At 33.7% G+C, this 57,671-nt stretch carries 50 protein-coding genes and 1 pseudogene (2 of these 51 running past the window's edge); 18 read left to right on the top strand and 33 right to left on the bottom strand.

Annotated features, from left to right (window positions below; translation table 11 throughout):
• The 4 genes from nadD to ACFSC2_RS01290 form a co-directional block, all read right to left on the bottom strand.
• Positions 1-450: the 5' portion of a nicotinate (nicotinamide) nucleotide adenylyltransferase gene (nadD, locus tag ACFSC2_RS01305; RefSeq protein ID WP_379817445.1), read on the bottom strand. It extends 132 nt beyond the left edge of the window; the window shows 450 of its 582 coding nt (coding positions 1-450); its start codon is at positions 448-450; its stop codon lies off the left edge, out of view.
• 109 nt (positions 451-559) lie between these two features.
• The gene (gene gmk / locus ACFSC2_RS01300) at positions 560-1,132 is read right to left on the bottom strand and encodes a guanylate kinase (RefSeq protein WP_379817444.1); all 573 of its coding nucleotides are present in this window, start codon (positions 1,130-1,132) and stop codon (positions 560-562) included.
• A 57-nt stretch (positions 1,133-1,189) separates the two neighbouring features.
• Complete coding sequence (locus ACFSC2_RS01295; RefSeq protein ID WP_379817443.1) at positions 1,190-2,050, bottom strand: YicC/YloC family endoribonuclease; 861 nt, start codon at positions 2,048-2,050, stop codon at positions 1,190-1,192.
• Between the two features lie 207 nt (positions 2,051-2,257).
• Positions 2,258-2,608: an arsenate reductase family protein gene (locus ACFSC2_RS01290; RefSeq protein ID WP_379817442.1), complete on the bottom strand. Its 351-nt coding sequence runs from the start codon at positions 2,606-2,608 to the stop codon at positions 2,258-2,260.
• A gap of 78 nt (positions 2,609-2,686) precedes the next feature.
• Here ACFSC2_RS01290 and ACFSC2_RS01285 point away from each other — a divergent pair, with 78 nt between their 5' ends.
• Positions 2,687-3,142 carry a DinB family protein gene (locus ACFSC2_RS01285; protein WP_379817441.1) on the top strand — a complete coding sequence of 152 codons (456 nt, stop codon included), beginning with the start codon at positions 2,687-2,689 and terminating at the stop codon, positions 3,140-3,142.
• A 29-nt stretch (positions 3,143-3,171) separates the two neighbouring features.
• Here ACFSC2_RS01285 and ACFSC2_RS01280 read toward each other — a convergent pair whose 3' ends face one another.
• From ACFSC2_RS01280 to uvrC, 14 genes are all read right to left on the bottom strand, one after another.
• Positions 3,172-3,663: a septal ring lytic transglycosylase RlpA family protein gene (locus ACFSC2_RS01280; RefSeq protein WP_379817440.1), complete on the bottom strand. Its 492-nt coding sequence runs from the start codon at positions 3,661-3,663 to the stop codon at positions 3,172-3,174.
• A gap of 90 nt (positions 3,664-3,753) precedes the next feature.
• Positions 3,754-4,176, bottom strand: coding sequence for a hypothetical protein (locus ACFSC2_RS01275; protein WP_379817439.1), 423 nt, complete (start codon positions 4,174-4,176; stop codon positions 3,754-3,756).
• A gap of 107 nt (positions 4,177-4,283) precedes the next feature.
• Entirely contained in the window at positions 4,284-7,061 is a 2,778-nt protein-coding gene (locus tag ACFSC2_RS01270; protein ID WP_379817438.1) for a TonB-dependent receptor, read from the bottom strand.
• 321 nt (positions 7,062-7,382) lie between these two features.
• Positions 7,383-9,026, bottom strand: coding sequence for a glucose-6-phosphate isomerase (pgi, locus tag ACFSC2_RS01265; protein ID WP_379817437.1), 1,644 nt, complete (start codon positions 9,024-9,026; stop codon positions 7,383-7,385).
• 107 nt (positions 9,027-9,133) lie between these two features.
• Complete coding sequence (locus ACFSC2_RS01260) at positions 9,134-9,472, bottom strand: hypothetical protein (protein WP_379817436.1); 339 nt, start codon at positions 9,470-9,472, stop codon at positions 9,134-9,136.
• A 43-nt stretch (positions 9,473-9,515) separates the two neighbouring features.
• Positions 9,516-10,136 (bottom strand): hypothetical protein, encoded by a 621-nt coding sequence (locus tag ACFSC2_RS01255; protein ID WP_379817435.1) that lies wholly within the window; start codon positions 10,134-10,136, stop codon positions 9,516-9,518.
• Between the two features lie 32 nt (positions 10,137-10,168).
• On the bottom strand, positions 10,169-11,392 hold the full coding sequence (locus ACFSC2_RS01250) for a peptidoglycan DD-metalloendopeptidase family protein (RefSeq protein WP_379817434.1): 1,224 nt from the start codon (positions 11,390-11,392) through the stop codon (positions 10,169-10,171).
• Positions 11,393-11,417: 25 nt separating this feature from the next.
• Positions 11,418-12,359, bottom strand: coding sequence for a tryptophan 2,3-dioxygenase family protein (locus tag ACFSC2_RS01245; protein ID WP_379817433.1), 942 nt, complete (start codon positions 12,357-12,359; stop codon positions 11,418-11,420).
• Positions 12,359-13,129, bottom strand: a complete 771-nt coding sequence (locus ACFSC2_RS01240; protein WP_379817432.1) for a DUF3108 domain-containing protein — start codon at positions 13,127-13,129, stop codon at positions 12,359-12,361. Before ACFSC2_RS01240 ends, ACFSC2_RS01245 begins: the two co-directional genes overlap by 1 nt.
• A 298-nt stretch (positions 13,130-13,427) precedes the next feature.
• The gene (hppD, locus tag ACFSC2_RS01235; RefSeq protein ID WP_379817431.1) at positions 13,428-14,588 is read right to left on the bottom strand and encodes a 4-hydroxyphenylpyruvate dioxygenase; all 1,161 of its coding nucleotides are present in this window, start codon (positions 14,586-14,588) and stop codon (positions 13,428-13,430) included.
• Positions 14,589-14,767: 179 nt separating this feature from the next.
• Positions 14,768-15,925: a homogentisate 1,2-dioxygenase gene (locus ACFSC2_RS01230; RefSeq protein ID WP_379817430.1), complete on the bottom strand. Its 1,158-nt coding sequence runs from the start codon at positions 15,923-15,925 to the stop codon at positions 14,768-14,770.
• 286 nt (positions 15,926-16,211) lie between these two features.
• Entirely contained in the window at positions 16,212-18,506 is a 2,295-nt protein-coding gene (locus ACFSC2_RS01225) for a patatin-like phospholipase family protein (RefSeq protein WP_379817429.1), read from the bottom strand.
• Positions 18,507-18,581: 75 nt separating this feature from the next.
• Positions 18,582-19,082: an XAC2610-related protein gene (locus ACFSC2_RS01220; protein ID WP_379817428.1), complete on the bottom strand. Its 501-nt coding sequence runs from the start codon at positions 19,080-19,082 to the stop codon at positions 18,582-18,584.
• A gap of 5 nt (positions 19,083-19,087) precedes the next feature.
• The gene (uvrC, locus tag ACFSC2_RS01215; RefSeq protein WP_379817427.1) at positions 19,088-20,887 is read right to left on the bottom strand and encodes an excinuclease ABC subunit UvrC; all 1,800 of its coding nucleotides are present in this window, start codon (positions 20,885-20,887) and stop codon (positions 19,088-19,090) included.
• A 136-nt stretch (positions 20,888-21,023) separates the two neighbouring features.
• Between uvrC and ACFSC2_RS01210 the strand changes: the two genes are divergently transcribed.
• Positions 21,024-22,004, top strand: coding sequence for a succinylglutamate desuccinylase/aspartoacylase family protein (locus ACFSC2_RS01210; RefSeq protein ID WP_379817426.1), 981 nt, complete (start codon positions 21,024-21,026; stop codon positions 22,002-22,004).
• Entirely contained in the window at positions 21,991-22,560 is a 570-nt protein-coding gene (locus ACFSC2_RS01205) for a 5-formyltetrahydrofolate cyclo-ligase (protein ID WP_379817425.1), read from the top strand. Before ACFSC2_RS01210 ends, ACFSC2_RS01205 begins: the two co-directional genes overlap by 14 nt.
• Before the next feature lie 92 nt (positions 22,561-22,652).
• Here ACFSC2_RS01205 and ACFSC2_RS01200 read toward each other — a convergent pair whose 3' ends face one another.
• The gene (locus ACFSC2_RS01200; RefSeq protein ID WP_379817423.1) at positions 22,653-23,360 is read right to left on the bottom strand and encodes a hypothetical protein; all 708 of its coding nucleotides are present in this window, start codon (positions 23,358-23,360) and stop codon (positions 22,653-22,655) included.
• A 14-nt stretch (positions 23,361-23,374) separates the two neighbouring features.
• Positions 23,375-23,821 (bottom strand): hypothetical protein, encoded by a 447-nt coding sequence (locus ACFSC2_RS01195; RefSeq protein ID WP_379817422.1) that lies wholly within the window; start codon positions 23,819-23,821, stop codon positions 23,375-23,377.
• 362 nt (positions 23,822-24,183) lie between these two features.
• On the opposite strand from ACFSC2_RS01195, the gene ACFSC2_RS01190 reads away from it, so the two are divergent.
• Positions 24,184-25,737 carry a vWA domain-containing protein gene (locus ACFSC2_RS01190; RefSeq protein ID WP_379817421.1) on the top strand — a complete coding sequence of 518 codons (1,554 nt, stop codon included), beginning with the start codon at positions 24,184-24,186 and terminating at the stop codon, positions 25,735-25,737.
• Between the two features lie 73 nt (positions 25,738-25,810).
• Here the strand turns inward: ACFSC2_RS01190 and ACFSC2_RS01185 are convergent, their stop codons facing one another.
• From ACFSC2_RS01185 to ACFSC2_RS01145, 9 genes are all read right to left on the bottom strand, one after another.
• Positions 25,811-26,428 carry a hypothetical protein gene (locus ACFSC2_RS01185; protein WP_379817420.1) on the bottom strand — a complete coding sequence of 206 codons (618 nt, stop codon included), beginning with the start codon at positions 26,426-26,428 and terminating at the stop codon, positions 25,811-25,813.
• Entirely contained in the window at positions 26,428-27,174 is a 747-nt protein-coding gene (locus tag ACFSC2_RS01180) for a tetratricopeptide repeat protein (protein ID WP_379817419.1), read from the bottom strand. Before ACFSC2_RS01180 ends, ACFSC2_RS01185 begins: the two co-directional genes overlap by 1 nt.
• Positions 27,175-27,231: 57 nt before the next feature.
• Entirely contained in the window at positions 27,232-28,980 is a 1,749-nt protein-coding gene (locus ACFSC2_RS01175; RefSeq protein WP_379817418.1) for a BatD family protein, read from the bottom strand.
• Between the two features lie 95 nt (positions 28,981-29,075).
• On the bottom strand, positions 29,076-29,846 hold the full coding sequence (locus ACFSC2_RS01170) for a tetratricopeptide repeat protein (protein WP_379817417.1): 771 nt from the start codon (positions 29,844-29,846) through the stop codon (positions 29,076-29,078).
• 42 nt (positions 29,847-29,888) lie between these two features.
• The gene (locus tag ACFSC2_RS01165; RefSeq protein ID WP_379817416.1) at positions 29,889-30,923 is read right to left on the bottom strand and encodes a vWA domain-containing protein; all 1,035 of its coding nucleotides are present in this window, start codon (positions 30,921-30,923) and stop codon (positions 29,889-29,891) included.
• Positions 30,924-31,056: 133 nt separating this feature from the next.
• Positions 31,057-32,058 carry a vWA domain-containing protein gene (locus ACFSC2_RS01160; protein WP_379817415.1) on the bottom strand — a complete coding sequence of 334 codons (1,002 nt, stop codon included), beginning with the start codon at positions 32,056-32,058 and terminating at the stop codon, positions 31,057-31,059.
• Positions 32,058-33,692: a phenylalanine--tRNA ligase subunit alpha gene (locus tag ACFSC2_RS01155; protein ID WP_379817414.1), complete on the bottom strand. Its 1,635-nt coding sequence runs from the start codon at positions 33,690-33,692 to the stop codon at positions 32,058-32,060. The genes ACFSC2_RS01160 and ACFSC2_RS01155 overlap by 1 nt, the downstream gene beginning before the upstream one ends.
• A gap of 161 nt (positions 33,693-33,853) precedes the next feature.
• Positions 33,854-34,717, bottom strand: coding sequence for a DUF58 domain-containing protein (locus ACFSC2_RS01150; RefSeq protein WP_379817413.1), 864 nt, complete (start codon positions 34,715-34,717; stop codon positions 33,854-33,856).
• A gap of 139 nt (positions 34,718-34,856) precedes the next feature.
• Positions 34,857-35,861, bottom strand: coding sequence for an AAA family ATPase (locus tag ACFSC2_RS01145; protein ID WP_142451507.1), 1,005 nt, complete (start codon positions 35,859-35,861; stop codon positions 34,857-34,859).
• Positions 35,862-36,073: 212 nt separating this feature from the next.
• On the opposite strand from ACFSC2_RS01145, the gene ACFSC2_RS01140 reads away from it, so the two are divergent.
• The 3 genes from ACFSC2_RS01140 to ACFSC2_RS01130 all read left to right on the top strand — a co-directional run bounded on the left by ACFSC2_RS01140 (position 36,074) and on the right by ACFSC2_RS01130 (position 39,314).
• A complete protein-coding gene (locus tag ACFSC2_RS01140) occupies positions 36,074-36,949 on the top strand; it encodes an aldo/keto reductase (protein WP_379817412.1) in 876 nt (291 codons plus the stop codon).
• A 315-nt stretch (positions 36,950-37,264) separates the two neighbouring features.
• On the top strand, positions 37,265-38,053 hold the full coding sequence (locus tag ACFSC2_RS01135) for an SDR family NAD(P)-dependent oxidoreductase (protein ID WP_465254512.1): 789 nt from the start codon (positions 37,265-37,267) through the stop codon (positions 38,051-38,053).
• Between the two features lie 118 nt (positions 38,054-38,171).
• Positions 38,172-39,314, top strand: coding sequence for an ATP-binding protein (locus tag ACFSC2_RS01130; protein WP_379817410.1), 1,143 nt, complete (start codon positions 38,172-38,174; stop codon positions 39,312-39,314).
• 105 nt (positions 39,315-39,419) lie between these two features.
• Here ACFSC2_RS01130 and ACFSC2_RS01125 read toward each other — a convergent pair whose 3' ends face one another.
• Positions 39,420-40,163, bottom strand: coding sequence for a DUF3298 and DUF4163 domain-containing protein (locus tag ACFSC2_RS01125; RefSeq protein ID WP_379817409.1), 744 nt, complete (start codon positions 40,161-40,163; stop codon positions 39,420-39,422).
• Between the two features lie 159 nt (positions 40,164-40,322).
• On the opposite strand from ACFSC2_RS01125, the pseudogene ACFSC2_RS01120 reads away from it, so the two are divergent.
• A pseudogene (locus ACFSC2_RS01120) lies at positions 40,323-41,474 on the top strand (cystathionine gamma-synthase); the annotation flags it as partial.
• 183 nt (positions 41,475-41,657) lie between these two features.
• On the opposite strand, the gene ACFSC2_RS01115 reads toward ACFSC2_RS01120, so the two are convergent.
• The gene (locus ACFSC2_RS01115; RefSeq protein WP_379817408.1) at positions 41,658-42,452 is read right to left on the bottom strand and encodes a THC0290_0291 family protein; all 795 of its coding nucleotides are present in this window, start codon (positions 42,450-42,452) and stop codon (positions 41,658-41,660) included.
• 323 nt (positions 42,453-42,775) lie between these two features.
• Between ACFSC2_RS01115 and gdhA the strand changes: the two genes are divergently transcribed.
• The 6 genes from gdhA to ACFSC2_RS01085 all read left to right on the top strand — a co-directional run bounded on the left by gdhA (position 42,776) and on the right by ACFSC2_RS01085 (position 51,812).
• Positions 42,776-44,119 (top strand): NADP-specific glutamate dehydrogenase, encoded by a 1,344-nt coding sequence (gdhA, locus tag ACFSC2_RS01110; protein WP_379817407.1) that lies wholly within the window; start codon positions 42,776-42,778, stop codon positions 44,117-44,119.
• Between the two features lie 133 nt (positions 44,120-44,252).
• Positions 44,253-46,532, top strand: coding sequence for a type IX secretion system anionic LPS delivery protein PorZ (porZ, locus tag ACFSC2_RS01105; RefSeq protein WP_379817406.1), 2,280 nt, complete (start codon positions 44,253-44,255; stop codon positions 46,530-46,532).
• Between the two features lie 7 nt (positions 46,533-46,539).
• On the top strand, positions 46,540-47,085 hold the full coding sequence (locus ACFSC2_RS01100) for a hypothetical protein (protein WP_379817405.1): 546 nt from the start codon (positions 46,540-46,542) through the stop codon (positions 47,083-47,085).
• Between the two features lie 89 nt (positions 47,086-47,174).
• Complete coding sequence (recO, locus tag ACFSC2_RS01095) at positions 47,175-47,888, top strand: DNA repair protein RecO (RefSeq protein WP_379817404.1); 714 nt, start codon at positions 47,175-47,177, stop codon at positions 47,886-47,888.
• A gap of 130 nt (positions 47,889-48,018) precedes the next feature.
• Positions 48,019-51,420, top strand: a complete 3,402-nt coding sequence (gene ileS / locus ACFSC2_RS01090) for an isoleucine--tRNA ligase (RefSeq protein ID WP_379817403.1) — start codon at positions 48,019-48,021, stop codon at positions 51,418-51,420.
• Positions 51,421-51,431: 11 nt separating this feature from the next.
• Positions 51,432-51,812: a TraR/DksA family transcriptional regulator gene (locus ACFSC2_RS01085; RefSeq protein WP_110307084.1), complete on the top strand. Its 381-nt coding sequence runs from the start codon at positions 51,432-51,434 to the stop codon at positions 51,810-51,812.
• Between the two features lie 241 nt (positions 51,813-52,053).
• Here the strand turns inward: ACFSC2_RS01085 and ACFSC2_RS01080 are convergent, their stop codons facing one another.
• Together ACFSC2_RS01080 and ACFSC2_RS01075 are read right to left on the bottom strand one after the other, a co-directional pair.
• Positions 52,054-52,434 (bottom strand): hypothetical protein, encoded by a 381-nt coding sequence (locus tag ACFSC2_RS01080; RefSeq protein WP_379817402.1) that lies wholly within the window; start codon positions 52,432-52,434, stop codon positions 52,054-52,056.
• 32 nt (positions 52,435-52,466) lie between these two features.
• Positions 52,467-52,823: a roadblock/LC7 domain-containing protein gene (locus tag ACFSC2_RS01075; protein WP_379817401.1), complete on the bottom strand. Its 357-nt coding sequence runs from the start codon at positions 52,821-52,823 to the stop codon at positions 52,467-52,469.
• 180 nt (positions 52,824-53,003) lie between these two features.
• Here ACFSC2_RS01075 and ACFSC2_RS01070 point away from each other — a divergent pair, with 180 nt between their 5' ends.
• The 4 genes from ACFSC2_RS01070 to kbl form a co-directional block, all read left to right on the top strand.
• Positions 53,004-53,219 carry a hypothetical protein gene (locus ACFSC2_RS01070; RefSeq protein WP_379817400.1) on the top strand — a complete coding sequence of 72 codons (216 nt, stop codon included), beginning with the start codon at positions 53,004-53,006 and terminating at the stop codon, positions 53,217-53,219.
• A 119-nt stretch (positions 53,220-53,338) separates the two neighbouring features.
• Positions 53,339-53,935: a lipoprotein signal peptidase gene (locus tag ACFSC2_RS01065; RefSeq protein WP_379817399.1), complete on the top strand. Its 597-nt coding sequence runs from the start codon at positions 53,339-53,341 to the stop codon at positions 53,933-53,935.
• A 143-nt stretch (positions 53,936-54,078) separates the two neighbouring features.
• A complete protein-coding gene (locus ACFSC2_RS01060; protein WP_379817398.1) occupies positions 54,079-57,237 on the top strand; it encodes a UvrD-helicase domain-containing protein in 3,159 nt (1,052 codons plus the stop codon).
• A gap of 71 nt (positions 57,238-57,308) precedes the next feature.
• Positions 57,309-57,671, top strand: partial view of a glycine C-acetyltransferase gene (gene kbl / locus ACFSC2_RS01055; protein WP_379817397.1) — the beginning only. The gene runs 831 nt beyond the window's last position; only the first 363 of its 1,194 coding nucleotides appear in the window; the start codon lies at positions 57,309-57,311; its stop codon lies beyond the right edge, outside the window.

Below are 57,671 nucleotides of genomic sequence, written 5' to 3'. Positions count from 1 at the left end.
CACATGAATTTTTGGATGTGATTTCAATTCCACATTTTCGGGTTCATCAGAAATTCTCGGATAAACATAAATATCATGATTTTCAAGAATCACCTCGTAGTTTTTCCATTTATGAAGCGTTTTCAGATTGTCTTCGCCCATAATTAACGAAAACTCATGGTTTGGATATTTCTCCTGTAAATGAGCGAGAGTGATTACCGTATAGCTTGGTTGAGGTAATTTAAACTCAATATCCGATGGTTTTATCTTCGGATAATCTTCTGTTGCCAGAAAAACCATTTCCAGTCGCTGATGATCGTCTAAAAGCGTTGATTTTTTCTTCAATGGATTATGTGGCGTAACCACCATCCAGATCTGATCTAAACCGGCATATTCTGCCATGTGATTGGCAATAATCAAATGACCGACATGAATTGGGTTATATGTGCCGAAATAAAGACCTATTTTCATTTTTTATTGTTTCGCAGAGAGGCGCTAAGATAACACAAAGATTCGCAAAGTTTTATTTCAACTTGGCGAATCTTTGCGTTTTTTCTTTGAGAATCTCTGTGTAATAAAATTACTTGCTTATGAAATCTTTTACCAATTGATGTGCTTCTTCTAGAGCAACTGGTAAATCATAATTTTTGATAATCACATCAAATTGCGGTGCTGTAGCCAATTCAACCGAAGCTTTTGCGATACGCATATTGATTTTGTCTTCACTTTCTGTAGAACGTTGTTTTAATCTGCGTTTTAATTCGTCAACACTTGGTGGTTTTACGAAAACTGCTAAAGTTTCTTCTGGAAATTTATGTTTAATACGAAGACCGCCAACTACGTCAATATCAAAAATGACATTTTTTCCTAAAGCCCAGATTCTTTCAATTTCCGATTTTAAAGTACCGTAAAAGTTGTCGCGGTACACTTCTTCCCATTCCAGGAAATCTTCTGCTTTAATATGTTTTTTGAATTCTTCCAACGAAATGAAATAATAATCCTTTCCGTGAATTTCTTCACCACGTGGCGCACGTGATGCTGCCGAAATCGAAAATTCAAGATTTAAATCTTCCTGACCTAATAAATGTTTTACGATAGTTGTTTTTCCCGATCCCGAAGGTGCCGAAAAAACAATTAGTTTTCCTTTGTTCATTATTGTATGCTTTAGGCTTTTAGCAGTATGCTTAGAGCTTTAATTTTATGTGGGGTATTACAAGACGTTTAGTACCTGTTCCTTAATCTTCTCCAATTCATCCTTCATCATCACCACCAATTTCTGCATTTGAGCGTGATTCGATTTCGAACCCATAGTATTAATTTCGCGTCCCATTTCTTGAGTAATAAATCCAAGTTTACGTCCGTTAGCTTCAGAGCCGTTTAAAGTTTCAAGAAAATAATCCAAATGATTTCCTAAACGAACTTTTTCTTCTGTGATATCTAATTTCTCTAAATAATAGATTAATTCCTGCTCAAATCGATTTTCGTCAACGTTTACCTGTAATTCAGAAATCGCAGTTTGTAAACGATCTTTAATAGCTTGAATGCGTTCTGGATCAAGTGCCAATGTATCATTCATATATTGGCGGATATTTCCAATTCGTAAGTTGAATTCCTTTTCAAGAGATTGTCCTTCGTCTTTTCTGAAATTAAGAATGTTCTGCAGCGCATCGTTAATAATGACCTGAATTTGTTCCCAGTCATTTTCGTCAATTTCTTCGCGTTCAGTTTTTAAAGTGTCTGGCATACGAACGGCCATTTTCATTAATTCCGTTTCATCTGCGTCAGCATAAACTTCTCTCAATTGCGCGATATAAGCCTTTACAACAGGTACATTTACTTTTGTTGAAGTCTGTTCAGCCGTGTTTTCAATATAAATGGCAAAATCAATTTTTCCTCTTTCAAGTTTTGTCGAGATTTGCGTTCGTAAGCCTAATTCCATTTCACGGTAAACCGATGGCATTCTTACGTTTAAATCTAAACCTTTACTGTTTAAGGATTTTACTTCGACTGTAATCTTTTTTGTAGGCAGTTGCAAAGAAGCTTTGCCAAACCCTGTCATAGATTGTATCATATAATTGAGTATAAAGGCGCAAAGATACTAAAAAACTTTACAGTCAGAGTTTCTAGTTGCTTAGAGCCTAATATTTAGAAAGATTTTTTGGGCGTTCCCTTCGGTCGGGCTATTCGTTCCAATCTTTTTTTGAGCAGAAAAAGCTCAAAAAAAGGATTTCAACTACTATCCCTAACGTATCAGAATCCAAGAGAATGTTTAGTGGAATTATTTTTCTAAAGCTTTAATAACTTCAGCAACATTTTTTTGGCTGTTGCCGATGTAAATTTTTCCATCAATAATAAAAACCGGACGGCTTAGAAAAGTGTAGTGCTCTAAAATGTACTTTTTAAAATCAGCTTCAGTCAAAGATTGGTCTTTCAATCCCATTGATTTGTACAATTGCGCCTTTCTGCTGAACAACGCTTCATAACTTCCTGCTAATTTGTGCATTTCTTCCAGTTGTTCTTCCGTAATCGGATCTTGTCTGATGTCTTGAAAAACCAAATTGTTTTCAGGAAGACTTTTTATGATTTTTCTGCAGGTATCACAAGATGCCAAATAGTATATTTTGTCCATGATTTTTGAATTGAATTAGATTACAAAGAAAATCCATTTGAAATTGAAAAATGACTAATTTTAGAAAAAAAATAAACTATGAACCCAATTTTTGAAGTACAAAAAACAATTAGAGAAATTCTGTTAAAGATTTTAGACAGCCATTCATTAGAACAATTAAACAAAATTCCGGAAGGATTTAATAATAATATTATTTGGAATATCGCGCATTGTGTTGCGGCGCAGCAAACTTTAGTTTACAAATTGTCAGGTCTTCCTACGATGGTTACCGAAGAATTTATTTCAAAATACCGCAAAGGAACAAAACCAGAGGGAGATGTTTCGCAAGAAGAAGTAAACGAAGTAAGAAACTTGCTTTCAGAAACATTCGAGAAAACCAAAAATGATTTCGAAAGCGGTCTTTTTGTTGATTATAATGAATATACAACCAGTATGGGATTTACACTGCGAAATGTACATGATGCTTTAAACTTCAATAACTATCACGAAGGAATTCATACTGGAATTATAATGACTTTGAGAAAGTTAGTTTAAATAAAAAATCCCGCTTTAAGCGGGATTTTTTATTCTATTATAGTTTCAAGAGTAACTTTCATAGCACCGGCACCTTTATTTTTGGTGATTTCCATAAAAGCTCTTTTTGAAAGATCGATTTCTCGCGTTTTTACAAATGGCCCGCGATCGGTTATTTTTACAATTACAAATTTTCCGTTGGCTTCATTGGTCACTTTTACTCTTGTTCCAAAAGGAAGTTTTTTGTGTGCCGCAGTATATTTGCTGTTGTTGAATCTGCTTCCGTTAGCTGTCTTTCTTCCATTAAACTTGTCGGAATAATAAGAGGCGTGAGCATTCTTTTTGTACGCTTTTAACTTTAAACCTTTATCTGTAAATACCGAGTCTGTAGGTAATGCGATAATGTTAGGTTTTACATTTTTTACTGTGTCCTGAATAATTTTGGGCTCAGTTGTAGGTTTGGTTTGGCTAATAACGTAGGTAAAGCCGCTAAGTAGGGTTAAGGCAATAGTGGCGAATAAGATGTTTTTTTTGTTTCTCATGGGTTATTTTTTTTCAGACTTGGGGGAGTTTGTACAAATAATATGCCGAGATAAAAAAAGCCCTGTACGAGGGCTTTTAATTGGTATTTTTTAGAACCAAAGGTTCCAAGGAATTCTACTTAAAATAAGCAATAAACCTAATCCGTAAAATATAGCAAAGGTTTTGAATTTAGCTTCGCTATTGATTAATTTTTTATGTTTAGACCATCCGATTGTAATAAGAACGATGGCGATAAGATTAATTAGTGGATGTTCTAATGAAGTTAATCTCAATTCTGCATTTGACATTTGTCCAAAAGCTGCTTTTCCTAATGGAGAAACAAAATATAAAATCAGACCAATCAATAATTGTGTATGCGTTCCGATTAAAGCAAATAAAGCAATTTTACGATCTTTAGCAGTAAAGTCTTTTTTTGACGTAAAACCGATGATGGCATTTACAACCGCGACAAGCAAAAGCAGTAAAGCTACATAAGCCCATCCGGAGTGAAATTTTTGTAGAAAATTATACATAAACCTTGTTTTTTGTTTAAAAACAAATATAACAAAAAGGACCAAAAAAAAACGGCATTAAACTTAAAAGTCAATGCCGTTTTTATTATTTATTTAGAATCTAAATATTAGAAATCGTAACGTAGTGCGAAGTTCCAAGTTCTACCGAAACCAAAGTATACTTGGTTTGTAGTAGCAATACCTTTGTATGTTGGAACAGTTGGAACATCAGCTGCAAAAATATTTGTTTTTGCTTCAGCAATGTAAGTGTAATCAAAAACGTTGTTTACGTTTAATCTGAAACCTACTGAGTTGTCTTTGTTTTTACCAACTAACCATTTGTAAGATAATCCAGCATCAGCTGTACCGTAAGATGGTAATTGTAATGAACCTCTGTTAGTTGCAGATGTAAAGTTTCCTGGAGAAATTGCAGCGTATAATTTGTCATTATAGTTGTAGTTTGCATCAACAGTAAAATGTGGTAAAATCTCGTAAACGGCACCTAAAGCAGCTGTAGTTTGAGCAGCATCTCCAACTCTTACACCGTCAAGGTATAATGTGATAGGAGTTCCTCCACCGATAGCATTGTTTCCTGAGTCGTAACGGTTACTTGTACTTGTTCCTTCATATTTCCAATCTCCGATAGAAAACATTCCAGTAAGAGTAAGTTTGTCAAGTAATCTAGCAGTAGCGTCAAATTCGATACCTGAGTGGATTTCTGTAATTCCAGCGAAATCAAAGTAGCCTCCAGGGTTGTCAGCAGCTCCGTCATTTTGTCTTTGGTATCTGTCTTTCCATGAAGTACGGTAGAAGTTTAAGTTTGCAGTAAACATTTGTGTACGTAAACCATATCCAGCTTCAATACCGAAGATTTTCTCATTTGTTAAATTACCATTTACTAATGAAGCGTTGTTTGGGTAAACAGCGTTAAAGAAAGGTTGTTTTGAGTAATATCCTGAGTTAACAAAAACGTTGTGATGCTCGTTGATGTTGTAGTTAACACCACCTTTAACATTACCACCTAAGATGTTTTCGTAATCTGTACTTGCCAATGGAGTTCCTGCTTGATATTTGAAATAATCAACTCTTTTGAATCCTTGTTGAGAAAGTGCACCTTGAACGAATGCAGTAAATTTATCTGTAGAGTACTCTAATTGAGTAAATCCACCATACCATCTTACATCACCATCATTGTTGAAGTTGATTTTTTCTTCTTTGTCAGTATTTTTAAATACATTCCAAGGAGCGTATGTAGAATATGTATTGTATAAAGTTCTATTTGGGTTGTTAACATCAAAATTATCAATGTAAGCATCTGCTCCTAAAAGGTTGTTTACATTTTGATAGTGAAGACCTTTGTATCCTCTTACATCAACTCCAAGATCCCAAGTTAAGTGATCAGAGAATTTTTTGTTGAAGTTAACAATTGCTCCATACCAGTTGTGAGAGTTAACAGATGAAATTTGAGAAATACCTGAAGTATTGTTGAAAACATATGGAGAAGTTGCTGTTCCTGATCCAGTTCTTCCTGTATTAGAACTGTTCTGGAATTGACCAGTTGCACCATTTGTTGCACGAGTATTGTTTACGTTGTTAAATCTGATAACTTCGTTACCTGTATTCCAACGAACGATTTTATCATAATCAACTAAACCATCTGCTGTTCTAAATACAGCACTAGTATAATTATTGTTTCCAGCACCACCAGCACCTCTAGATCCTCCTCCACGTCCGAAAGATACGTAACCTACAGTAGATAGTTTTGAAGTTTCGTTAATGTTCCAATCATAGTTTAATGAAACAACTGGCTTGTGGTAGTAGTTTCTAACCATGTTAAACTCCTGTCCATTTTTATAACCCCAATCAGAGTTGTATTTGATGTTTGGATCAGATACTGAACCATATTGTTGATACTGTGCAATAGTGATGAACGTTGATCTTTGATCGTGCCATTGTGGAGCACCAGTAACTGTAAATTGAAAATCGTGTTTGTTGTTTTTTGTAGTATAACCAAGAGCTACATAGTAGTTATCTCCGTTAAAAGCTGTTCCGTCAACATAACCGTCACCTTGTGTATGGCTGTATAAAACAGAAGCAGAGAAACCGCTGTCTAATTTTCCAGTGTTATAAGCAACATTCGATTTGAAGAAGTTATCGTTACCAAAAGAAGTACCAACTGTACCACCTTGTTTCAAATCAGAAGCTTTTGTTACGTAGTTCATAGTACCCCCAACAGAAGCAATAGCTAATTTTGAAGATCCTAAACCTCTTTGTACTTGTATGAAAGAAGTAACATCAGATAAACCTGCCCAGTTACTCCAGTAAACAGCTCCGTTTTCCATGTCATTAACCGGCATACCGTTTACCATTACAGCAACGTTATTTTGGCTAAATCCACGAACTGTAATTCTTGAATCTCCAAATCCACCACCAGATTTAGTTACATAAACAGATGGAGTGCTTTTTAGCATTTCAGGAAGTTCTTGGTTTCCTAATTTTGCCTGAATTTCAGCAGCTTTAATTGTAGATACAGCAACAGGTGTTTTTCTGTCTTTCGCGATATCTACAGTTGTACTCTTAACCACAATTTCTGATAATTCATTAGAATTTGAAGTTAAAACAATGTTTCCTAGGTTTGTAGAGCCTGAAACAGAAAATTTAACTGTTTTTGTTTCAAAACCTAAGAATGAAATTACCAATTCGCCAGTAGCGCTTGGTGAGTCGATAGTAAATTTACCATCAAAGTCTGAAGAAGTAGCAACTGATGAGCCTTTTACAACTACATTTGCTCCTGGTAATGAACCTACACCGTCGGTAATAGTACCACTAACTTTTCCTTGAGAAAATACGGTTGAAACTATCATAAAAAATAGTCCAGTAAGTAACCAATTTTTCATTTTCGTCATTTGTCTTTATTGTTTATTGTTTTTGGCAAAATTATAACAATTAAATCAGATAATGTTATCGAAATGTTAAGAAAAATCAGTTTTGTCTTTTGTGCTGCGTATTAAAATGATTTTTTGATTTTTCTTTATAAAAAATAATAGTTATTTGAATTTAAATCGATATTTTTTGTTAAAAACGCAACAATTTACTTGGTATTGTAGTCTAAAAGTGGCAAAAACGACTATTTTTGAGGTGTAGAGTAAGTTTTTTATACGAAAAAACGCCTTAATTTTTGGTAAATCAAGGCGTTTGAGTTTATTAAGATGTTTTTTTATTAACCTTTATTTGTTTTTCAAAAAATGATTTAACAAAAATGAAGTTGAACTGTCGTGATTTTTTACTGTTTTAGAATTGATTTCGTCTAAAATCGAATTTGCCAGTTGTTTTCCTAATTCAACTCCCCATTGGTCAAAACTGAAAATATTCCAGATTACACCTTGAACAAAAATTTTGTGTTCATATAGTGCAATTAACGAACCAAGGCTTTTTGGAGTTAATTTTTGAATCAAAATTGTGTTTGTTGGTTTGTTTCCTGTGAAAACTTTAAATGGTTTTAAGTAATCTGCTTTATCTGCAGCGAGACCTTGTTTATCAAATTCTGCCTGAACTTGTTCTGCAGTTTTACCGTTTAATAAAGCTTCAGTCTGAGCAAAGAAGTTCGACATTAATTTGTCGTGATGATCTTCATTTCCGTATAAAGGCTTAACAAATCCAACAAAATCTGTCGGGATCAATTTTGTTCCCTGGTGAATTAACTGAAAAAAAGCGTGTTGCGAATTCGTTCCTGGTTCTCCCCAGATAATAGTTCCGGTTTGGTAGTTTACAGGTTTTCCGTCACGTCCAACACTTTTTCCGTTACTTTCCATAAATGCTTGCTGCAAGTAAGGAGCTAATTTGTGTAAATACTGTGTATATGGGATCAAAGCTTCACTTTCGGCACCATAAAAATTATTGTACCAAACGCTTAATAAAGCCAAAATTACAGGAATGTTTTGGTCGAATTCGGCTGATTTAAAATGCTCATCCATTTCGTAAGCACCATTCAATAAATCATTATAATTATCAAAACCAACTGCCAAAGCGATACTTAAACCAACCGCACTCCAAAGAGAAAATCTTCCTCCAACCCAATCCCACATTGGGAAAACATTGTTTGGATTGATTCCGAATTCAGTTACTTTCTGGATATTTGTAGAAACTGCTACGAAATGTTTTGCGATATCTTCTTGTGAAGCCGATTTTAAAAACCATTCTTTAATCGTTTCAGAATTCGATAGTGTTTCTTGCGTTGTAAAAGTTTTAGAAACAATAACAAATAAAGTAGTTTCAGGATTTAGTTTTTTAATTACTTCATTAACATGATCACCGTCAACGTTTGAAACGAAATGTGTATTTAAGTGATTTTTATAAAATTGTAAAGCCTCAACAGCCATAACTGGACCAAGGTCAGAACCACCGATTCCGATATTTACGATATCAGTAAAAGCTTTTCCTGTAAAACCTTTTCTTTCTCCAGAAATTACTTCCTGAGTAAAACCTTTGATTTTGTTTTTTACTTCATAAACTTCCGGAATTACATTTTCTCCGTCTACTTTAATCACAGCAGATTCTGGAGCTCTTAAAGCAGTATGTAAAACAGCGCGGTTTTCAGTTTGGTTAATTAATGCTCCTCCGAAATATTGAGCAATCGAATCTTTCAATCCAATTGAATTTGCTAATTCTAATAAAAGCGAAATAGTTTCTTGACTAATATTATTTTTAGAATAATCTACTAAAAAGTCATTCCATTGCAGGTTAAATTTTGCTGCACGGTCATTATCTTGTTGAAACAATTCTTGTAAAGTGGTTTGGTGAATTGCGTTGTAATGGTTTTGCAGATTTTTCCACGCTTCAGTCCCAGTTGGGTTGGTTGTGTTTAAAGCCATTTTTATATATAATTGAGTTTGTTTTCTGAAAACACAAAAATACTGAAATAACTTTTAAAAGGAGAGAGGTTCACGATTATATAACAATTAGTTACGAAAACGTTTTATCAATTCTTAGTTTTACTTTTTGTTGTGATCAATATAGCGCCATCATTCTCTTTTTCATTATATATTATTCGGCTGCTATTTTTGTTCAAGAAACCTAAGTTGAGAATGTCAGATTTTTTAATTGGTAAAACGACTGTGTCTTTTTCTTTGTTGTATTTAAAAGGAATTCCATTAATAACAATCAACGGAGATTTATCAATTAGATTTTGTTCAAAGACATTGTTTATAAATTTGGCTGCAAAATATTTATTTTCTTCTGTATCATCTAAAACAAAGGTTTTCGGATTGGTGCATCTCGCTCCTGCTGCTAAAAGTAATAAAAATAGAAGATGTTTCATTAGAAGGTAATTTTTGAAATATTGTTTTAAAAACTAATTTAGCTTACCAAATCTTCCACCAAGGTTTTTTATTGATATGAATAATTTTATTTTCTGTATCCACTTCTATTCTTTTTAACTCTTCGATTTTAATTTTAGAATCATCAAAAAATAATTCGCCAGCCTCACTCATTCCGATAGGAGATTTTGTTCTTTGTTTCCAGTCCTCTGTTTGTAATTCTGATATTACAGCTGTGTCAACTTTGTCTTTAAATTTTTTTCTGGCTTTTTCTGTGATTTCTTCTTCAAGATTTGAAGTTGAGTTTTTGAAAAGCGAAATGGCATTATCTGGAATATTCAAAAGAAAGATTTGTGTCTTGTTTCCAATTTTTTGAATGTCTAAAACCTTAAAATAAGCAATTGAATCTAAAAGAAAATGACCAATTTTTGCTGAGTCAGGATTGAATTTTGAAATGTCTTTTGCATGAGCGCTTGCAATTAGATATCTAAAGTTGCCCGAAATTCCTCCGCCAATCGAACTCATATCAGTAAAACCTCTTTCTTGAATGATCTGCCCAATTTTATAATTCGAAATTAAATTTTCAGGCAAATCAGTATCTCTGTAAAATAACTTTAAACCTGAAAAAGTTTCATGATACATGGTTTTAAGACGTTCATTCTTCATGACTTTCAATTCAAAAGATTTTAAAAATGGATTTACAAATTCCCGATACTATCCAATTCTCTTTTTAAAGGTTCAATGTGTGCCATGTAAAGAGTTCTGTCGTTTCCTGTTAAAGATTCTCCAGTTGGGAGATTTAAGCGAAGTGCATCAACCTGAACGCCGTTTTTCCAAAAACGGTAACAAACGTGCGGACCAGAAGCTAAACCTGTACTTCCGACTAAACCAATAGTTTGACCTTGCGTAACGCGTTGTCCACGACGAACCAAGATTTTAGACATATGTAAATATTGAGTAGAGTAGGTGCCGTTGTGTTTTACTTTAACAAAGTTTCCGTTTCCTGCGGTATAGCCAGTCGCTTCTACAATTCCAGAAGCAGTGGTAGAAATAGGAGTTCCCGTTGGCGCGGCATAATCTGTTCCTTTATGTGCTTTCCAGGTATGTTGTACCGGGTGAAATCTATTCATCGTAAATCGTGAAGTGATTCGGCTGAATTTAATTGGAGTTTTTAAGAAGAAGTTTTTCAGTGTTTTCCCTTCGTCATCGTAATATTCTACTTTTCCAGAAGTGGTGTCTTTTGCATACGGAAACGCGTAGACGATTTTGCCTTTATATTCAAAAAATGCGGCTTCAAGTTCTTCAACGCCGTCATAAGTTTTTCCGTTAATAAATCTTTCTGTGAAAATTAAGCCGTAACGATCGCCTTTTTTAAGTTTAAAGAAGTCAATAGACCAAGAAAATACTTTTGTAATTCTGCTTGCAAGCGCAGCTTCTACACTTTCGTTTCCTAAAGTTTCAGATAATGAACTTTTTAAAACGCCTCCAATTATTTTTCGCTTAAGCGTAACTGGTTTTATTTTTTTATAAGCTTTTGCAATACTATCTCTTAAATCGATAACATAATAAGTAAGTGCGTCTGGCTGATAGATAAAAGCTTGTAAATTGTTGGTTTTGTTTTTAGCGCGAAGCAATGTAAAAGGTTTATTGTATCGAATCGATCTTACATTAAAAGAGTCTTTTACTTGTTCTACAATATCGTGTACTTTTTTGTCTCCAATGTTTTGGCTTTGAAGAATAGATCCAAAAGAATCACCTTTAGAGATTGTATCATTAACAACATTAAAGTCTGCGTAATTAAAACCGAATTCTACTTTTTTGGTTTTTGGTTTAGTGATTTTGGTTTCGACTTTTTCTTCTGTTTTATTATTACATGAGAAAATCGAAAACAAGACAATTAAAATTACGACTGCTTTTTTCAAACTTTTTAAATTTTTTGTGGAGGAATTAGACGGTGGTTTCATTTCCCCAATTGGACAATTCTTCTTCGGTCCACAATTTAGGAAAAAAGATGCGTCTTTGGTATTTTGGATGCATATATTTTTGCCAGTCACTGCCACCAGTCGCTTCACCATTTCCTTTTCCGCTTTCTAAAATATATTTTCTCGCAGTATTTAAATGCTGCATTACCCAAGTAATATTTACTGTTTTGTCGTAATGACGCATGGCATCAATAAGAGCTGTATTTTGTTGGTCTTCAATTGGTAATTGTGTGAATTTCTTCCAAATATTTTTCGTTTTAAACGATGACATTTGTCTTAAAAATTGCTCTTTGTATTTTTTTTCAAACTCATTAAGCAAATAAGATTTTTCTCCTGTGTGATAATCTTTTCCTGCTGCCTGCCAATATAAATGTTCGAATGAAGTTTCGAGATCAGTATTTTCATCAAAACCATCTTTGTATCTTCTGTCGGTTAAGTTGATAACATCCGTCGATGCAAATTCGATTAATCTATATTGAGCACTCTGAAAACCACTCGCAGGGGTCAAAGTATTTCTGAATTTCATGTATTGGTCGACTTCCATACCGTTTTCCATAATGCTGAACGAGTTGGTAAGCATGTCAAAATATCTAGTAATTCTGGATAATCTTTCGCTGAAAAAATCAACCTGAATATTTTCGGTATCAGCAATCTGATCAATTTCCCACAGAATCATTTTGAAGATTAATTCATTAACTTGATGGTACATGATAAAAACCATTTCGTCAGGAAGCGTAGTGCGCTGAATTTGTAAATTTAAAAGTGCATCGGTCTGAATATAATCCCAATAAGTAATTGGTTTTGCCCAAAGCAGTCCTTCTAATTGAACATCAGTTTTTTGATTTATGGCTTGAAATTTTAGATCAATTTCTTTTAAAATTGCTTCAGAATTATCTGTAGGGTTCATTATTTTTTTACTTTAAGTGGACTTTGTAATCCTTTATATTCGTCGAGATCTGCTTTTAAAGATCCGACTGCTAAATCTGCCTTAATTCTAATGGGAACTTTGTTGACATCATCTGTAATCCAGAGTGTTAAACTTTCATCTTCTTTAAAGACTCTTCCTTTTTGAACAGAAGGTTTAAAGACCATTGTGTTAACCGATCCAAATTTAGTTGTAATATTTTGACGACCTATATATTTTAACTTAAATTTTGTGATTTCGTCATCAAAAAACATGTCAATAACTATAGATTCTCCAGACTTGAGTCTATCTATGTTTGGGTGGTTCCTCAAATAATAAAAAGAGGAAACAATATCTTGTACATTTTCAGTAACCACGATCGTTTTTTCTGATTTTCGTTTATAGTCTTTTACCAAAACTCGATTTTCGTTTTGATCAAAAAAGCCTTCTTGATTTTTGGTATAACCGCCTTCATCAATTTTTCGAACATAACGATACGGGTTACCGCTTTCTTTGTCAAAATAACTTTCGTATAAATCTTCAACTTTAAAAAAGAATTTAGACATTCCCGTTGTATATCCTTTACCGACAGCGTGATACACTTTTTTGTTGTTGATTGTAGCGTCTTTAATTTCAAGAGTTGCGTAACCCGCGTTGACGATGCCGTAGTGAATTCTAAATTTAAAGAATTCACCAGTATCAAATGCTTCCCCTTTGAAGGAATCGAAACTAAATGAAGTGAGAACAAGTATGGTGAGGATGATTTTTTTCATAGTACAATTTTTACATATCATTATAAAGATAAATAAATGCAAATTTTATTCCAAATGTACCAAAACAAAAAAACTCAGTCAAAGATGACTGAGTTTTTATGCTATTAACTAACCAAAAAACTATAAATTATGAAATTTATATCAATTAGGAAGGAAACCACCCCTTCCCGATTTGCGAGTGCAAAGATAGATAGAAAGTTCAAAAATCAAATAGCCAAAGTCAAGTTTAACATAACATTTGCAAAAAAAGCATCGTTTTTTAGAGAATTATGCTGTTTTGTATATGAAAATTAACATTTTACAATGTTCCTCGCAATTCTTGCTCTCTTTCGATAGACTCAAAAAGTGCTTTAAAGTTACCTGCACCGAATCCTTTTGCACCCATTCTTTGAATGATTTCAAAGAAAAGCGTCGGACGATCCTGAACTGGCTTTGTAAAAATTTGCAAAAGATATCCATCTTCATCAGCATCAACCATAATGGCAAGTTTCTCAATTTCATTAATGTCTTCTTTCATCATATCCATGTGAACGCCCAATCTTTCTGGAATTGCTTGGTAATAAGTATGAGGAGGAGCTGATAAAAATTCAACACCGCGAGCTCTTAGCTGTGATACTGTTTTAATAATATCATCTGTAGCAATTGCGATATGCTGAATGCCAGGTCCGCCATAGAAATCTAAATATTCTTCAATTTGAGATTTTTTCTTTCCTTCGGCCGGTTCGTTGATTGGGAATTTAATTCTTCCGTTTCCATTAGACATTACTTTACTCATCAAAGCAGAATATTCTGTAGTGATTTGTTTGTCATCAAAAGATAGAAAATTGACAAATCCCATAACTTCTTCATAGAATTTTACCCAAGTATTCATTTCATTCCAACCCACATTTCCAACCATGTGATCGATATATTTTAATCCAGTTGGTTCAGGATTGTAATCAGATTTCCATTCTTTATAGCCTGGAAGGAAAACTCCGCTGTAATTTTTTCTTTCTACAAAAATATGAACGGTTTCTCCATAAGTATAAATTCCAGAACGAACTACTTGACCAAATTCATCTTCTTCAACAGTAGGTTCCATAAAAGAACGTGCGCCGCGTTTCATAGTTTCTTCGTAAGATTTTGTAGCATCTTCAACCCAAAGAGCGGCTACTTTTACTCCGTCACCATGTTTTTTCAAATGTTCATTGATTGGAGAATCTGCAGTTAAAGGCGTTGTCAAAACAATTCTAATTTTGTCCTGCTTCAAAACATAAGAGGCTTTGTCTTTTACTCCAGTTTCTAATCCGGCGTAAGCTAATGATTGATATCCGAAAGCTGTTTTATAATAATGTGCAGATTGTTTGGCATTTCCAACATAGAATTCTACATAATCTGTTCCTAATAACGGAAGGAAATCTTGTGCTCCTTCGAATATTTTCTCTAATCCGTATTCTACTGATTTTACTTCTTTTGACATGATGTTTATTTGTTTTAATCGGATAATCGTTTAATTGATTATCGAACTGTTAGTGTTGTGTTTGAATTTGTTTTTTAACCGCAAAGACGCAAAGGTAAAAGACGCAAGGTTCGCAAAGTTTTTCATAGCGATCTTTGCGTAAAATCCTTGCGAACTTTGCGGTTAGATCGAAAGTGAAATTACTCCGTCCAGGATTTATAGTACTGACCATCATCCAATCCCATAGCTTCTTCAGTAACCATTAATGGACGGAAAGTATCCACCATAACAGCCAATTCCTGGGTTTCTTTGTGACCAATGCTTCGTTCCATTGCTCCTGGCGCCGGTCCGTGTGGAATTCCTTTTGGATGTAAAGTGATGTGACCTTGTTCAATATTATTACGGCTCATAAAATCGCCATCTACATAATATAGTACTTCGTCAGAATCTATATTGCTGTGATTGTATGGCGCCGGAATGGCTTTCGGATGATAATCGTAAAGTCTAGGACAGAAAGAGCAAACGACAAAAGTAGCCGTTTCAAAAGTTTGATGCACAGGAGGCGGTTGGTGAACACGCCCTGTTATAGGCTCGAAATTGTGAATTGAAAATCCGTATGGGAAATTGTAGCCGTCCCAGCCCACAACGTCAAACGGATGTGTAGCGTAAACCACTTCATGCATCATGCCTTCTTTTTTGATTTTAATTAAAAAATCGCCTTTTTCGTCATGTGTTTCCAATTCGTTCGGGAGAATAAAATCACGCTCGCAAAATGGAGAATGTTCTAAATGCTGACCCGATTGGTTTTTATAACGTTTTGGAGTGTAAAAAGGAGCATACGATTCGACATAAAATAATCGGTTGTCTTCTGTTTCGAAATCAATTTGGTAAATAATTCCGCGGGGAATAATTAGATAATCGCCATATTCAAAAGGAATATTTCCTAACATCGTGCGCAGTTTTCCTTTTCCTCTATGAATGAAAAGCATTTCGTCTGCGTCGGCATTTTTGTAGAAATAATTTCGAAGCGATTCTTTCGGCGCCGCCAAACCAATGATACAGTCTTTGTTGACCAACATGGCTTTTCGGCTGTCCAAAAAGTCGTTTTCAGGTTTTAATTCAAAACCTTTAAATAATAATGATTTTATGTTTTTTCCGATTGCGATTTTAGGCTCAACCGAATAAGAATTTAAAATTTCTTTGACCTGTGTTGGTCTATGAACATGATAAGATAACGACGAATGTCCATGAAAACCTTCGGTTCCAAACAATTGTTCGTAATAAAAACCGCCGTTAGGTTTTTCGAATTGGGTGTGTCGTTTTTGCGGAAAGTCTCCGAGTTTGTGATATAATGGCATGGCTTTTCAATTAGATAATTTATAAATTAGATAATTAGAAAATGTAAATTGTGAACAGATAATCAGCTCATTTTCTAAGTTGGCTAATTATTCAATTCGATAGCATTACTCCGGGTTTCTCTTTATGAGAAATTGAAGATACTCCAATAAACCTGTCCATTTTGTTTTCATTACAACAAATATCGTAATTTTTATTAATTAAAATTATAAATCACATTTTTTTAGCATTAATTTATTTTTAAATATTTTGTTTTAACGCTAAAATGGTACGAAAAATAATTCTTTCTTAAAATAAGAAACCAATGCTAAACCAAGTAAAACTTCTAGACATTTCTGGCGACCAAGATTGTTTTATTTCGATAGGACCAATTATAGTTTCAAGTCCGTAACCAACTGCATAACCAGTATATTTTGGCATCGAAACCCAATCTACGCTAGAGAAAATGTTGTCTCCTAAATTGGCAAAATTAGCAGAAACATTAATGTGGTTCTTTTTCAGAATTTCGTAGTCGAGCGTAATTCCGGCTTTTATAAAACTATTTCCAGCAATGCTCAAAAAGTCGTAACCGTAAAAATAATTAAAGTTGTTTATTTTACTGTAGCCGTAACCTCCTAAGATGTAATCAAAAAATGGCACACTGTTGTTTCCAAATGTAAAACCTGCGTCAGCATCGAATTTAAATGTGGCTTTTCTAAATAATTTGTTGACAACAGAAAGTTCTGCTTTTGCCATCGAAAAAGATTTAAAGGTATTGGTATAATCCGATGATGCCAAATACGTCTGAAGATCGGTGGAAAAATATACTCCAGAACTTGGGTAATATTTTTCATCTAAAGAATCGTATTTTAAATAAGCAAACGCACTGAAATAACTGCTTTTGTCAATAATATTTTCTTCGTTTGCCAACGTCGGCGAGTTTATTTTCAAATATTTATATTCTAAACCGCCTCCCATCAAAAACTTTTGGACAAAAATGGTCTGAAAATAAGCTTGATTGTTAATATCCATAAAGTCGACATTGATCAAGTTTACGCCAGGATTTTCACCAACTAGATTACTCAAACTTGTAGTTACATTTCGGTTAAACTGATTTAATCTTGAGCGGAAACCAAAACTGATATTAAATCCGTTTTCGACATAATAATTAAGATCATATCTAAAATTATCACCCAAAATAATGTCCAGAGAAGTAACATCATTTTTTAAAAATGTTTTTTTATGCGTAAGATTAACTAAAATACCGCTTTTGTAAAGTCCGTCATAGTGAAGGCCCAATTTTAAAAAGGTCTGAGTTGGATTTTCTTTTAAAACCAAATCCAAATCGTCATTAGCGCCATTGGGTTGTAAACAATACGAGATCGCACTAAAGTTCTGAGTGGCATCAAGATTATTGATTCCGGTTTTTAAATCATTATATGTAATAGTGCTTCCGCCTTTGAATCGTAATTTACCGCGAATGTATTCTTTTGTGTAATTATCTAGCCTGTCGGTATTAATTCTTTCGATTTTTAAGGTATCTGTGACAAGTTTAAGTTTCGGTTTTTTGTAAAATTCTGTTTCAGGAATTAGCGCTTTGATTTTTTCATAAACAGCAAACGCTGCTTCTTCTCCCTTTCGGATAATTTCTTCCCCTTTGTCAAAAGAAATAACACCATAATCACGAATATCTGGTTTAATATAAACGTCGGTATTCTTGATCTTATTTTTCATTTTATCAATTGACTGCAAATTGGTAATCTGAACCAAAATTCGCGTAGCATTTTTCAGGTTTTTTCTTTTCGCCAAATCATCCTGAACATCAACGCCAATGATGATATCTGCTCCAAGATTTCGAACTTCTTTGATGGGATAATTGTTTACAACACCGCCGTCAACCAATAAATTTCCGTCAATTTCTACGGGAGTAAATAAGGAAGGAAAAGCAGCACTCGCCATCATCGCCTGAACCAAATTTCCTTTATTAAGTAAAACTTCTTCGCCAGTTTCAATGTTAGTTCCTATACATAAAAAAGGAGTCGGCAGCTGATTGAAATCGCGAACATGACGAACATTTCTTGTCAGACTGCTCAATAAATTGTAATTGTACATTCCTTTAGAAAGTGCCTCGGGAATTCCGACTCTTAAATTGCTGAAAGGAAGAACAATCGCGTACAATTCGTCGTTGCGTTTTCCATAGAAGTTTTTAGAAGAACGCGGAATATAATCGTTTATTAATTCGTCGAAATTGGTTTTTTTGAAAATCGAATCTATCTGAGTAGCGTTGTAACCAGAAGCATAAAGTCCGCCGATGATAGAACCCATGCTTGTACCGCCGATGTAATCTATTTTAATTCCGGCTTCTTCTAAAACTTTTAAAACACCAATGTGAGCAAAACCTTTGGCGCCGCCACCACTTAAAACCAAACCTATTTTTGGTCTTTTTATACTGTCTTTTTTAATTTCTTGTGAAAAAGCATTTTGAGAAAACAAAATAAGAAATAGCAAAACATAACTATTTATGCTCCAAACGGATGTAGGAAATTTTAAAAGAAAAAATCCTTTTAACCAAGTATGTAAAATGGACTTCTGTTTTGGGCGCATAAATTAAGTAATTTGTTTTGTAAAAGTCGGAAATATTATTGAACTAGGTTGTCAATTTTCGTTTAATTACATTTATTATTTAACTAAAATTAGTTTTTTGTTTTTATCGAATTTCCAAACGTCAGTATGCCATCTTGCACCGCCTCTGCAGCTTGACGATAATGTCTTTTTGGTCTTGTCTACTTTTACATCACAAAACATATCGCATTTCGCATTAGAACTTTCAGGAAACTTTAAAAGCTCAAAATTTTTTGTTTTAGAATTGAAAATAAAAATTTGATAAATAGAGTAAACGCCCATTCCGTCATCTGAATGATAATAAGTAAAATCGGGATGACCGTCAAAATTATAATCAGCGGTTTCTAGATGCGATTCTTTTCCTGTTACAGAAGCTTCAATATTATTTATAATTTGAGTTTTTTTCGTTTGGGAATTTTTTATTTCTAATGTACTAAAATTATTTGCGAAATTTATTTCGACAGTACTTTGGTCTTTCTGTTTAAACGAAATTTTCGTTTGACTATTTGAAACAGTAAAACACAGTAAGAAACAAAGAAGTAAAAAGTGGTTTTGCACAAGAATTAATTTTGAGTATTATGATAAAAGTTTACAATTTTCTTCGCTTTTGAAACTCCTACAACGGCAGTAATTTCTTGTTCTGTTGCGAGTTTTAATCGTTTGACGCTTTTAAAATGTTTAATTAACGTTGTCATTGTTTTTTCTCCAATTCCCGGAATACTTTCTACAGAAGAATTAAGCGCTGCTTTACTTCGTTTATCACGGTGAAAAGTGATTCCAAAGCGGTGTGCTTCGTTTCGTAATTGCTGAATTACTTTTAAAGTTTCTGATCTTTTATCTAAATAAAGCGGGATAGAATCTCCAGGATAAAATAATTCTTCGAGACGTTTTGCAATTCCGATGATAGTTACTTTTCCGCGAAGACCCAATTCGTCAATGCTTTTTAAAGCGGCAGAAAGCTGTCCTTTTCCTCCATCAATAATAATTAATTGCGGTAAAGGTTCATTTTCTTCTAACAATCTTTTGTAACGTCGGCCTACAATTTCTGTCATCGAGGCAAAATCGTCAGGACCTTCAACGGTTTTTACATTAAAATGGCGGTAATCTTTTTTACTTGGTTTCCCGTCTTTAAAAACCACACAAGCCGCAACAGGATTCGTTCCCTGAATATTCGAGTTATCAAAACATTCTATATGACGAGGTTCAACAGGAAGACGTAAATCTTTCTGCATCTGCGCCATGATTCGGTTTACATGACGATCGGGATCTACAATCTGCAATTGTTTTAATTGTTCGATACGGTAGAATTTGGCATTTCGAATTGATAAATCCAGAATCTGTTTTTTGTCTCCGAGCTGCGGAACAGTTATTTTGATATTTTCGCCCAAATCCATTTCAAACGGAACAATAATTTCTCTGGATAATAATTGAAAACGTTCACGAAGTTCTACAATTGCCAGCTCTAATAATTCCTGATCAGATTCGTCCAGTTTTTTCTTCATTTCTAAAGTGTGCGAACGAATGATAGAACCATGAGATATCTGAAGAAAGTTGACGTAAGCCGCACTTTCATCAGAAACAATAGAGAAAACATCAATATTGGTAATTTTCGGATTGATGATGGTCGATTTGGATTGGTAACTTTCTAGAATATCAATCTTTTCTTTGATCTTCTGCGCTTCTTCAAACTGAAGATTCTGCGCATAAGTTGTCATCAATTTTTTAAAATCTTTTAAACTTTCTTTAAAGTTTCCTTTTAAGATTTCGCGAATCGCGTTGACTTGTCTTTGGTATTCTTCCAAAGGTTCTAAGCCTTCGCACGGACCTTTGCAATTACCGATATGATATTCCAGACAAACTTTAAATTTTCCAGCATTGATATTCGATTCGCTCAAATCGTAATTACAAGTTCTAAGCGGATAGAGTTCTTTAATCAAATCCAAAATCGTGTAAACCATTTTGAAATTGGTATACGGACCAAAATATTCCGATCCGTCTTTGACCATTCTTCGGGTTAAAAATATTCTCGAAAAGGGTTCTTTTTTAATACAAATCCACGGATACGTTTTGTCATCACGAAGCAAGACATTGTAACGTGGCTGTAAAGTTTTAATTAAGTTGTTTTCTAACAAAAGCGCATCGGTTTCTGTCGGAACAACGATGTGTTTTATGGTCACGATTTTTTTGACCAAAACATTTGTTTTAGCCGTATCATGAATTTTATTGAAATAGGAAGAAACCCTTTTTTTTAAATTTTTGGCTTTGCCGACATACAGGATTTTCCCGTCTTTATCGTAATATTGATAAACACCTGGATTGTCTGGCAAGGTTAAAATTTGAAGATCTAAGGACGATTTTTGCATTCTTTTTTATTTCTGAAGATGGTCACAAAGCTTTTTCAAAAACCATTCCGATTTCTGAATTAAGCTTAATATTGAATTAGTTTCAAATTTACGAAATCAAAAGAATAATTTCTATATTTAGCTTTTATAATTCCAGATGAAAAATAATACTCCATTGGTTATTTTTGGCGAATCGATTCTGCCGGGAGAACACAGAACTATAAATGTCGAAATTGCTCGACTGCATACCACAACAAAACTAAATATTCCTGTAATTGTCCGCCGTTCTAAGATTGAAGGTCCGACGGTTTTATTCTCTGCCGGAATCCACGGCGACGAAATAAACGGTGTCGAAATTGTGCGTCAAATCATTAGTAAAAAATTAAACAGACCTTCTCGCGGTACTATTATCTGTATTCCAGTTATCAATATGTATGGTTTTGTGAATAAATCCCGCGAATTTCCAGACGGACGCGACTTGAATCGTGTTTTTCCAGGAAGTAAAAAAGGTTCGCTTGCCAGCCGATTTGCTTACCATATTGTCGAAGAAATTCTGCCGATTTTAGATTATGCAGTTGATTTTCATGCCGGAGGCGCAAGTCGATTTAACGCACCGCAAATTCGAATTTCAGAAAATAATCCTGATCTAAAAGTTTTGGCAGATGTTTTTAATGCGCCATTTACTTTGTATTCTAAAAATATAAATGGTTCTTTTAGAAAAACATCTGAAAATGCTAATGTGAAAATGCTTCTTTTTGAAGGCGGAAAATCATTAGATATCAATAATGAAATTGCTAACGAAGGTATTTTGGGTACAAAGCGTTTATTGCATTATTTGAATATGCTCGATTCGAACCAAATAGTAGAATATGCTTCGCAGCCTTCTATTTATATAAAATATTCGGTTTGGCTTCGTGCAAAATGTTCGGGCTTGCTGCACGATTTTAATTTGGTTGGAAAATATGTAACCAAAGGAACAATCTTGGCCATAATAACCGATCCGTTCGGAAAGTTTGAACAAAAAGTAAAAGCACCGCACGACGGATTCGTAATTAACGCTAATCATTCGCCGATAGTTTATGAAGGCGATGCAATTTATCATTTATCTAAAACTAATTCCGAAAATGCCGACGAGTAAAAAAGAACTTCGAATAGAATATAAAAACTTTCGCCAAGCACTTTCTTTTGATGATGTTGAAGAAAAAAGTCTCGCGATTGCCAATCAATTAATCAAAATGCCGATTTGGGATAAAACATATTATCATGTTTTTCTTCCAATCGAAGAACAAAAAGAAATAAACACCGAATATATTCTGCATTTACTTTCGGGAAAAGACAAAGAAATCCTGATCTCAAAAAGTGATTTTGAAACGAGAGAAATGACGCATTTTCTTTTAACAGATAATACCAAAATCAAAAAAAACGAATACAATATTCCAGAACCAATCGACGGAATCGAAGTTCCTGCTTCTAAAATTGAAGTGGTTTTTGTACCGCTTTTAGCTTTTGATGTTTTCGGAAACCGAATTGGTTACGGAAAAGGGTTCTACGATAAATTTCTAGCGAATTGCAAACCCGAAACTTTAAAAATAGGTCTTTCGTTTTTTAAATCTGTAAATCAGATCGATGATGTTTTTGAATCTGATATCAAATTGGATTTCTGCGTAACGCCCGAAATGATTTATGAATTTTAGAATATTAAAAACAAAATTTTTTAAGACTGTAGAATTTTGTTTCTTTTAATTTAAAAACAACAAAAGAGAATTTATAAATTCTCTTTTGTTTGTTAATTTAATATCTGGTCAATTTTAAGATTGCTGTATTTTTCGGAAAGTTTTAGAATCAACTGTTCTCCGACAACACGATTCTTGACCATTTTCTGGTAATAATTTTCTCTTAAAAAACCTGTAAATCCGATGGTCGTTGTTAGTCGATCATGTGCTTCTATTTCTATCTTTTCCCCATTGATATTAAAGGATAACAAAAAGATATGAGGCTGATACTTTTCTGATTCTTTTGACGAAATACTAAGTGCTGCTTTTTTTAAGCCCGTATATTTTATTTTTGCCACTTCTAATCGGTTAGGTCCAAAAATTAGATGTTGCTTTAGATCGCCATCCATATCGGTATGTAAAAAATGCAATTCCTTTCCGCTTAATACCAAATATGCAGGGGTTTCAACCTCTCTATATCTTACTCCAATCGAGGACAATGCAATATTCTGTATCCCCTGTTTTGCTAATTGTTGTATCTGTTCAGAATTTGTTCTTGGAAAGGAAGCCGTAGTAAATGCATCAATTGGAGCATTTTTCATCCATTTTTTTAAGATCTTAAAATCCTCGTTCTCCAATTCACTTTTATAAGATAAGTACTTTTTCCGTTCTTCATCTAATTTTATATGAGTACTTTTTGCCTTGTTTCTTTTATTAATTATTATAAGAACAATACTCAGAACTACAATTATTACTGGATAAACAAATATATAGATAGACATATTTGAAATTTTTATTATAATGTTTCTGGTGTAACTTCTTGTTTTTTCCCAATTGAGCCCCAGATTAATAATGCTATTATGATCAATAAAATAGCTTTACCGCCATATCTTTTATAAAAACTAAGTTCTAATAGTTCCTCTTTTTTTAAATTATTGGCTTTCAAAATTGTTTCCAATTCCTGCTCACTTAAGTCGTAAAAAACATCTGATTCTTGATTATATAATACCAATTTTGGCTCTTCTGTTATCCATAAAGGAACCCATGCGATATTAAATTCTTCATGATATCTGCCTAAGTCCAAAGCTCGATTCGTGTCGTCTTTGTATCCATCTGTTTTTGGTAAAGCTGCCGCTAACTCGATTTCTTGTAATTTTCCTACGGGAATTTTTAATCTTGCATTAACAAAGTTTGCTGAAAAAATTAAAAAAGAAAGCAATAAGAGTTTAGTTATAAAATTCATGGTTTGTCTTTTTGTTAATTAATGGTTTTTCGATTAAATAAAATGTTAAAAATTGATTAGCGAATATATAAAAAAACATTCGAGTAAATGTATTTTCTTACTTTTTTAAATATTTTTTTATTTGTAAAATATCGATCTGCTTACAGCTGTAAATTTTATCTTCTAAAACTTTTTTTTAATTACTCAACAGTAAGTATTCTCTGGTTTCTTTAAATATTTTTAATATCAAAAAAAGACGTTTGTAATTTTTTGGCACGATTTTGAATACTCGAAAATTGCAAATAATTACTTCTAGTACATCCGGAATGCTAGTCCTTATTTGAAGCCAATAACCCTATTATTAATTTTAAAAAATTTACTTTATGAGAAATTTTAATTTCTTTATGATGGCATTCCTCGTACTTACTATTTTTAGTTGTAAGAAAGTTGATTATGCTGCCGAAGATAGTGCAGATGCTAGTGAAATTGCTGTAGCAACAACTGACTCCGTTGCAGGAGAAGAATATATTCCTGAACCAAATACAGAAAGTTATGCTGGACTTGAAGAAAATAAGTTTGAGTCTCCGTTAAAAGAACCGCTTTCTACTTTTTCTATCGATGTTGATAATGCATCGTACACTAATATTCGACGTTTTATAAATGAAGGGCAGAAAGTTCCAAAAGATGCTGTTCGAGTAGAGGAGATGATCAACTTTTTTAAATATCAATATCCACAGCCAGACGGTCAACATCCGTTTTCTATTAATACAGAATACAGCGATTGTCCGTGGAATAAAAACAGCCGACTGCTAAAGATTGGTTTACAAGGTAAAAATATTCCGATGACCAATTTACCAGCTTCCAATTTGGTTTTTCTGGTTGATGTTTCAGGTTCAATGGACGAGCAGAATAAACTTCCTTTATTAAAAGAATCAATGAAGATTTTAGTAAAAGAGCTTCGCGCAATTGATAAAGTTTCGATTGTAGTTTATGCAGGTTCGGTTGGAGTAGTTTTAGACCCAACTTCTGGAGATAACAAAGACGAAATTATGGAGGCTTTTGATGATTTACATGCAGGTGGAAGTACAGCAGGAGGAGAAGGAATCGAATTGGCATACAAATTAGCACAGCAAAATTTCATAAAAGACGGCAATAATAGAGTAGTGATAGCCACCGATGGTGATTTTAATGTTGGCGCTTCAAGCGATGATGATATGTTGAAATTAATAGAACAAAAAAGAGAATCTGGAGTTTTCTTAACGGTTTTAGGTTTCGGAATGGGAAATTACAAAGACAGTAAAATGGAAATTCTGGCTGATAAAGGAAACGGAAATTACGCTTATATCGATAATATTCAAGAAGCAAATCGTTTTCTGGGAAAAGAGTTTAAAGGTTCTATGTTTGCTATCGCGAAAGACGTAAAAATTCAAATCGAGTTTAATCCAAAACATGTTCAGGCATATCGATTGATTGGTTATGAAAACCGAAAACTAAATGCAGAAGATTTTAAAAATGATAAAATTGATGCAGGAGAATTAGGAAGCGGACATTCGGTAACGGCGCTTTATGAAATTGTTCCAACAGGAGTTGAAAGCGATTATGTTCCGTCAGATTTAAAATATACGAAAACGAAGAAAGACGATTCTAATTACAGTGATGAATTGGCAACGGTAAAGTTTAGATATAAAAAACCTGATGGCAATAAAAGCATTGAAATAGTAAATGTAATTGCAGATAAGAAAAAAGACTTAGAAAGCAGTTCGCCAGATTTCAAATTTACAACTGCTGTTTCCTGGTTTGGATTAAAATTGCGTGAATCAAAATATATTGCAAACAGTTCTAGTTCTGATATTAAAAAATTAGCAAAATCAGGATTATCCAATGATCCGGAAGGTTACAGATCTGAATTTGTGAGATTGGTTGATGCGGTAAACTAATTTAAATTCCAAAAATTAAAAATCCCAAATTCCAAGTATTAAATTGGAATTTGGGATTTATTATATTTAAATCTTATTCTAGCTTATAATATTTATACACTAAATTACCACAAACCATTTCTCCAATTCCCTCCTCATTTTCTTCTCCAATGTACATTGCTTTTAAAAAACCTGTTTGAGAATCTATCCAATAGCTCCAAACTTGTTTATTCTCGTAAGGAATTAAAAGTGGGTTTTCAAGCATGGAACTTTTATCAGAAAAAGATAATTTTTCAGTTTTAACCAAAGTCCATTTTTTTGCCTTGTCAAAGAGTTCATAAAATAGAATTTGTGTTGGATCAATAGTTATCATTTTGCCAACCAAACTATCTGTCGGTTCTCTCATTGCCCATTCAGCGCGAGTTTCAAACATTCGCCAGTTTCCGACTATTTCATTTGTTAAGTTAGCTCTAACGATCAGTTTTAATGAATCTGTTTTTTGTGTACAAACTTCGATAATCTTTTTATCGTTAGTATTTCTTTTAGACATAGAAAAAAGATAAATTGCGCGTGTCAATTCTCCATTTTTCATTGCAGTATTAGCGTTGTCGAAAAAATATTGTTGGCGTTCTTTTGCGGAAAGATTATTTTCTTGAGCGAATAATCCAAAACATTGACTGAATGACCATAGCAAAAGAATTTTCTTGATCATTATTTAACCTCTTTAATGGTCGAAGAATCAATCCAGCCTTCAGTTCCATCAGTAAGTTCTACTTTTTTCCAGCCGTCTATACTTTCCAAAACATAGACTTTTGCTCCTTCATGCAGTAAAATAACACCAGTTCCAGATTTTTGAGGTTCGCTTCGCACTTGGCTTAATTCAGAAAAAACAATTGCTGGGCGGTTGTTGTCAAAATGATTTTTTTCAGATGCTCCGGCAGAAGCAGTTAAAGCCAAAGCTATTAAAAGAATAAACATTCCGACGAAATAAATTCTTTTTACAATAGAAACTTGTGAAAAATAATAGCCGATGAAACACAGCAAAAAAGCAAAAGCAATTCCAACCGAAATTTTAGCCCACATATTATAATCAAAAATTGAAGTAAAGTTCTGAATCAATTTTGCAAAACCCACTTTTGGTACTTCTTTGATTTCGTCAATTGTGAGTTTTTTGGCGAATTTTAAATTGTTTAACGTCGCAGGATCGTTTGGTTTTAATACCAAAGCTTTTTCATAATTGTAAATCGAAGGCGCTACTTTATTCAATTTATAGTAACTATTTCCAAGATTAAAATAAAGTTCAGCAGAATGTAATTTATCTTCTTTAATGATATTTTCATAAACCTGAACAGCTTCCTGATATTGTCCTTTTTGGTACAAATCATTTCCTTTTTCAAAGCGTCCCTGCGCAAAGAAAACCTGTGAGATTAATAAAAAGAGATATAGTATGTTTTTCATCTTATTTTGTTTAAACCTAACAGGTTTTTACAACCTGTCGGGTTTGTTCTATCACGTTTAAACAATCTGTTTTTCTAATTCAGAAATAATCAAAACCGCTTTATCATAATCCTGCTGAATCGAAGCGCTTGATGCCGGAGCATAACGTGCAAATTCGCAGTTTTCTGTCAAATCAATAAAATTCTGAACCGTTTCTGGATTGGCATTTCTTGACAATAATAATTCGCGAATATTGTCTTTACTCATTTCAGAAGTTTCGATATGCAGTTTCGCTTTTAAGAAATTATGCATTGCTTTTTCAAGTGCGATATAGAAAGGTTCTTTATTGTTAAGATGTTTCTTAGCTTGCGATAGATATTTCTTCGCCAGTTTGTTGTTCATTCTAATTCTGTTTCCAGCCACATCACCATCAAGCGCTTCTTTTTTCTTCTTCGCTAAAATGATTAACGGAATAATTATAAATGGCGCAAATAATAGACTTAAATACAAATTAGATCCGTAGAAATCATTTTTGGCAATGTTAACCAAAGTTGTTCTGGTTTTAATATGCGTAAATTGATCTGTTTTGGCAGCCACATTTTTAGGTGCAGTAGAAGGATTCGCTTCTGCTAAAGTTGGTCCGTCTAAAACATCAATCATGATTTCTTTAGAAGTAATTGTTTTATAAGAACCCGTGCTTAGATCAAAATAAGAAAACTGCATTGGTTTTATAGGATACTTTCCTTTGTACTGCGGTACAATAGTATATTTATCTGAAATTCTTCCAGACATTCCAGCCAATGAATTAGTCACATTTTCATCATGAACAGGATCATACATTTCTAGTGCATTCGGAACAACAGGTTTTGGAAGTGTAAATAACTTCATGTTTCCAGTTCCTTGTGCGCTGACAATTAAGTCAAGGCTTTCGCCGCTTTTAAGCGTCGTTTTTGATGGTGTAACAACAAAATTAAATTTACCAACAGCACCCGTAAATCCTTCTGGTTTACCATTTTCTGGAATTGGTCGTACATTGATTGTTTTAGCTCCCGCCGAAACAATTTTGTTGTCTTCTACCGTAATCATCTGGCCGAACATATCACGACGATTTGATGCCATTTGAACGCCGATATCCAATGATAAAGGTTCGATTGTCAGTTTACCTGTTTTTTGCGGATATAAGATGGTCTTTTTTAAGATTACATAATATGCCTGCTGTCCCTGATAACTTCCTTGTTCTACAGAAAGCTGTTTGATATCAATGTTCTGATTCCAGAAATCATTGTATTTCGGTTTTGCAAGTTCTTTAAATCCAGTTACGTTGATGTAATTAAAATATAATTTATAAACCACTGTAATTGGTTCATTCAAATACGGATTTGTTTTGGAAATCTCCGCTACTAATTGCAGTAATTCATTTCCAGTACCGCCTTGAGGTCTCTCGCTTGGATCTCTTTCTTGTGCAACAGCATTGGTAACCGTAATCTTGATTGGAGAAGTTTTATAAATCTGACCATTATATTCTATTGCGGCCTGTTTAATAAGAAGAGCTCCTTTTCGTTCTGGCTGCAGGATATAAGAATATATTTTTTGAAAAGAGCTTCTACCGTTTACCCAAGACTGACTGATTTGCTGGCTTGGTCCGCCAACAATTCTGAAACCTTCAAAATTAGGCTGGTCAAAGTTATCTCCGTCGACATTCATAATAAAATCGATACGAAGTCTTTCGTTAACTCCAAGCGTATTTTTGCTGACTCTGGCTTCAAATTGTACCTGAGCCATTAGTCCTTGAAAAGTGAGTAGAAATAGAATTAAAAATCTTTTCATTACTTGTTTTTGCAGTTTTGTTTAACTGTTATTGGTTGATATGTTTTTTAAAAGTGCGCTAAAATAGTATTTAACGTTTAAAAGCATTACTTATTTTACCAGTCTTTCTCTGTTTTCTTCGGACTGCCTTTTACTTTTTGAGCATTTACTTTGTCTTGAACTTTCTTCTCTTCATTATTAACCGCGTCTAATAAATTCTGGACACGATCTTTTGAGATTCCTCCAGGCTGTGGTTTTGGTTCTCCTTTATTGTCGGACTTGTCGTCTTTCTTAGGATCATCTTTACCATCTTTTTTGTCTTTGTCTTTATCGCCTTTGTCGTCTTTTTTATCCTTGTCCTTGTCTTTATCTTTATTTTGGTCTTTGTTTTTATCTTTATTCTTATCCTTGTCTTTGTCTTTATCCTTATTCTTGTCTTTGTTTTTATCGTTTTTCGGCGGATTTTCTTTTAGCTTTTGTTTTGCATACGCATAATTATAGCGAGTTTCGTCGTCGGTTGGATCGTTACGCAAAGCTTGTTTGTAAGCTTCAACAGCTTGCGTATAGTCTTTCTCTTTCATAAACACGTTTCCAAGATTATGAAAAGCTTTGTGTTTTTCAGGTCTTGTTTTGGCATTTTTTATCGCTTTCGCGTAAGCGTATTTAGCTTCCGAAACTTGACTTTGTTTATAGATGGTGTTTCCTAAATTATAAGGAGCCGCCGCGCGTTTGGCAAATTTAGATTCCGAAATTCTATAGTTGGCCTCAGCATCAACAAATTTATTCTGCTTATATTCTTCGTTGGCTGCAGGCAATGTTTTGTCTTTCTCTTGGGCAGAAACCGCAAAAGAAACCGTTAGTAAAATATAAAGAAGTAAATTTTTCATTCTAATTTTTTGTGTTTTTGTTCGAAATTTCAACGCGAACATTTATTTCTTTTCGTTAAATAAATTCAACTCTTTGATCCAGTTTGTTTTTCTTTCTAAAAGGAAAATATCTATAAACAATAATAAAAATGCAAATCCGATAAACCATTGAAACTGCGACTGAAACTCTGCCATCTGTGTCGCTTCAAATTCGGTTTTCTGAATATTATTTAGAGCATTTTTTACATAATCTAAAACCTCTTTAGTACTGCCTCCGTAAACATAACCGCCTTTAGTGGCTTTAGCAATTGTTTTTAAACCTTCTTGATTTAATTTGGTAACTACCGTTTCTCCGTTTTGATCTTTTTGATAGCCTTTTACAACACCATGTTCTTTTAACGGAATTGTTCCTCCACGTTCTGTTCCGACTCCAATGGTAATAATTTTTATTCCAAGTTTATTAGCTTCCTCTGCTACTGCAGAAGCACCTTCAGAATGATCTTCACCATCAGAAATTAGAATTAATAATTTGCTGGTTTTACTTTTTTCGTCAAAATATTTAGCTGACATCAGAATGGCTTCATCAAGCGAAGTTCCCTGCGAAGAAACCATATCTGGACTCATACTCTGCAAGAACATTTTTGCTACGCTGTAATCTGAAGTAATCGGAAGAACAGGAAAAGCACTTCCGGCATAAGCCACAATTCCGATTCTGTCGCTTCCAAGATTATTTATAATCTGCGAAACCAATTGTTTACTTTTTTCTAAACGGCTCGGTGCCACATCTTCAGCAAGCATACTTTTAGAAACATCGACTGCAAAAACAATATCAATTCCTTCGCGTTTTACGGTTTCCATTTTGGTTCCAATCTTCGGATTAACTAATCCGATAATTAGACAAGTAAGTGCCAAAAGCAATACTGTTATTTTAAGAACGGGTTTAAAAACCGATTTGTCCGGACTCAATCTTTTTACCATTTCTAAGTCACCAAATTCAAGTTGTTTTCTTCTTTTCCAATACATATTGAAAAGAAAAATACATACCACAATTGGGATTAATAGTAAGAGATATAAATATTTTTTTTCGTCTAATTCCATAAATGTTTTAAAATTCCAATCCCATCTTTGTCGGGATAAATTCCAAATTCCAAATCCTCTTTTTAATTTTTAATCTTCAAATTCCAATTGTTTTTTGGAATTTAATTCTTGAAATTTTTTGATTTTGAAAAAATCAAATGAAGCTTCTGTAAACTGTGTTTCTTAATCCAACTTCTAGTAATAACATTAATCCAGCAAATAAAACAAACAGTCTGTATTTTTCGTCGTAATCATAGAATTTCAATTCCTGGATTTCTGTTGTTTCTAATTTATTGATCGAGTTATAAATCTCGGCTAATCGGTCATTACTTGTCGCTCTAAAATAAGTACCATCTGTTTTTCTGGCGATACTCTTCATTAACCTCTCATCAATTTCAACTTTTTGCATTTTAAATAAAAAGCCTCCATTTGGAGCAAATGCGTAAGGAGAAGAAGCCATACCGTTAGATCCTAACCCAATTGTATATACTTTTATTCCGTATTGTTTTGCTATATCTGCAGCAGTTTCCGGTTCGATAAATCCAGCATTATTTACACCATCGGTTAATAAAATGATCACGCGGCTTTTTGCTTTACTGTCTTTTAAACGGTTTACAGCAGTTGCCAATCCCATTCCGATTCCTGTACCGTCTTGTAATGCGGTATCGTATTTAATATCTTTTATAGCTTCTAGAATAATGGCTTTATCACTGGTTACCGGCGTTTTTGTATATGCTTCAGAAGCGTATAAAACCAATCCAATTCTATCATTCGGTCTCTCTTGAACAAAATCGGCAGCAACTCTTTTCAAAGCTTCCATACGATTTGGTTTTAAATCTTTTGCCAGCATAGATCCAGAAACGTCAATTGCCATAACAATATCAATTCCTTTAGTTGTTTTGGTCTGGTTGCTGATGTCTACAGTTCTTGGTCTTGCTAAAGCAATAATAAGCGAACTTAAACCTAAGACTCTAAAAACGTACAAGCAAGGTTTTACTTTGGTCCAAAAAGATTCACTGTTTTTGAAACCTGCAGTTGAACTCATTTTTAAAGTAGCCGACTGCTGATTGCGTTTCAATAAAAACCAAATTATTGCAATCGGGATTAAAAGAAACAACCAAAAAAATTCTGGATTTAAAAAATTGATTTTGCTCATTAGTTGCTTGCTCTTTGAAGTTCAACAGAATTTAATATTCGGGTTGTGATTTCGTTAGCATACGTATCTCCCTCTTCATGTAAAATCATGATTTGCTGTAAACCTTGATCTTGTTTGAAAAGTAATAATTCGTAATATGCTTTTGTACTCGTTTTGGTCTGCGGATTCAATATTGTCATTGTTCCGTAACCTTTAACTCCCTGAATACCCTCGTTTGTCTGGAAATCTTCTTGTTTTACAATAATATTTTGTCCGCCTTGAGCTTCGATTATTTTTAACGAACCTTCAAGTGCTTTGCTCAAATCTAATTCGGTTGGCTGTTTGAATTTGGCCGTAGAAACTGTCACGTAGAAATTGTCAATCATACTTCCATATGCAAAAAGCTGCATTTCTTTAATAAGTGCCATAGCCTCTTTCGGAAGTGCTTTCTGCGTATCCATACGTTTTAAAACCTTTGGAGTTTCGATAAGAACAGCTGGATTTCCGTAAGCACTTTTTACCCATTCGCCTTCTAATAATTCTTTTGAAGGATGACCAATAACATTGTCTTTTACGTAAGTAAAACCTTTTGTAACAATGAAATAAGTTGTTGTAACAAACAGTAATAAAATCACAGTTGCAACAGCATATCCGATACGGGCATTACGTTTTTTGCGTAATTGTATTTGAATTTGTTTCTGACGCTGTGCTTCGTTCAATAACTGATCTTCTATTTCTTCTGCAGATTCAGTCGGAATCGCATTGTCCAGCGTTAAAATTACTTTTTGGATTTTGTTTCTGTCATCCGTAATTTCAAAATCAAGCGGTTTCGATTTAGCAAATTTTACTAAATCGGCCTGACGTAAAACACGTTCCAGATTCTCAACAGTTTCTGGAGTCAACGTCATTTTCTTTTGTGTAGACGCAGATTTTATAGCCTGAATTAACTCAGAGGTTGTACTTTCCATTGCTGGAATATGAATCGCTTCTTCAATATAGTTTCTGGCAATATCTGTCAGTTCACTATAATATTCTTTGATTTCGCCTTTTTGAACAAGTTCTTTTTGTTCCAAATTGTTTAAAAGACTTGTCGCTTTCTCGATTGGAGTTTTATAAACTTCTTCTTCGATTTTCTTTTTCTGATGTTTTTTAACGTACCAATATACAAATCCTCCGATTCCTAAAATTGCAAGAACAATTAAAACGTAAATCCACCAGCTTCCAATTCCTTCGTCAACGGTGGTAATGTCTTTAATGTCATACATTTTTTGTTGTAAAGTGTCCACCTTTACATTCGCAACTTCAACCTTTATAGAATCAGTTAAAAAAGGTTTTTTATCAATTAAAATCTTAATGCTCGGAATTGTATAACGACCAGAATCAAATTGTGTTAAACCATATTTTTTGATTAATTCATAACTGCCGTCTTTCTTAACGGTATCAATTGGATACGATTGAATTACTTCTAAAGCGCCAATATTTTTCAGCTTTGGAAATTCAACTTTCTGTGTTGAACTCACAACAGTTTTCAGCGTCAGCTTAAACTCTGCGCCAATTTTATTTTTTGTGGTATCAATACTGGTTTCAACTTGTTTGCTTTGCGCGAAAACAGCTGAAGAAAGTAAAAATAAAAATATGTAAAACTTTAATTTCATTTGATTTTTGATTTCAGATTTTAGTCTAAAATGAATGCTTAAAACGACATTGAACTGAAATAGATTTAAGCAGATTTTTTTTATTTTTATAGAAAGCAGCAATTTCAATTATTCGATTTTTAAAATCTAAAATCCAGAAGGAGCAATCTAAAAATTTGTATTTATCTCGATTTGAAATAGCCTAATAGTTTAGTAACGTAATTTTCGTCAACTCTGGTATTGACAATTCCTGCGCCCGATTTACGGAAAGTATCTTTAAAATAGTTTAATCTATCCTGATAGTATTTCTCATAATTCAATCGAACTGTTTTTGAACTCGTGTCCACCAATTGTGTTTTTCCGGTTTCAGCATCCAGCATGTGCACCATTCCCAAATTTGGAATCTTTTCTTCGCGCATATCGTACACACGAACTCCTGTAATGTCATGTTTCTTAGAAGCAATTTTTAAAGTATGCTCATAAGCCTCAGACATAAAATCGGAGATCATGAAAATAATGGCTTTCTTTTTTTGAGTTCCAGACAGAAACTTCAAAGCTTGTGCGATATCGGTTTTATGACTTTTTGGTTCAAATTCGATCAATTCGCGAATGATACGCAAAACGTGTGAACGCCCCTTTTTTGGCGGAATATATAATTCTACAGTATCAGAAAAAAGGATTAAACCAATTTTGTCATTGTTCTGTGTAGCCGAAAAAGCCATCGTTGCCGCAATTTCGGTTACGATGTCTTTCTTGAATTGATTTTTAGAACCAAATGATTCAGAACCCGAAATGTCAACCATTAAAACCATGGTCAATTCGCGTTCTTCTTCAAATACTTTAACGTGAGCTTCGTTGTAGCGTGCGGTTACATTCCAATCGATGTTACGAATATCATCTCCGTATTGGTATTGACGCACCTCGCTAAACGTCATTCCTCGTCCTTTAAATGAAGAGTGGTATTCTCCCGAAAAGATATGATTACTCAGTCTCTTCGTTTTGATTTCTATTTTCCGTACTTTTTTTAAAAGCTCTTTTGTATCCATTTTTTTTAGTGTTCAGTGATCAATTAGAAAGTATTCAGTAAGTTCAAATTCTAAAAGATCTTTCTGTCTTTATTAGTGTTCAGAGATTCAGTTAACAGTCTTTACTGAATACTAAAAATCTGAACACTGAGCACTTTTTTTAAGGTACCTCAATCTCGTTAACGATTTTGTTGATAATGTCTACAGAAGTAATGTTTTCTGCTTCTGCTTCGTAAGTGATTCCAACTCTGTGACGTAACACATCGTGAACAACTGCACGAACGTCTTCTGGAATTACATAACCACGACGTTTGATAAAAGCGTAACATTTTGCAGCATTAGCCAAGTTGATACTTCCACGAGGAGAAGCTCCAAAACTGATAAGCGGTTTTAAATCGGCTAATTTGTATTTTTCTGGGTAACGTGTAGCAAAAATAATATCTAAGATGTATTTCTCGATTTTTTCATCCATGTAAACCTCACGAACAGCTTCTTGCGCACGTAAAATCTGGTCCACAGAAACTACTGGATTTACTTTTTCGTAAGATCCTTTTAAGTTCTGGCGAATTACAAAACGCTCTTCGTCAATTTTTGGATAATCAATAACGGTTTTCAGCATAAAACGGTCAACCTGTGCTTCAGGAAGTTGATATGTTCCTTCTTGCTCAACCGGGTTTTGAGTTGCCAATACTAAAAACGGACGATCTAGTTTAAAAGTAGTGTCACCAATAGTAACTTGCTTTTCCTGCATCGCCTCTAATAATGCAGACTGAACTTTTGCAGGAGCACGGTTAATCTCATCAGCAAGGACGAAATTAGCAAAAATAGGTCCTTTTTTAATAGAGAATTCGTTTGCTTTAATATTGTAAATCATGGTTCCGATAACATCGGCTGGTAATAAATCCGGCGTAAACTGGATACGGCTGAAAGAACCTTGCACCGCTTGAGACAATGTATTAATGGCTAAAGTTTTGGCCAGACCAGGAACTCCTTCCAATAAAATATGCCCTTGTCCCAATAATCCGATTAATAGACGCTCGACCATATGTTTCTGCCCCACAATAACTTTGTTCATTTCCATTGTAAGAAGGTCTATAAAGGCACTTTCTCTTTCAATTTTTTCATTTATCGCTCTAATGTCTAAAGTCGTTGTATTTTCTTCCATATAAATATTTTTAAAACCGTGTTTGGTACGCCTAATTTTTGAGAGTGCAAATTGAATATTTTTTAAGAAGTAAGATGTTAAAGAATGGTTAAAACTTCGACCAATGACCTAATTTTAAGGACTAATTGTGAATCTATTTTTATATTTTTAAGAACTTTGATAAATATGTTTTTGCAAAGCATATTTATTACCAAAAATAACGCATAACTATTATGAGCAAAACGGTCTTATCGCCTATTATTTCAGGCACTATGAATTGGGGAGTTTGGGATAAAAACCTTACAACCAAAGAAATGGAAAACATGATACAAGTAAGTATCGAAAACAAAATTACGACTTTTGATCACGCCGACATTTACGGATCTTATACCACCGAAGCCGATTTTGGAAAAGCTTTCCAAGCAAGTAAAATTTCAAGAGAAAAATTACAATTAATTACTAAGTGCGGTATTCAGATGATTGCTGATAAACGCCCTGAAAACAAAATCAAACACTACGACTATTCAAAAGATTACATTATTAAGTCTGTTGAAGGATCTTTAAAAAACCTGAAAACAGATTATGTTGATGTTTTTCTTTTGCACAGACCAAGTCCGCTAATGCAGGCTGATGAAATTGCAGAAGCGGTTGAGAAATTAAAAGGAGAAGGGAAAATTATTGATTTTGGACTTTCTAATTTTACAAGTTCTCAAACCGAATTAATTCGCCAGAAAACTGAAGTGAGTTACAATCAAGTGCAATTTTCGGCTACACATTATGAACCAATGCTTGACGGAAGTTTAGATTACATGCAGACACAAGGAATTCGTCCTTTGTCATGGAATCCGCTTGGAACTGTTTTTAGAGAAGATACTAAACAGACTCGTCGTTTGAAAAAACTGTTTTCAACTTTATTAGAAAAATACCATTTAGGTGCAGATACACTTTTATTAGCATGGATTTTAAAACACCCAGCAAAAGTAATTCCGATTGCAGGAACAGTGAATATTGCTAGAATTCAATCTTTATCGAAAGCAATTGAATTAGAAATGGACAAAGAAGACTGGTTCGCAATCTGGACAGAAAGTATGGGTGATGATGTGCCTTAATTTTTTAAGTGTTCAGTGTTCAGATTTTAGTAATCAGTGAAAACGCAGCTATAGAACGCAGATGACGCGGATTTACTTTGTAAAGGCGCGGATCTACACAGATTTTATTTAAAAATCAAGAAAAAAATCCGTAATAATCCGCGTCTTTACAAAGTAAATCTGTTTAATCCGCGTTCTAAAGCGTAATATAAAATTAAACACATAGAAACATAGATTTTGTTATTTAGGATAAAAGAAATTTTCAGCGTTTCACTTTCACATAGCTATGTGAATTGATTTAAATGAAATGCCTTTTTTTGAGAGCAATGTAGAACTATGATTCTATGTGTTAAAAATAAAATAGCTACAATGAAAAAAACAGTTTTAATTACTGGTGCTACAAGCGGAATCGGAAAAGCAACCGCTCAGATTTTAGCAAAAAACAATTATAAAGTGGTGCTTTGCGGAAGACGTAAAGACCGTTTAGAAGAACTTCAAAAAGAACTTTCTGTTTTTACAGAAGTGCATTCTTTACAATTTGATGTTCGAGACAAATCAGATGTTTTAGAAAAAATAAGTAATTTACCTGCTGATTTTTCCGTTATAGATATATTGATTAACAATGCTGGAAATGCGCATGGTTTAGATCCGATTCAGACAGGAGATTTAGACGATTGGGATGCGATGATCGATATTAATGTAAAAGGACTTTTGTATGTTTCAAAAGCGATAATTCCGCAGATGGTGGAGAGACAATCGGGGCATATTATCAATATTGGTTCGACGGCGGCAAAAGAAGTGTATCCGAACGGAAATGTATATTGCGGTTCTAAACATGCAGTTGATGCGATTACGGCTGGAATGCGAATTGACTTGAATTCGTTTGGAATTAGAGTCGGAGGAATTCATCCTGGAATGGTGGCAACAGAATTCAGTGAAGTTCGATTTAAAGGCGATGCAGATCGTGCCGCAAATGTGTATAAAGGATTTGATCCGCTTGTAGCAGAAGATATTGCAGATATTATCCATTTTGTGGTTTCGAGACCATATCATGTAAATATTGCCGATTTGGTTGTGATGAGTACAGCGCAGGCTTCTTCGACAATTGTCAAGAAAAATTTGTAATTCTATTTATAGCTCGCAAAGTCGCAGAGACGCAAAGTTTCAGAGTATTTTGCGAGTTTTTTTAAGTTTTTAAATTTGTGGAGATTAGGGTAATTAGTGGCAAACTAAAAATATAAGCATGATCAATAAACGCCTTTTAATTAAAAACCTGCTCGCTCATAACGACGAGAGCAGTTTTTATGATAAAAAAAGGCAGTTGAATCTTCATTCCCGCGAAGGAAAAGGCAAATTTCTGAAACACATCTGCGCTTTATCCAATTCCAACCCAAACAACAATTCTTATATTGTAGTTGGAGTAGAAGATCAGGATAACGAAATTGTCGGCGACGATTTTTTTGATGACAGTAGAATTCAGAATTTGGTAAATGCCTTTTTGGAAAATCCACCAAAAATTCAATACGAAAATGTTCCCTTTCCCAATCTTCCAAAAGACAAAGTAATTGGGTTGGTTACCATTAAACCCAAAAGCAAGATTTCTTATTTTAAAAAAGGAATTCATACGATTCTCGCTAATAGTGTTTTTATAAGGCGTGGCAGTAATTCGATTCCAGTTGAAGAACACGAAGAAGTTGAGAAGAATTACCAAAATACCGAAACTGTAATTGGGATCGAAAACAGTTCTCGAAATAGTATTCAATATACTTTAGACGGCGTTATTGATTTTATGAATTTCAGGCACAAAGATATGTCGCCAAAATATTATGTTTTCAAAGAATTATTTGTGATTTGCTGGGCAGGAGTTCCTAAAAAAATGCGTGATAAAACCTTTCTTTCACGAGTTGATATTGAATTGATCAACGAACAAATTAAACTTTTTTATTCGGCACAAGACGTTGTTACGATTGTTTATAATGATGATAGTTTTACTATTACAGAATATGTTCCGTTGGGGTTAAATGATAAAACGAGTTATTATCCATTAGAAGAACAAACCATCCATTTCTTTGATAACGGTTATTACAAAATAGATCGCCAAATGCTTTTTCAGCCACCAGAATTCAACAGGAAAATGTTGTTTCATATTTATAATGCGAATATGGCTTTATTGGCTAAACTTCAAAAAGAAATAACATTGTCAGATCGAGAAATGAAAGATTTAGAAAATCTTCCCTCTACCTTTATGATTTGTTATTTGAATGGTTTTGAGGATGCCCGACAAAAATTAATCGATGCAAAATTACTTTTAAAGCCTTTTAAACCTGTTTATTCTTCTTTTAAAGAATCACTTCGAGTTTTGAGAAAGATGAAGTATGATGTTTAGAGGAAAAAGGTTCTAAGGTTCGAGGGACCAAGTAACAAAGGTTTTTGTGTAGAGACGCACTGCAGTGCGTCTAATGCGTAACGAAATTTGTCTTTCCTAGATTATTTATTGAAAATTCAAATATTCTCTTACTTCATCATAAGGAAATAAAATCTCTTTCGGGCCGTCTGCGTAAGATGCTGCTTCATATGAATTGTAATATAAAAGTAAGCCCTCTGAAGTGTAAAATATATTTTGCGGCAGTTGAAATTTATCATTTTCAAACATTAAACCTGTTGCGTTAATATTGGATTTTTGCGGAATTTTATATTTTTCACGAAAAGCTTTTTCGGCGAAAGCCTTAAATTTTTCTTTGTCTTTAAATAGCTGATCGTTAAAAATTGCTTTCCCGGTTTTAGAATTAAATAATAAAGAACGATAACCTTGATACCCGTGCGCACCGCCTGTAAAAGTATAATGATCTAATCGAATATTTAAAACCTGATTAGAATCAAATTCGATATTTCCTTTAATTTTTGCTTCCCATCCAAAAGTTTCGGTTGGAAATTTTTTATGCATTTCTTCATAAGATTTTATAAAGGCAATGGCAAGAGAATGGTAATCTGTTGTGTTTGCAGAATCTTCTTCGAAAAAAACAATTTCTTTTATAGCAGAAAATACTTTTTTGTTAATGCTGTCCGAAATAATTTTCTTGTTTTTCGCAATCGGGACATCTATACTAATAGACGGACAGTCTTTTTCGCAAGGGACAGTAGATTTTTCTTCAAATGATTCATTTTCAAATGAAAGCTCTTTACTGCAACTTGTAATAGTCAATAACAAAAAGATTAAAAAAGGATATTGCTTCATGTCTAGAAATGTTAATTATATTAAAAGATAGAGAAGAGGAGCTTAGATAAAATAAATTAAAACGGTAAATTTGTATTCTAAATTTACGATTTTAAAAACATAAATCAAAAAAATTGCGAATATCAACAAATTTGTTGAAACAAAAATTTAAAAACAAATTTTAATTATATGAAATTTAATACTAAAGTTATACACGGAGGACAGCATCATGATCCGTCAACAGGAGCGGTTATGCCTCCAGTTTATCAAACTTCTACTTTTGTTCAGACAAGTCCGGGAAAACCTTTGGCAGATTATGAATACAGCCGAGCTTCAAACCCTACGCGTACTGCTCTTGAAGATGCTTTGGCAAGTATCGAGAACGGAACTCGAGGACTAGCATTTTCGTCTGGTCTTGCGGCGACAGACTGCGTTTTAAGATCATTTAAAGCAGGGGATGAAATCATTGCGATGGATGATCTTTACGGTGGAACTTATAGAATGTTTTCTAGAATTTATAAAGACTCAGGAATTAAATTTCATTTTGTTGATATGACGAATATCGAGAAATTGAATGCTTTAATTAATGAAAATACGAAATTAATCTGGGTAGAAACGCCGACAAATCCGTTAATGAAATTGGCTGATATTGCAGAAATTGCAAAAATTACTAAAGCTAAAAATATCCTTTTAGCAGTAGACAATACTTTTGCAACACCTTATTTACAAAAACCTTTAGATTTAGGAGCCGATATCGTAATGCATTCTGCGACTAAATATTTAGGAGGACATTCAGATGTTATTGCGGGCGCTTTAATAGTAAAAGATGAAGCACTTGGAGAACAATTGCATTTTCAACAATTTGCGACAGGAGCAACACTTGGACCAATGGATAGTTTTTTGGTTTTAAGAGGAATCAAAACTTTGGCTTTAAGAGTACAAAGACACTGTGAAAACGGAGAAAAAGTGGTTGAATATTTAAGTAATCACCCAAAGATAAAAACGGTTTATTATCCAGGTTTAAAGAATCATCCGTTCCATGAAATCGCTAAAAAACAAATGAAAGCTTTTGGCGGAATGGTTTCTTTCGATTTTAAATCAGGTAAAAAAGAAGATTCAATTGCGTTTTTAGAAAAACTGAAAGTATTTACTTTGGCAGAATCTTTAGGAGGAGTTGAATCATTAGCAAATCATCCTGCATTAATGACACACGCGTCAATTCCTGCAGATAAAAGAGCAGAAGTTGGTATTACGGATGATTTAGTTCGACTAAGTGTTGGTATTGAAGATGCAGACGACTTAATTGCTGATTTAGAACAAGCATTGTCTTAATAAAGAAATTCTAATATAAAAAATCCCAAATTTTAGAAGTTTGGGATTTTTATTTGAAATACTATAGAAAAATAGAATCCGAAGTGTTTTTTGAATCTTTTAGTTTCGCATTAAATAAAAATCCCAAATTCCAATAAAAGTTTCGGAATTTGGGATTTTTTATATTGTATTTTTTTTTAAGACTTAGAATTCTAAGTAGTAAATATATCCAAAGTTAAACCAAACCTGCCAATCGTTAGATTTGTTTTCTGTGTAAATATCTTTGTTTGGGTTTAATCCGTCGATCCAGTCTGAGTTATACATTTGAAAACGAGTTTCAAACATTAAATCACTCATAGTCGTTAATTTGTAATGAACTCCCAAGGCAGCTGTTGCAGATAACACAACACCATTTTCAGAAGAAAATCCATGTGCACGGCCGTCAGATGGAGTTAAATATTTTCCAGGAGTAACAGCAGGAAGTGTAATATCTCCTAAGTGAGAACCTATTTTTGTAGAATAATAACTCACCTGAAATCCAACACTACCATACGGACTAAGACTACCAATAGTATTTTCGAAGTCGTGAATTTTCATAAAAGGAGAAAACTCTAACTGCATTCCAAGACCTAATATACTAGAACTTGCGTGCATGTTTTTTAACTGCTGTGCAAAAACTCCGTTTGGTTTGTGCTCAACCCATTGCCCAAAATGTTTTAAAGTTGTTTTACTGAATGAAAGATCAGTTCTAACTTTAAAATGTTCTGTAAAAAAGCTTTCGTGGTTGTTGGCTGCAGAAAAGTTAATGAAGTGCATGATTCCGACACCGAAACCAGTGTTTCCAACGTTAGTATCAAAGTTGTTTCTCTCACCAAAGTCAGATTGTAGAGTAACAGGACCTGCGAATATTCCTATCTCTTGAGCTAGGTTTAATTGAGCAGTTGCCGCGGTTGATATACCAAATAAGGCAAATAATGTGATAAATAGGTGCTTAGGCATGTTTTAGGGCTTACAAATCTTGGCAAATATATAAAAAACATATTCGAATCAAAATATTAAATTACTCTATTAAATAATAAGTAACAAAATACTTAATTTACTAATTTTAACATGGCAGTTTGAGTGTAAAGACCTACATGTAAAATGCAATTTTTTCTATTGTTTAAAAAATACACAATTCGGTAGTAAAAACGAAAAAATATAACAATGAATAGTATTTTGCGCTATCTTTGTGCGTTAAAACGAAAACGTTTTCTTAAATACGGTTTTCTTATTTAATTGAATGAGAATCAAATAAAATTTGTCGATTAATTTATTTCAAAATGGAACAAAAAATAAATGAATTTATGGCTCTTGTTGAGTCAAAAAATCCAAACGAACCAGAATTTCTTCAGGCTGTTAGAGAATTTGCTGAAACTGTAATTCCTTTTATTTCTGAACGAAAAAAATATGATGGTAAAAATATTCTTTTAAGAATCGCCGAACCAGAGAGATCAATTATATTCAGAGTTCCGTGGGTAGATGATAAAGGTGAAATTATTGTAAATAGAGGTTTTAGAATTCAGATGAACTCTGCAATTGGACCTTATAAAGGTGGAATTAGATTTCACCATACAGTAAATTTATCAGTTTTAAAATTCCTTGCTTTCGAACAAGTTTTCAAAAACAGTTTAACAACTCTTCCAATGGGAGGAGGAAAAGGAGGTTCTGATTTTGATCCAGAAGGTAAATCAGATGGCGAAATTATGCGTTTCTGCCAATCGTTTATGACAGAATTATGTCGTCATATTGGCCCAGACTTAGATGTGCCTGCTGGAGATATCGGTGTTGGAGCTAGAGAAATCGGATATTTATTCGGTCAATATAAAAGAATCAGAAATGAATTTACTGGAGTTTTAACTGGAAAAGGTTTGGCTTACGGAGGTTCATTAATCAGACCAGAAGCTACTGGTTATGGTGTAGTATATTTTACAGATCAAATGTTACGTACAATTGGTCATGACATTAAAGGAAAAGTAGTAGCGATTTCTGGATTTGGAAACGTTGCTTGGGGAGTAGCTTTAAAAGTAAATGAACTTGGAGGAAAAGTAGTTACAATTTCTGGTCCTGACGGTTATATTTATGATGAAGAAGGTATTTCTGGAGAAAAAATCGATCATATGCTTGAAATGAGAGCAACGGGCGATAATAGAGCAGAAAGATATTTAGAGAAATATCCAAACGCTATTTTCCATAAAGGAAAAAGCCCTTGGGAAGTAAAAGTAGATATCGCGATTCCGTGTGCAACTCAAAACGAGTTAAACGGAGATGATGCTCAAAAATTAATTGATAATGGTGTTCTTTGTGTTACAGAAGCAGCAAATATGCCTTCTACATTAGACGCTATCAAACTTTTCTTAGATAATAAAGTATTATTTGCACCTGGAAAAGCAGCAAATGCTGGTGGTGTAGCGGCATCTGGATTAGAGATGACTCAGAACTCTATTCGTCTAAACTGGACAAGTGAAGAAGTAGATTTAAGATTGAAAGAAATCATGATCGGAATTCATAATCAATGTAAAAAATATGGTGCAGAAGAAGACGGATATGTTAACTACGTAAAAGGTGCTAACATTGCCGGATTTGTGAAAGTTGCCGATGCTATGCTTGCGCAAGGCGTAGTATAAGAATTAATTACAATGATAAAATGCCTTCGGTTGTCTGAGAAGATAAGTCGAAGGCATTTTTTTATTTCCATAGAACAAAAAACATATAATCTCGTTTGTAGTATATTTGTCTATTCGAATACATTAAATGATGATGAAAAAAATCTACTTCGTTTTATTTTTCATGTTGATTCAGCTAAGTTCTGCTCAGAATAATTTGTCTTGGCAGGGATATTTTTCGTTTAACGAAATAAAAGATATTTCAGAATCATCAACTAGTTTTTTCGCCGCTTCAGAAAATGCTTTGTTTTCAAAAAATAGTACGGCAAACATTCTCAAAACTACAACAACTGTTGATGGATTATCGGGACAAACAATTTCGGCTGTTTATCACAGTGAATCTTTCAAAAAAACAATAGTCGGATACGAAAATGGTTTGATGATTTTGGTCAATGAAACAGACGGAAGTATTTTAAAAGTAGTTGATATAATTAATAAACAGCTTTCTTCAAGTCTTAAAAAAATTAATCATTTCATAGAACATAACGGTTTGCTTTATGTTTCCTGCGATTTCGGAATTGTGCAGTTTAATTTAAATACTTCAAAATTTGGAGACACCTATTTTATAGGTAATAATGGTGTAGAAACTAGTGTAAAACAAACGGCTTATTTCAATGGTTATATTTTTGCAGCCACAGCAAGCGGCCTTCGCAGAGCAGAAAGTACAAATGCAAATTTGATTGATTTTAATCAGTGGACCGTCGTTAATGCTGGAGATTGGTCAAGTGTAGAAACTCTTGATACAGAGCTTGTTGCAGTAAATAATACCGGTTATGTGCATCGTTATAATTCTAGTACGTTTGTTGGTTTTGTTCAATTGCCACAGCCGGCGGTAGATCTTAAAGCGCGAAATCATAATTTGTTTATTACTACTGGAAATACGGTTTATGTTTATAATAATCAGCTGATTTTAAATCGACAGATTTCAAATACTCAGGTTTTAGATGATACAGTAAATTTTACTTGTACAACTTCAGTTGGAAATCAGATATATATAGGTACAAAAGACAAAGGTTTGTTTACTTCTAATTTAAACAGTGCGACGGCTTTTGAGAATAATACACCTTTTGGTCCGCTTCGAAATAATATATTTTCTATGGATGTTACACCAAATGTATTGTGGGCAGTTTACGGAGATTACGATACCTATTATAATCCGTACGATTTGGATAGTTACGGAATCAGCAGGTTTAATACTTCGGGTTGGTTAAATATTCCGTATTCCGAAGTTTATGACGCAAAATCGATTACTAAAATTATTGTCAATCCGTCAAATGAAAAACAAGTTTATGCAAGTTCGTTTTTCTCTGGATTATTGAGGATTGAAAATGAAGTGCCTAATTTTTTATATAATGAAAAAAACAGCGGCTTAGAAACGCTGACGTATGAAGGACCGACTTATATTGATGTTCGTATAAACGGAACTGCATTTGATAAATCTGGAAATCTATGGATTACCAACAGTCGAATAAAAAATGGTTTAAAAGTTCTAAGAACCAACGGACAATGGAGTAGTTATGCAACGAGTTCTGTTTTGAGTAACGCAGAAAACACCAGTTACGGAAACATCGTAATTGATCAAAATAGTGTGAAATGGATTGCAACTAGTAATGAAGGTGTGATTGCTTTTAGTGAAAACGGTAATGTTTTTAAGAAAATGACATCTGGGTCTGATACCGGGAATCTGCCGGCAACAGATGTAAGAACAGTAGCTTTAGATACTAAAAACCAGCTTTGGATTGGAACAGGAAAAGGATTGCGCGTTTTGTCAAATGTGAGTAGTTTTCAGTCAGATAATCAGCTAAAGGCAAATTCTATCATTATAACAGAGGACGGTGTTGCACAGGAATTAATGTATGAGCAATTCATTACTTCTATAGCAGTGGACGGCGCTAATAATAAATGGATCGGAACAGCAGATTCAGGTGTTTTTATGGTGTCTCCAAACGGACAGGAAACAAAATATCATTTTACAATAAATAATTCACCACTTCCAAGCAACACAATCAACGATATTAAGATTAATAGTAAAACCGGCGAAGTTTTTATTGCTACTACAAAAGGAATGATTTCGTTTAAAGGTGTTTCGACTGGAGCAAACGAGGATCTAAATAATGTTTACGTTTATCCAAATCCAGTTCGTCCTAATTATTCCGGAACCGTAAAAGTGGCTGGATTAATTGATAAAGCCAATGTAAAAATCACAGACATCGAAGGAAATTTGGTTTACGAAATCACATCTACTGGCGGAACAATAGAATGGGATACAACTGCCTTTGGAAAGTATAAAGTTGCGTCTGGAGTTTATATGGTTTTTATTTCAGCACAAGATGGCAGTGAAACCAAAGTCAAGAAAGTGATGATTATTCGATAGTTAAACGATGAGTAGGAGAAATAAGCCTAAGAGTCTAAAATCCCAAAAACAGGTTAGTAAAATTATAGTTCTAAAATTGCTGATTTTTGTATTGGCTGTTTTTTGTGCCTTCTATTCAATGAGGCAGTATTATAATTTTGTGATTATTAAATTTGTTTATTTGGTGAGTGTTTCGTTGGTTTCAGGAGTTTTTTTCGGGCTTTTAATTTATAGTTATGAAAAAAGAATAGGTGGCATTAATTTTAAAATATGGGATCATTTTACTAGATGCACTATGGTTTTTGGACCAATTTGTTGTTCTATTTTGTTTTTGGCAAATGAATGTTTGTCTAATAACAAAGAATACAATCAAACTGTTTTGATTTTGGAAAAGCACAAGGAATATAGGCGATCTCCTAATGAGGTTGTTGTTAAAATTGAAGGAGAGAAAAGAGATATTAATCTTTCCGATAAGGATTTTCAAGAAATTTCTTTGGCAAGATCAATTGATTTAAAATTAAAGAAAGGTTTTTTTGGTTTTATTTTGATAAAAGAAGTCAAATTAAAATATTGAAAATATACTTTAAAATAGCATTCAGTCGCAGTCTCGACTTTCAGTAAAACTTGAGACCTGAAACCTGAAACAAAAAAACAACAAAAATCGTGCTCGTAAAAACAAAAGCCATAGTAATCTCTTCTTTAAAATTTCAGGAAAAAAGCTTGATTGTAAAATGCTTTACACTTTCAAGCGGATTGAAGTCTTATTTTGTGCGTGATGCTTTTTCAAGTCGAAAGGCGAGTCAGAAAATTGCTTATTTCCAACCATTTTCAATTATAGAGATAGAGGCAGTTCATAAAAATAAAGGCACTTTAGAAAATTTCAAAGAAATAAAAACTGCCGTTCCTTTTCAGAGCATTCACACCGATATTTTTAAAAGTACAATGGTAATGTTCTTGTCAGAGATGCTGCATCATTCTATTCAGGAAGAAGAAAAAAATGAGCAGCTTTTTTTGTTTTTAGAAACGGCGCTCACTTGGCTGGATCATCATGATGAAATTGCAAATTTTCATTTAATTCTGCTGTTGGAAATGACAAAATACTTAGGATTTTATCCCGATATTTCGGATATCGATTTTTCTTTTTTTGAAATGAATGAAGGAGTTTTTACACTTTTTCAAACAGGAAATATACTTTCTGAATATGAAACCGGCTTGTTCAAAAAGCTCGTGGATTTAAAATTCGATACTAATCAAAAAACTTTTAATGTTGTCGAAAGACAATTGCTGCTCAAAATTCTTATCGACTATTATAGTCTTCATCTGGAAGGATTCAAAAAACCAAAATCTTTGGACATTTTAAAAGAAGTTTTCTCTTAAAGTCGTAAAGCGGCCAATATTTGTTGCGGAATCTACTCGAAATTTCCCGAAATCGGTCTTTTTTCCTTCATCTTTTATCTATTTTCCTTAAAATTCCTTACTTTCGCACCTCGTTTAAGAAAAGGATAAAATGAGTACAAAATTTACTGAATACAAAGGACTTGACTTGCCAACGGTAGCGTCTGAAGTTCTTGATTTTTGGAAGAAAGAAAATATATTTGAAAAGAGTGTAACAACTCGCGAAGGTGCTGAGCCTTACGTATTTTTTGAAGGTCCGCCTTCAGCAAACGGATTACCAGGAATTCACCACGTAATGGCACGTGCGATTAAAGATATTTTTTGCAGATATAAAACTCAAAAAGGTTTTCAGGTAAAAAGAAAAGCCGGATGGGATACTCATGGTTTGCCTGTAGAATTGGGTACTGAGAAAGAATTAGGAATTACAAAAGAAGATATTGGCAAAACGATTTCTATCGAAGAATATAACGAAGCGTGTAAAAAAACCGTTATGCGTTATACCGATGTATGGAATGATTTGACCGAAAAAATGGGGTATTGGGTTGATATGGAAGATCCGTATGTGACTTATAAACCAAAATATATGGAGTCTGTTTGGTGGCTTTTAAAACAAATCTACGATAAAGGTTTGTTGTACAAAGGATATACAATTCAGCCATATTCTCCAAAAGCAGGAACTGGATTATCTTCTCACGAAGTAAATCAGCCAGGAGCTTACCGTGATGTTACGGATACTACAATTGTAGCGCAGTTTAAAACGCTTCCAGAAACTTTGCCTTCATTCTTGCAAGGTTTTGGAGATATCCACATTTTAGCTTGGACGACAACTCCCTGGACACTTCCATCAAACACCGCTTTGACAGTGGGTCCAAAAATCGATTATGTTTTAGTAAAAACGTTCAATCAATATACTTTTGAGCCAATCAATGTTGTTTTGGCTAAAAACTTAGTTGGGAAACAATTCGGAAAAGGATTTTTCTTAAGTGAAGACGACGCTGATTTTGACAATGTGAAAAACGGCGACAAAAAACTGCCATACAAAATCTTAACCGAAGCAAAAGGAGCAGATTTAGTAGAAATCCGTTATGAGCAATTATTGCCTTACGTATTGCCTTATGAAAATGCTGAAAATGCATTTAGAGTAATCGCAGGAGATTTCGTTACCACTGAAGATGGGACAGGAATTGTACACACGGCTCCAACTTTTGGTGCAGATGATGCTAAAGTAGCAAAAGAAGCAAAACCAGAAGTGCCGCCGATGTTGGTTTTAGACGAAAACGGAACTCCAGTTCCATTAGTAGATTTACAAGGAAAATTCACTTCTCATTTAGGTGATTTAGCGGGTAAATACGTTAAAAACGAATATTATGATGCAGGACAAGCTCCAGAGAAATCTGTAGATGTTGAAATTGCTATCCGTTTAAAAGAAGAAAACAAAGCATTTAAAGTTGAAAAATACGTGCACAGTTATCCACACAGCTGGAGAACAGACGAGCCGTTATTATATTATCCTCTAGATTCATGGTTCATCAAAGTAACCGATGTAAAAGATAGAATGTTCGACCTGAACGAAACTATCAATTGGAAGCCTAAATCTACTGGTGAAGGACGTTTTGGAAACTGGCTTAAAAATGCCAACGACTGGAACTTATCTCGTTCTAGATATTGGGGAATTCCGTTGCCAATTTGGAGAACAGAAGATAAAACAGAAGAAGTTATTATCGGTTCTGTTGAAGAATTGTACAATGCAATCGAAAAATCGATCGAAGCAGGTTTTCAAAAAGAAAATCCGTTCAAAGGATTTGAAATCGGAAACATGTCTGAGTCCAATTATGATTTAATCGATTTACACAAAAATGTGGTTGATGGACTTACTTTAGTTTCGGCTTCTGGGAAACCAATGAAGCGCGAAAGTGACCTAATCGACGTTTGGTTTGATTCTGGAGCAATGCCTTATGCACAATGGCACTATCCTTTTGAAAACAAAGAAAAAATTGATGACAATAAAGATTTTCCAGCAAATTTCATTGCAGAAGGAGTAGACCAGACTCGTGGATGGTTTTATACTTTACATGCAATCGGAACTTTGGTTTTTGATAAAATAGCATACAAAAACGTAGTTTCAAACGGTCTTGTTTTGGATAAAAATGGAATTAAAATGTCTAAGAGTAAAGGAAATACTATAGATCCATTTAAAACCATTGCAGAAAACGGTCCAGATGCTACACGCTGGTATATGATTATGAATGCAAATCCGTGGGATAACTTGAAGTTTGACCTTGAAGGAATTGCTGAGGTAAAACGTAAATTCTTCGGAACACTTTACAATACCTATTCATTCTTCTCGTTATATGCTAACATCGACGGATTTAAATACGAAGAAGCTGAAATTCCGTTAAACGAAAGACCAGAAATCGATCAATGGATTATTTCTGAATTACATTCGTTAATCAAATTTGTTGATGAATGTTACGAAGATTACGAGCCTACAAAAGCAACAAGAGCAATTTCTGATTTCGTTCAGGAAAACTTAAGTAACTGGTACGTTCGTTTATGTCGTCGTCGTTTCTGGAAAGGCGAATATGCAAAAGACAAAATTGCAGCTTACCAAACGCTTTATACTTGTTTGCTTACTATCAGTAAATTAAGCGCTCCAGTTGCTCCGTTTTTTATGGATAAATTGTATCGCGATTTAACAACTTCGACGGGGACCGAGGATTTTGCTAGTGTTCACTTGGCTGAATTCCCAAAATTTGTCGAAAACTTTGTTAATAAAACGTTGGAAAGCAAAATGCAGAAGGCACAAACGATCTCTTCACTAGTTTTATCACTACGTAAAAAAGAGATGATAAAAGTTCGTCAACCTCTGCAAAAGGTAATGATTCCGGTACTTGACGAGAATCAGCGTGCTGAAATCGAAGCAGTTTCTGACCTTGTAAAAGCGGAAGTAAACGTGAAAGAAATCGTGTTTTTAGATGACGATTCTGGTATTTTGGTAAAACAAATTAAGCCTAATTTTAAAACGTTAGGACCGCGTTTTGGTAAGGATATGGGTTTGATTTCTAAGGAAATACAAGGCTTTTCGGCAGAGCAGATCAATGCGCTGGATAAGCAGGGAACGCTGGATATTGTTATTGCAGGAAATAATGTAACTTTATCATTAGAAGACGTCGAAATAACATCGCAGGATATTGAAGGATGGCTGGTTGCAAATTCAAACGGAATTACGGTTGCGCTTGATATTACAATCTCCGAAGAATTGAAAAACGAAGGTATCGCGAGAGAATTAGTAAACAGAATTCAAAACATCAGAAAAGATTCTGGATTTGAGGTTACAGATAAAATTAAAGTTCAACTTAAAAGAGACGGTCTTTTAGAAGAGGCGGTATCAAACAACGAAGACTATATTAAGTCGGAAACATTAACAGAAGATTTGGTTTTTGTAGACGCTTTAGAAAACGGCACAGAAATTGAGTTTGATGATATTAAAACAATGATATTAATTTCAAAATAAGTATAAGTACCATGATAGATGAAATTACAAGATACTCAGACGCTGACTTAGCAGAGTTCAAAGAAATAATTCAAGCAAAAATAAAAAAAGCACAGGAAGATCTTGATTTGATCAAAAGTGCCTACATGAATGATTTAAATAACGGAACGGATGATACATCTCCAACTTTCAAAGCTTTTGAAGAAGGAAGTGAGACAATGTCTAAAGAAGCAAACTCTCAGTTGGCAATTAGACAAGAGAAATTTATCCGTGACTTAAAAAACGCGTTATTCCGCGTTGAAAATAAAACGTATGGTATTTGCAAAGTAACAGGTAAGTTAATTGGTAAAGAAAGGCTTAAAATTGTTCCTCATGCTACAATGAGTATCGAAGCTAAAAATTTACAGCGATAGGTAAAACTACGTAAGACAAAAACGCCCCTTTTATAGGGGCGTTTTTTGTTTAATCTTTATCCGACTCCTGCTTCTGTTGAGGTGCTCTTATTTTGAAAGAAATTGATTATGTTTATGGTTTTTGAATCTTGAAAAAGCAAATCTTTTTTTGTAAGAATTAATAAGATTTAAAAAAGTAAAAATTGAGCATAAAAAAACTGCTTCGTTTGAAGCAGTTTTAATGAATTCGAGAGTAAAATTTTTACGCTAGATTTTTTTCAACCTCCGCTTTGTGTTTTCTCAGAATTGCTCTAGTCATACCTAAATTTGCTTTAGCAGCATCTGCAGCAAGGTATATCATGAATTTCTTGTTTGGAGAAATGTCAATAATATGGATTTGGTTAGAAAGCGTAATTAAAATATCTTCAATATCTTGGTTTAAATTAAGTGCTTTTACGGCGCTTAATTTTGCTTTTACTACTTCTAAGTTATATGCGGCGGCAAGTTCTGGGTCAAAACTAGGGTCAATAGTTAAGTTACCAAAACTTAATCCAGATTCAATTTCAGTTACAGCGACAGCGATAAAGCCGTTAACGTTCGTTTTCATTTCGTTTAAAAACACGTTTAAAAAATCATTACTCATAGTTCGTTGGGTTTGTTTGTTAATAGATTATGTTATTTCAGTAGGGAATTTTTGCTTAATTCAGCAGAAACTTCTTCTGTCGAGCGCATTAAAAGTGCTAAGTTACTTCCTTCGCGTGAAAACGCAACAATAAAATTCGAGCCGCTTATTTTGTTTCCGACAACCACCCCTTCTGAGCTTTTAAGATAAAGTTGTTTTAAAGACCCTTTTTCAAGATCAATTAGAAACTTTTCGCTCATTGATAATATGGCAGCGCTCATTGCTGCAATGCTGTCTCCGTAGTCTAGGTGTAAGGAAGTGATTAGTTTTCCTTTTCCATTTAAAATTAAAGCAGCAGTAGATTTTGTAGTGACTAAAAAGTCGTTTAGTGTGGTTGTAATTTCATTCATTATTTGTAGGATTTTGGAAAGTTAATAGAGTTAATTCATTTTGTTCTGGTATTTTAGAAATTAATATGAGATTTTCCTAAACAAGTGTTAATTTTCTTTAACAAATATAAATTAAATTATGTATCATTGTAATACCAAATCGGTAATAATTTTAATTATTTACTATAAAAAACTTACGCGATGGCTAAAGTATTGAAATTCAAGGAAGTAAATTCTGATGTGGAGCGCAGATTAAATGATTTTGAAAAACTGCGAGTTAAGTTTAAAGCTGATTTAAAAAAGGGCGAAGCTAAAAAAGCGGCTGCCGGAAAAGAAAGCAAAGGGATTTTTAAATCTATTTCTGATTTTTTCTCCGACAGTCCAAAAGCGCCTGCAAATGCAGCTGTAAAAAAGTAACTTTATTGAGTTTAGGTTAGCACACAAACTTAATTAGTGTTATTAAAAATGAATTAACGTCTCTTCGGAGGCGTTTTTTTTGATTTAATTGTTATTTTTGCCCATCAAAAATTTATAAAATGTCATTAAGAAAAGCATACCTTCTTATATTCTTAGTTTTAATTGTTGACCAGCTTTCTAAAATCTATGTCAAAACAAATTTCATTCTTGGTGAAGAATTTGTAATAACAGATTGGTTTAGAATTCATTTTATCGAAAATGAAGGAATGGCGTGGGGAACAAAAATTCCTGGGGAATACGGAAAACTGATTTTGACAGTTTTTAGGATTTTTGCTGTTTTCGGAATTGGCTGGTGGCTTGCAGATGCTGTTAAGAAGCGTCACTCTTCCTATTTAATTGTGGCTATCGCATTAATCTTAGCCGGAGCGGCTGGTAATATTTTTGATTCTATTTTTTATGGAGTTATTTTTGACGACAGTACACATAATTTGGCAACAATGTTTTCTCCAGCGCCATACGGAACTTGGTTTCATGGCTTGGTGGTAGATATGTTTTATTTTCCAATTTGGGAAGGAAATCTTCCAACATGGCTTCCTTTTTTTGGAGGTAATCGATTTGCATTCTTCAATGCAATTTTTAATGTTGCCGATGTAGCGATCTCTACAGGTGTCGGAATTTTGCTTGTTTTTAATAAAAGAGCTTTTCCTAAAAACTGATAATTATTTAAAATTCAAAAAAATAAATTCCAAATTCCAATATCTCTGATGCGTAAAGCTTTCGGATATTGGAATTTGGAATTTTGAATTATTGGGATTTAATTTTTAATTGTCTTATTTTTACTTTACAAAAAAATCAAAGTATGCAAAGTCCGTCTTTTTCTATTTATGATGCCTCTGCAGGTTCAGGAAAGACGTATACGTTGGTCAAAGAATATCTGAAAATTATTCTTTCTTCTCCAAAAAATGATGCTTATCGAAATATCTTAGCGATTACTTTTACGAACAAAGCGGTTCATGAAATGAAAAGCCGTATTGTTGGAAATTTATCTGAATTTGCAAAAGATGAGCCATCAGATAAAGCGGTGGAGTTAATGGAAGATCTTGCACGTGAGACAGGGCTTTCAATCATTAAAATCAAAACAAAATCACAGCAAATTATCAAGCACTTAATTCATAATTATGCTGCTTTTGATATTTCTACCATTGATAAATTTACCCATAAAGTAATACGTGCTTTTGCGCACGATTTAAATCTTCCGATGTCTTTTGAGGTGACTTTGGATACCGAAAATTTATTGGTCGAAGCAGTTGACGCTATTATTGCACAAGCTGGTGAAGACGAAACATTGACCAAACTGCTCATCGATTTTACAATGGAAAAAACCGATGACGATAAAAGCTGGGACGTTTCTAGAGAAATTCTCGAAACTGGGAGATTGGTTTTGAATGAAAATAATAGAAATGAAATTCTGCATTTTCAGGAAAAGTCTATTGAAGAATTTGTGCAGATAAAGTCAAAAATGCTCGCGCTTTGTAAAGAACTGGAAAAAGAAAATGAAACAGCAGCAACCGAAGCACTTTCTTTAATTGATAAAAACGGAATCGATTTGAAGTCGTTTTCCAGAGGAACTTTTCCCAATCACTTAGAGAGTATTCGTGACGGAAGATTTAATCCGAAGAATAAAACATTTCATGAATTTGATGATATTGCGATTAACAAAACGGCGAAAGACCGTGCTTTGATAGAAAATATTATTCCAGAATTACTGCAGATTTTAGAAGGAGTTTATAAAAAATTTGAGAAAAGAGATTTTTATAAAGCTTTTTTGAAAAATATAACGCCGCTTTCGCTTTTAAATACCGTAAGTAATGAGCTGGCTAAAATTCAAGAAGAACAAAATGTCTTATCGATTTCAGAATTCAATGCGATTATTTATCGCGAAATTCAAAATCAGCCCGCGCCATTTATCTACGAAAGATTGGGCGAGAAATACCGTCATTTTTTTATAGATGAGTTTCAGGATACCTCAGAAATGCAGTGGCAGAATTTAATTCCGTTAATAGATAATTCGCTTTCTGGATTAGATGATTTTGGAAATAAAGGAACACTGATGATTGTGGGTGATCCGAAACAGTCTATTTATCGCTGGCGCGGCGGAAAAGCAGAACAGTTTATTGAACTTAGTAAAGACAATAATCCTTTTAATAATCCTGAAAAAGAATTAAAACATTTAAATACAAATTACAGAAGCTATAGTCAGGTAATTGAATTTAATAATGCTTTTTTTAAGTTGATTTCTTCCGAGTTTGAAAATGAAGATTATAAAGATTTATATGAAAATCATAGTTTTCAGAATATAAATTCAAAAAAAGGCGGTTACGTTAATATTTCTTTTCTTCCAATAATGGAGAAAACGGATGCTGTTGAAGAAGAAGATACAATCGAAAAGTCGGATTTGTATCTTTTGGCAGTTTTAAATTGTATTCAAAAAGTGCGTCGAGATGGTTTTGAATATAAAGATATTGTAATTCTTACCCGTAAAAGAGGGCAGGGAGTTTTGGTTGCAAATTATCTGGCAGAACAGAATATTCCGCTGCTTTCATCTGAAACTTTGATGATTCAAAATGCAGTAGAAGTTCGTTTGATTATTTTTCTTTTAAGGTATTTGAATAATAATTCGGACTTAGATGCAAAAGCTAACTTCTTATATTTTTTATCTTCTCGAAAAGAAATAGAAATGCCGGTGCATGATTTTATTGCGACAGGAATGGGCTACAAGTTTGAAGCTGATTTTGAAAACTGGCTTTTGACTTTTGATGTTTCGTTTTCTTTTGAAGATGTTCGTAAAAAATCATTGTATGAAGCGGTAGAAAATATTATCTCTAAATTTATTTTTCAAACAGAAGGAAATGCATATGTTCAGTTTTTTATGGATATTGTTTTGGAAAGAGATATTAGAAATCAGGCCGGTATAGCTGATTTTTTAAGCTTTTGGGATAAGAATTCAGAAAAATTCAGTATTCCTTCACCGGAAGGAAATAATGCGGTTCGAATTATGACTATTCATAAATCTAAAGGACTTGAATTTCCAGTTGTTATTATGCCTTTTGCTGAGGAGGATTACAGTCGTAAACCAAAAGATAAATTATGGCTTGATGCTGAAGAAGAATCACTTGGAGTTCCAAAAGTTCTGATTGATAATAATAGTGCTGTAGAGAATTTTGGCGAAAGCGCTTCGGCGGTATTTAATTTAAAAAAACAGGAAGAATTGCTTGATAATATAAATGTTCTTTATGTGGCTTTGACTCGTGCAGAAGAACAGCTTTATGTTATTTCGCAGTCTTTAAAAGAAAAGAAAGAAGGAGATTATCCGCATAATATGGCTTCCTTTTTTATTAAATATTTAATTCATGAAGGTGTTTATGATTCAGAAAAATTGGAATATGAATTTGGGAGTAGTGCAAGATTGTCTATGCTTTCAAAACAAAGTGAAGTAGTAAAAGTTATTCCAACTGTTCATGAAATTTTAGATCCTAAAAACATTAAAATTGCGCAGCGAGAATCGCTTATGTGGGGAACGCATCAGCAAGAGGCGATTTCGTATGGGAATATTGTTCATGAGATTTTGGCTTTTATTAAAGATAAAACAGATGTTGATCTAGCAATTACCAAAGCATTAGAAAATGGATTAATTGTTGCTGAACAGGCAGAAAAAGTTTCTGCTACGCTAAATGAAATTGTTAACCATCCTGAAATCAGTGATTGTTATAATGGAAAGTATACGATTTTGAACGAGCAGACAATCGTACAGAAGGAGGGAAGGATTTTAAAACCCGATAGATTAGTACTGGATAAAAATGGAGAAGCTTTTCTCTTGGATTATAAAACTGGTGCTGTTAATGCGAAATATGCACAGCAAATTCAAGAATATCAGGATGCTATTGAAGATTTAGGATACAAAGTGTTAAAAAAGGCATTGGTATATATAGGGACGGAGATTGATGTGGTAAATTTGTGAAAAAATTAATCAGAAGTTAAGAATTAAACTTATCTAAGTTGTTAATTTTTAACGTTTTAAATAGATAAAAGATGTACGGAAAAATTAAAGAGCATTTGCAGAGTGAGTTGCAGGCTATTGAAGAAAATGGAATTTTTAAAAAAGAAAGAATAATTACTTCACCACAAGGTGCTGAGATAACAATTTCAACAGGTGAAACTGTTTTGAATTTTTGTGCGAATAATTATTTAGGACTTTCGTCGCACCCAGAAGTGGTTCAGGCGGCAAAAGATGCTTTAGATTCGCATGGTTTCGGAATGTCATCTGTTCGTTTTATCTGTGGTACGCAGGATATACACAAAACATTAGAGCAGAAAATTGCTGACTTCTACGGAACAGAAGATACTATTCTGTATGCTGCGGCTTTTGATGCTAACGGAGGTGTATTTGAGCCT

This window comes from Flavobacterium artemisiae, assembly GCF_042678225.1.
Lineage (GTDB): Bacteria > Bacteroidota > Bacteroidia > Flavobacteriales > Flavobacteriaceae > Flavobacterium > Flavobacterium artemisiae.
Note: the sequence above shows the minus strand (reverse complement) of the source record. Positions and strands in the feature narration are given on the sequence as shown.

Bases quoted from the DNA above. Each gene is read 5' to 3' on its own strand.
- gmk (WP_379817444.1), bottom strand. From the start codon at position 1,132: ATGAACAAAGGAAAACTAATTGTTTTTTCGGCACCTTCGGGATCGGGA.
- ACFSC2_RS01295 (WP_379817443.1), bottom strand. From the start codon at position 2,050: ATGATACAATCTATGACAGGGTTTGGCAAAGCTTCTTTGCAACTGCCT.
- ACFSC2_RS01290 (WP_379817442.1), bottom strand. From the start codon at position 2,608: ATGGACAAAATATACTATTTGGCATCTTGTGATACCTGCAGAAAAATC.
- ACFSC2_RS01285 (WP_379817441.1), top strand. From the start codon at position 2,687: ATGAACCCAATTTTTGAAGTACAAAAAACAATTAGAGAAATTCTGTTA.
- ACFSC2_RS01280 (WP_379817440.1), bottom strand. From the start codon at position 3,663: ATGAGAAACAAAAAAAACATCTTATTCGCCACTATTGCCTTAACCCTA.
- ACFSC2_RS01275 (WP_379817439.1), bottom strand. From the start codon at position 4,176: ATGTATAATTTTCTACAAAAATTTCACTCCGGATGGGCTTATGTAGCT.
- ACFSC2_RS01270 (WP_379817438.1), bottom strand. From the start codon at position 7,061: ATGACGAAAATGAAAAATTGGTTACTTACTGGACTATTTTTTATGATA.
- pgi (WP_379817437.1), bottom strand. From the start codon at position 9,026: ATGGCTTTAAACACAACCAACCCAACTGGGACTGAAGCGTGGAAAAAT.
- ACFSC2_RS01260 (WP_379817436.1), bottom strand. From the start codon at position 9,472: ATGAAACATCTTCTATTTTTATTACTTTTAGCAGCAGGAGCGAGATGC.
- ACFSC2_RS01255 (WP_379817435.1), bottom strand. From the start codon at position 10,136: ATGAAGAATGAACGTCTTAAAACCATGTATCATGAAACTTTTTCAGGT.
- ACFSC2_RS01245 (WP_379817433.1), bottom strand. From the start codon at position 12,359: ATGAACCCTACAGATAATTCTGAAGCAATTTTAAAAGAAATTGATCTA.
- ACFSC2_RS01240 (WP_379817432.1), bottom strand. From the start codon at position 13,129: ATGAAAAAAATCATCCTCACCATACTTGTTCTCACTTCATTTAGTTTC.
- hppD (WP_379817431.1), bottom strand. From the start codon at position 14,588: ATGTCAAAAGAAGTAAAATCAGTAGAATACGGATTAGAGAAAATATTC.
- ACFSC2_RS01230 (WP_379817430.1), bottom strand. From the start codon at position 15,925: ATGCCATTATATCACAAACTCGGAGACTTTCCGCAAAAACGACACACC.
- ACFSC2_RS01225 (WP_379817429.1), bottom strand. From the start codon at position 18,506: ATGCGCCCAAAACAGAAGTCCATTTTACATACTTGGTTAAAAGGATTT.
- uvrC (WP_379817427.1), bottom strand. From the start codon at position 20,887: ATGCAAAAATCGTCCTTAGATCTTCAAATTTTAACCTTGCCAGACAAT.
- ACFSC2_RS01210 (WP_379817426.1), top strand. From the start codon at position 21,024: ATGAAAAATAATACTCCATTGGTTATTTTTGGCGAATCGATTCTGCCG.
- ACFSC2_RS01205 (WP_379817425.1), top strand. From the start codon at position 21,991: ATGCCGACGAGTAAAAAAGAACTTCGAATAGAATATAAAAACTTTCGC.
- ACFSC2_RS01200 (WP_379817423.1), bottom strand. From the start codon at position 23,360: ATGTCTATCTATATATTTGTTTATCCAGTAATAATTGTAGTTCTGAGT.
- ACFSC2_RS01195 (WP_379817422.1), bottom strand. From the start codon at position 23,821: ATGAATTTTATAACTAAACTCTTATTGCTTTCTTTTTTAATTTTTTCA.
- ACFSC2_RS01190 (WP_379817421.1), top strand. From the start codon at position 24,184: ATGAGAAATTTTAATTTCTTTATGATGGCATTCCTCGTACTTACTATT.
- ACFSC2_RS01185 (WP_379817420.1), bottom strand. From the start codon at position 26,428: ATGATCAAGAAAATTCTTTTGCTATGGTCATTCAGTCAATGTTTTGGA.
- ACFSC2_RS01180 (WP_379817419.1), bottom strand. From the start codon at position 27,174: ATGAAAAACATACTATATCTCTTTTTATTAATCTCACAGGTTTTCTTT.
- ACFSC2_RS01175 (WP_379817418.1), bottom strand. From the start codon at position 28,980: ATGAAAAGATTTTTAATTCTATTTCTACTCACTTTTCAAGGACTAATG.
- ACFSC2_RS01170 (WP_379817417.1), bottom strand. From the start codon at position 29,846: ATGAAAAATTTACTTCTTTATATTTTACTAACGGTTTCTTTTGCGGTT.
- ACFSC2_RS01165 (WP_379817416.1), bottom strand. From the start codon at position 30,923: ATGGAATTAGACGAAAAAAAATATTTATATCTCTTACTATTAATCCCA.
- ACFSC2_RS01160 (WP_379817415.1), bottom strand. From the start codon at position 32,058: ATGAGCAAAATCAATTTTTTAAATCCAGAATTTTTTTGGTTGTTTCTT.
- ACFSC2_RS01155 (WP_379817414.1), bottom strand. From the start codon at position 33,692: ATGAAATTAAAGTTTTACATATTTTTATTTTTACTTTCTTCAGCTGTT.
- ACFSC2_RS01150 (WP_379817413.1), bottom strand. From the start codon at position 34,717: ATGGATACAAAAGAGCTTTTAAAAAAAGTACGGAAAATAGAAATCAAA.
- ACFSC2_RS01145 (WP_142451507.1), bottom strand. From the start codon at position 35,861: ATGGAAGAAAATACAACGACTTTAGACATTAGAGCGATAAATGAAAAA.
- ACFSC2_RS01140 (WP_379817412.1), top strand. From the start codon at position 36,074: ATGAGCAAAACGGTCTTATCGCCTATTATTTCAGGCACTATGAATTGG.
- ACFSC2_RS01135 (WP_465254512.1), top strand. From the start codon at position 37,265: ATGATTCTATGTGTTAAAAATAAAATAGCTACAATGAAAAAAACAGTT.
- ACFSC2_RS01130 (WP_379817410.1), top strand. From the start codon at position 38,172: ATGATCAATAAACGCCTTTTAATTAAAAACCTGCTCGCTCATAACGAC.
- ACFSC2_RS01125 (WP_379817409.1), bottom strand. From the start codon at position 40,163: ATGAAGCAATATCCTTTTTTAATCTTTTTGTTATTGACTATTACAAGT.
- ACFSC2_RS01115 (WP_379817408.1), bottom strand. From the start codon at position 42,452: ATGCCTAAGCACCTATTTATCACATTATTTGCCTTATTTGGTATATCA.
- gdhA (WP_379817407.1), top strand. From the start codon at position 42,776: ATGGAACAAAAAATAAATGAATTTATGGCTCTTGTTGAGTCAAAAAAT.
- porZ (WP_379817406.1), top strand. From the start codon at position 44,253: ATGAAAAAAATCTACTTCGTTTTATTTTTCATGTTGATTCAGCTAAGT.
- ACFSC2_RS01100 (WP_379817405.1), top strand. From the start codon at position 46,540: ATGAGTAGGAGAAATAAGCCTAAGAGTCTAAAATCCCAAAAACAGGTT.
- ileS (WP_379817403.1), top strand. From the start codon at position 48,019: ATGAGTACAAAATTTACTGAATACAAAGGACTTGACTTGCCAACGGTA.
- ACFSC2_RS01085 (WP_110307084.1), top strand. From the start codon at position 51,432: ATGATAGATGAAATTACAAGATACTCAGACGCTGACTTAGCAGAGTTC.
- ACFSC2_RS01080 (WP_379817402.1), bottom strand. From the start codon at position 52,434: ATGAGTAATGATTTTTTAAACGTGTTTTTAAACGAAATGAAAACGAAC.
- ACFSC2_RS01075 (WP_379817401.1), bottom strand. From the start codon at position 52,823: ATGAATGAAATTACAACCACACTAAACGACTTTTTAGTCACTACAAAA.
- ACFSC2_RS01070 (WP_379817400.1), top strand. From the start codon at position 53,004: ATGGCTAAAGTATTGAAATTCAAGGAAGTAAATTCTGATGTGGAGCGC.
- ACFSC2_RS01065 (WP_379817399.1), top strand. From the start codon at position 53,339: ATGTCATTAAGAAAAGCATACCTTCTTATATTCTTAGTTTTAATTGTT.
- ACFSC2_RS01060 (WP_379817398.1), top strand. From the start codon at position 54,079: ATGCAAAGTCCGTCTTTTTCTATTTATGATGCCTCTGCAGGTTCAGGA.